This window comes from Rhodoglobus sp. GW821-FHT12B09, from assembly GCF_058809925.1.
Genome location: NZ_JBXATB010000013.1, coordinates 1 through 56,804, shown reverse-complemented (window position 1 = coordinate 56,804; position 56,804 = coordinate 1). Strand labels below are relative to the sequence as shown.

General features: G+C 67.0%; 50 protein-coding genes (1 of these 50 running past the window's edge). 25 read left to right on the top strand and 25 right to left on the bottom strand.

Annotated features, from left to right (window positions below; genetic code table 11):
• From pstS to AC1RTC_RS16995, 5 genes are all read right to left on the bottom strand, one after another.
• Positions 1 to 714: the 5' portion of a phosphate ABC transporter substrate-binding protein PstS gene (gene pstS, locus AC1RTC_RS17015; protein ID WP_493157775.1), read on the bottom strand. 381 nt of this gene lie to the left of the window's left edge; 714 of the gene's 1,095 nt are visible here — the first part of the coding sequence; it begins with the start codon at positions 712 to 714; its stop codon lies beyond the left edge, outside the window.
• Between the two features lie 149 nt (positions 715 to 863).
• Positions 864 to 1,805 (bottom strand): NUDIX hydrolase, encoded by a 942-nt coding sequence (locus AC1RTC_RS17010; RefSeq protein ID WP_493157773.1) that lies wholly within the window; start codon positions 1,803 to 1,805, stop codon positions 864 to 866.
• Positions 1,802 to 3,982: an RNA degradosome polyphosphate kinase gene (locus AC1RTC_RS17005; RefSeq protein WP_493157771.1), complete on the bottom strand. Its 2,181-nt coding sequence runs from the start codon at positions 3,980 to 3,982 to the stop codon at positions 1,802 to 1,804. Before AC1RTC_RS17005 ends, AC1RTC_RS17010 begins: the two co-directional genes overlap by 4 nt.
• A 416-nt stretch (positions 3,983 to 4,398) precedes the next feature.
• A complete protein-coding gene (locus AC1RTC_RS17000; protein ID WP_493157769.1) occupies positions 4,399 to 5,298 on the bottom strand; it encodes a GNAT family N-acetyltransferase in 900 nt (299 codons plus the stop codon).
• On the bottom strand, positions 5,264 to 5,953 hold the full coding sequence (locus tag AC1RTC_RS16995; protein WP_493157767.1) for a response regulator transcription factor: 690 nt from the start codon (positions 5,951 to 5,953) through the stop codon (positions 5,264 to 5,266). Before AC1RTC_RS16995 ends, AC1RTC_RS17000 begins: the two co-directional genes overlap by 35 nt.
• A 50-nt stretch (positions 5,954 to 6,003) precedes the next feature.
• Here AC1RTC_RS16995 and AC1RTC_RS16990 point away from each other — a divergent pair, with 50 nt between their 5' ends.
• The 4 genes from AC1RTC_RS16990 (at position 6,004) to AC1RTC_RS16975 (ending at position 9,124) form a co-directional block, all read left to right on the top strand.
• A complete protein-coding gene (locus tag AC1RTC_RS16990; protein ID WP_493157765.1) occupies positions 6,004 to 6,261 on the top strand; it encodes a hypothetical protein in 258 nt (85 codons plus the stop codon).
• A gap of 148 nt (positions 6,262 to 6,409) precedes the next feature.
• Positions 6,410 to 7,009: a heme-binding beta-barrel domain-containing protein gene (locus tag AC1RTC_RS16985; RefSeq protein WP_493157763.1), complete on the top strand. Its 600-nt coding sequence runs from the start codon at positions 6,410 to 6,412 to the stop codon at positions 7,007 to 7,009.
• Positions 7,010 to 7,034: 25 nt separating this feature from the next.
• Positions 7,035 to 8,018, top strand: coding sequence for a CAF17-like 4Fe-4S cluster assembly/insertion protein YgfZ (ygfZ, locus tag AC1RTC_RS16980; protein ID WP_493157761.1), 984 nt, complete (start codon positions 7,035 to 7,037; stop codon positions 8,016 to 8,018).
• On the top strand, positions 8,018 to 9,124 hold the full coding sequence (locus AC1RTC_RS16975; RefSeq protein ID WP_493157759.1) for an FUSC family protein: 1,107 nt from the start codon (positions 8,018 to 8,020) through the stop codon (positions 9,122 to 9,124). Before ygfZ ends, AC1RTC_RS16975 begins: the two co-directional genes overlap by 1 nt.
• Here AC1RTC_RS16975 and AC1RTC_RS16970 read toward each other — a convergent pair.
• Together AC1RTC_RS16970 and AC1RTC_RS16965 are read right to left on the bottom strand one after the other, a co-directional pair.
• A complete protein-coding gene (locus tag AC1RTC_RS16970) occupies positions 9,121 to 9,897 on the bottom strand; it encodes a class I SAM-dependent methyltransferase (RefSeq protein WP_493157757.1) in 777 nt (258 codons plus the stop codon). The genes AC1RTC_RS16975 and AC1RTC_RS16970 overlap by 4 nt on opposite strands.
• A 37-nt stretch (positions 9,898 to 9,934) precedes the next feature.
• Complete coding sequence (locus tag AC1RTC_RS16965) at positions 9,935 to 10,426, bottom strand: hypothetical protein (protein WP_493157756.1); 492 nt, start codon at positions 10,424 to 10,426, stop codon at positions 9,935 to 9,937.
• A 55-nt stretch (positions 10,427 to 10,481) separates the two neighbouring features.
• Here AC1RTC_RS16965 and AC1RTC_RS16960 point away from each other — a divergent pair, with 55 nt between their 5' ends.
• The 3 genes from AC1RTC_RS16960 (at position 10,482) to AC1RTC_RS16950 (ending at position 12,984) form a co-directional block, all read left to right on the top strand.
• Complete coding sequence (locus AC1RTC_RS16960) at positions 10,482 to 10,802, top strand: nucleotide pyrophosphohydrolase (RefSeq protein WP_493157754.1); 321 nt, start codon at positions 10,482 to 10,484, stop codon at positions 10,800 to 10,802.
• Positions 10,803 to 10,920: 118 nt separating this feature from the next.
• Positions 10,921 to 12,546, top strand: a complete 1,626-nt coding sequence (locus AC1RTC_RS16955; RefSeq protein ID WP_493157752.1) for a DNA/RNA helicase domain-containing protein — start codon at positions 10,921 to 10,923, stop codon at positions 12,544 to 12,546.
• 18 nt (positions 12,547 to 12,564) lie between these two features.
• On the top strand, positions 12,565 to 12,984 hold the full coding sequence (locus AC1RTC_RS16950) for a very short patch repair endonuclease (RefSeq protein WP_493157750.1): 420 nt from the start codon (positions 12,565 to 12,567) through the stop codon (positions 12,982 to 12,984).
• Here the strand turns inward: AC1RTC_RS16950 and AC1RTC_RS16945 are convergent.
• Complete coding sequence (locus tag AC1RTC_RS16945) at positions 12,981 to 13,799, bottom strand: HNH endonuclease (RefSeq protein ID WP_493157748.1); 819 nt, start codon at positions 13,797 to 13,799, stop codon at positions 12,981 to 12,983. The two genes, AC1RTC_RS16950 and AC1RTC_RS16945, sit on opposite strands and share 4 nt — an antisense overlap.
• Before the next feature lie 228 nt (positions 13,800 to 14,027).
• Between AC1RTC_RS16945 and AC1RTC_RS16940 the strand changes: the two genes are divergently transcribed.
• The 6 genes from AC1RTC_RS16940 to AC1RTC_RS16915 all read left to right on the top strand — a co-directional run bounded on the left by AC1RTC_RS16940 (position 14,028) and on the right by AC1RTC_RS16915 (position 22,155).
• Entirely contained in the window at positions 14,028 to 14,774 is a 747-nt protein-coding gene (locus AC1RTC_RS16940) for a phosphoglyceromutase (protein ID WP_493157746.1), read from the top strand.
• A gap of 348 nt (positions 14,775 to 15,122) precedes the next feature.
• Complete coding sequence (locus AC1RTC_RS16935; RefSeq protein ID WP_493157744.1) at positions 15,123 to 17,699, top strand: Z1 domain-containing protein; 2,577 nt, start codon at positions 15,123 to 15,125, stop codon at positions 17,697 to 17,699.
• Positions 17,692 to 18,675: a PD-(D/E)XK motif protein gene (locus tag AC1RTC_RS16930; RefSeq protein ID WP_493157743.1), complete on the top strand. Its 984-nt coding sequence runs from the start codon at positions 17,692 to 17,694 to the stop codon at positions 18,673 to 18,675. Before AC1RTC_RS16935 ends, AC1RTC_RS16930 begins: the two co-directional genes overlap by 8 nt.
• Positions 18,672 to 20,525 (top strand): hypothetical protein, encoded by a 1,854-nt coding sequence (locus AC1RTC_RS16925; RefSeq protein ID WP_493157741.1) that lies wholly within the window; start codon positions 18,672 to 18,674, stop codon positions 20,523 to 20,525. The genes AC1RTC_RS16930 and AC1RTC_RS16925 overlap by 4 nt, the downstream gene beginning before the upstream one ends.
• Entirely contained in the window at positions 20,522 to 21,409 is an 888-nt protein-coding gene (locus AC1RTC_RS16920) for a hypothetical protein (protein ID WP_493157740.1), read from the top strand. The genes AC1RTC_RS16925 and AC1RTC_RS16920 overlap by 4 nt, the downstream gene beginning before the upstream one ends.
• The gene (locus AC1RTC_RS16915) at positions 21,406 to 22,155 is read left to right on the top strand and encodes a DUF6339 family protein (protein WP_493157738.1); all 750 of its coding nucleotides are present in this window, start codon (positions 21,406 to 21,408) and stop codon (positions 22,153 to 22,155) included. Before AC1RTC_RS16920 ends, AC1RTC_RS16915 begins: the two co-directional genes overlap by 4 nt.
• Before the next feature lie 11 nt (positions 22,156 to 22,166).
• Here AC1RTC_RS16915 and AC1RTC_RS16910 read toward each other — a convergent pair whose 3' ends face one another.
• Positions 22,167 to 23,633: a DNA cytosine methyltransferase gene (locus tag AC1RTC_RS16910; RefSeq protein WP_493157736.1), complete on the bottom strand. Its 1,467-nt coding sequence runs from the start codon at positions 23,631 to 23,633 to the stop codon at positions 22,167 to 22,169.
• A gap of 324 nt (positions 23,634 to 23,957) precedes the next feature.
• On the opposite strand from AC1RTC_RS16910, the gene AC1RTC_RS16905 reads away from it, so the two are divergent.
• Positions 23,958 to 27,287, top strand: a complete 3,330-nt coding sequence (locus AC1RTC_RS16905) for a TM0106 family RecB-like putative nuclease (RefSeq protein ID WP_493157734.1) — start codon at positions 23,958 to 23,960, stop codon at positions 27,285 to 27,287.
• Here the strand turns inward: AC1RTC_RS16905 and AC1RTC_RS16900 are convergent.
• The 5 genes from AC1RTC_RS16900 to phoU all read right to left on the bottom strand — a co-directional run bounded on the left by AC1RTC_RS16900 (position 27,284) and on the right by phoU (position 30,883).
• Entirely contained in the window at positions 27,284 to 27,541 is a 258-nt protein-coding gene (locus tag AC1RTC_RS16900) for a ribbon-helix-helix domain-containing protein (protein ID WP_493157733.1), read from the bottom strand. The genes AC1RTC_RS16905 and AC1RTC_RS16900 overlap by 4 nt on opposite strands.
• Entirely contained in the window at positions 27,538 to 27,759 is a 222-nt protein-coding gene (locus AC1RTC_RS16895; protein ID WP_493157731.1) for a hypothetical protein, read from the bottom strand. The genes AC1RTC_RS16900 and AC1RTC_RS16895 overlap by 4 nt, the downstream gene beginning before the upstream one ends.
• Positions 27,760 to 27,825: 66 nt before the next feature.
• A complete protein-coding gene (locus AC1RTC_RS16890; protein WP_493157729.1) occupies positions 27,826 to 28,341 on the bottom strand; it encodes a hypothetical protein in 516 nt (171 codons plus the stop codon).
• Positions 28,342 to 28,477: 136 nt separating this feature from the next.
• A complete protein-coding gene (locus AC1RTC_RS16885; protein WP_493157727.1) occupies positions 28,478 to 29,644 on the bottom strand; it encodes an RtcB family protein in 1,167 nt (388 codons plus the stop codon).
• A gap of 582 nt (positions 29,645 to 30,226) precedes the next feature.
• Positions 30,227 to 30,883, bottom strand: a complete 657-nt coding sequence (phoU, locus tag AC1RTC_RS16880) for a phosphate signaling complex protein PhoU (protein ID WP_493157725.1) — start codon at positions 30,881 to 30,883, stop codon at positions 30,227 to 30,229.
• A 168-nt stretch (positions 30,884 to 31,051) separates the two neighbouring features.
• Here phoU and AC1RTC_RS16875 point away from each other — a divergent pair, with 168 nt between their 5' ends.
• Together AC1RTC_RS16875 and AC1RTC_RS16870 are read left to right on the top strand one after the other, a co-directional pair.
• On the top strand, positions 31,052 to 32,206 hold the full coding sequence (locus tag AC1RTC_RS16875; protein WP_493157723.1) for a sensor histidine kinase: 1,155 nt from the start codon (positions 31,052 to 31,054) through the stop codon (positions 32,204 to 32,206).
• Entirely contained in the window at positions 32,203 to 32,883 is a 681-nt protein-coding gene (locus tag AC1RTC_RS16870; protein ID WP_493157722.1) for a response regulator, read from the top strand. The genes AC1RTC_RS16875 and AC1RTC_RS16870 overlap by 4 nt, the downstream gene beginning before the upstream one ends.
• A 142-nt stretch (positions 32,884 to 33,025) precedes the next feature.
• Here the strand turns inward: AC1RTC_RS16870 and AC1RTC_RS16865 are convergent, their stop codons facing one another.
• A complete protein-coding gene (locus AC1RTC_RS16865; protein ID WP_493157720.1) occupies positions 33,026 to 33,532 on the bottom strand; it encodes a hypothetical protein in 507 nt (168 codons plus the stop codon).
• Between the two features lie 176 nt (positions 33,533 to 33,708).
• Between AC1RTC_RS16865 and AC1RTC_RS16860 the strand changes: the two genes are divergently transcribed.
• The 4 genes from AC1RTC_RS16860 to rlmB all read left to right on the top strand — a co-directional run bounded on the left by AC1RTC_RS16860 (position 33,709) and on the right by rlmB (position 38,389).
• Entirely contained in the window at positions 33,709 to 34,191 is a 483-nt protein-coding gene (locus AC1RTC_RS16860) for a CarD family transcriptional regulator (RefSeq protein ID WP_493157718.1), read from the top strand.
• A 7-nt stretch (positions 34,192 to 34,198) separates the two neighbouring features.
• Positions 34,199 to 35,344 carry a 2-C-methyl-D-erythritol 4-phosphate cytidylyltransferase gene (ispD, locus tag AC1RTC_RS16855; protein ID WP_493157716.1) on the top strand — a complete coding sequence of 382 codons (1,146 nt, stop codon included), beginning with the start codon at positions 34,199 to 34,201 and terminating at the stop codon, positions 35,342 to 35,344.
• 613 nt (positions 35,345 to 35,957) lie between these two features.
• Positions 35,958 to 37,370, top strand: coding sequence for a cysteine--tRNA ligase (cysS, locus tag AC1RTC_RS16850; protein WP_493157714.1), 1,413 nt, complete (start codon positions 35,958 to 35,960; stop codon positions 37,368 to 37,370).
• Positions 37,367 to 38,389 (top strand): 23S rRNA (guanosine(2251)-2'-O)-methyltransferase RlmB, encoded by a 1,023-nt coding sequence (gene rlmB, locus AC1RTC_RS16845; protein WP_493157712.1) that lies wholly within the window; start codon positions 37,367 to 37,369, stop codon positions 38,387 to 38,389. The genes cysS and rlmB overlap by 4 nt, the downstream gene beginning before the upstream one ends.
• Positions 38,390 to 38,475: 86 nt before the next feature.
• Here rlmB and AC1RTC_RS16840 read toward each other — a convergent pair whose 3' ends face one another.
• Complete coding sequence (locus AC1RTC_RS16840; protein ID WP_493157711.1) at positions 38,476 to 39,837, bottom strand: amidohydrolase family protein; 1,362 nt, start codon at positions 39,835 to 39,837, stop codon at positions 38,476 to 38,478.
• Positions 39,838 to 40,199: 362 nt separating this feature from the next.
• On the opposite strand from AC1RTC_RS16840, the gene AC1RTC_RS16835 reads away from it, so the two are divergent.
• Both AC1RTC_RS16835 and AC1RTC_RS16830 read left to right on the top strand, forming a co-directional pair.
• Complete coding sequence (locus AC1RTC_RS16835) at positions 40,200 to 41,096, top strand: cupin domain-containing protein (protein WP_493157709.1); 897 nt, start codon at positions 40,200 to 40,202, stop codon at positions 41,094 to 41,096.
• Complete coding sequence (locus tag AC1RTC_RS16830; RefSeq protein WP_493157707.1) at positions 41,093 to 41,797, top strand: SDR family NAD(P)-dependent oxidoreductase; 705 nt, start codon at positions 41,093 to 41,095, stop codon at positions 41,795 to 41,797. The genes AC1RTC_RS16835 and AC1RTC_RS16830 overlap by 4 nt, the downstream gene beginning before the upstream one ends.
• Positions 41,798 to 42,000: 203 nt before the next feature.
• Here AC1RTC_RS16830 and AC1RTC_RS16825 read toward each other — a convergent pair whose 3' ends face one another.
• From AC1RTC_RS16825 to AC1RTC_RS16805, 5 genes are all read right to left on the bottom strand, one after another.
• Positions 42,001 to 43,134, bottom strand: a complete 1,134-nt coding sequence (locus AC1RTC_RS16825; protein ID WP_493157706.1) for an MFS transporter — start codon at positions 43,132 to 43,134, stop codon at positions 42,001 to 42,003.
• A gap of 50 nt (positions 43,135 to 43,184) precedes the next feature.
• Entirely contained in the window at positions 43,185 to 44,186 is a 1,002-nt protein-coding gene (locus AC1RTC_RS16820) for an ABC transporter permease (protein WP_493157704.1), read from the bottom strand.
• Positions 44,183 to 45,706 carry a sugar ABC transporter ATP-binding protein gene (locus AC1RTC_RS16815; RefSeq protein WP_493157702.1) on the bottom strand — a complete coding sequence of 508 codons (1,524 nt, stop codon included), beginning with the start codon at positions 45,704 to 45,706 and terminating at the stop codon, positions 44,183 to 44,185. Before AC1RTC_RS16815 ends, AC1RTC_RS16820 begins: the two co-directional genes overlap by 4 nt.
• Before the next feature lie 4 nt (positions 45,707 to 45,710).
• Positions 45,711 to 46,745 (bottom strand): sugar ABC transporter substrate-binding protein, encoded by a 1,035-nt coding sequence (locus AC1RTC_RS16810; protein ID WP_493157701.1) that lies wholly within the window; start codon positions 46,743 to 46,745, stop codon positions 45,711 to 45,713.
• Between the two features lie 232 nt (positions 46,746 to 46,977).
• Positions 46,978 to 47,670 (bottom strand): helix-turn-helix domain-containing protein, encoded by a 693-nt coding sequence (locus AC1RTC_RS16805; RefSeq protein ID WP_493157699.1) that lies wholly within the window; start codon positions 47,668 to 47,670, stop codon positions 46,978 to 46,980.
• A 150-nt stretch (positions 47,671 to 47,820) separates the two neighbouring features.
• Between AC1RTC_RS16805 and AC1RTC_RS16800 the strand changes: the two genes are divergently transcribed.
• Entirely contained in the window at positions 47,821 to 49,203 is a 1,383-nt protein-coding gene (locus AC1RTC_RS16800; RefSeq protein WP_493157697.1) for a M24 family metallopeptidase, read from the top strand.
• Between the two features lie 456 nt (positions 49,204 to 49,659).
• On the opposite strand, the gene AC1RTC_RS16795 is transcribed toward AC1RTC_RS16800, so the two are convergent.
• The 4 genes from AC1RTC_RS16795 to AC1RTC_RS16780 are packed head-to-tail and all read right to left on the bottom strand — an operon-like array spanning position 49,660 to position 53,132.
• Positions 49,660 to 50,526 carry an NAD(P)-dependent oxidoreductase gene (locus AC1RTC_RS16795; protein ID WP_493157695.1) on the bottom strand — a complete coding sequence of 289 codons (867 nt, stop codon included), beginning with the start codon at positions 50,524 to 50,526 and terminating at the stop codon, positions 49,660 to 49,662.
• Positions 50,527 to 50,528: 2 nt separating this feature from the next.
• A complete protein-coding gene (locus AC1RTC_RS16790; RefSeq protein ID WP_493157694.1) occupies positions 50,529 to 51,905 on the bottom strand; it encodes an NADP-dependent succinic semialdehyde dehydrogenase in 1,377 nt (458 codons plus the stop codon).
• 14 nt (positions 51,906 to 51,919) lie between these two features.
• Positions 51,920 to 52,600, bottom strand: coding sequence for a GntR family transcriptional regulator (locus AC1RTC_RS16785; RefSeq protein ID WP_493157692.1), 681 nt, complete (start codon positions 52,598 to 52,600; stop codon positions 51,920 to 51,922).
• Between the two features lie 13 nt (positions 52,601 to 52,613).
• The gene (locus AC1RTC_RS16780; RefSeq protein WP_493157690.1) at positions 52,614 to 53,132 is read right to left on the bottom strand and encodes a VOC family protein; all 519 of its coding nucleotides are present in this window, start codon (positions 53,130 to 53,132) and stop codon (positions 52,614 to 52,616) included.
• 139 nt (positions 53,133 to 53,271) lie between these two features.
• Between AC1RTC_RS16780 and AC1RTC_RS16775 the strand changes: the two genes are divergently transcribed.
• The gene (locus tag AC1RTC_RS16775; protein WP_493157688.1) at positions 53,272 to 55,458 is read left to right on the top strand and encodes an alpha-ketoacid dehydrogenase subunit alpha/beta; all 2,187 of its coding nucleotides are present in this window, start codon (positions 53,272 to 53,274) and stop codon (positions 55,456 to 55,458) included.
• Positions 55,458 to 56,711: a dihydrolipoamide acetyltransferase family protein gene (locus AC1RTC_RS16770; protein WP_493157687.1), complete on the top strand. Its 1,254-nt coding sequence runs from the start codon at positions 55,458 to 55,460 to the stop codon at positions 56,709 to 56,711. Before AC1RTC_RS16775 ends, AC1RTC_RS16770 begins: the two co-directional genes overlap by 1 nt.
• Positions 56,712 to 56,804: the final 93 nt, after the last annotated feature.

The window sequence follows — 56,804 nt, the reverse complement described above, 5'->3', positions numbered from 1 at the left end:
GCCGATGGTGTTGGTGCCGTTGGTCACGGCGTCAACGACACCGGAGGTGCCCTGAGCGGCCTCACCGGTCGTGTAGGGGAACGGGTCGGCAGCGGGAGCGTCCCAGACCTCGGGGGCGACCTTGTTCAGGAAGTCCGTGAAGTTCTTGGTGGTACCCGAGTCGTCCGAGCGGTGCACGGCGGTGATGGGGGCCGAGGGGAGCTTCGCGTCAGCGTTGAGAGCAACGATGGCCGGGTCATCCCACGAGGTGATGGTGCCCTTGAAGATGCCCGCGATGGTCGCAGCGTCGAGGTTGAGGTCGGTGACGCCCTCAACGTTGAAGATGACGGCGATCGGGGAGATGTAGACGGGCACCTGGAGGTAGCCGGTGTCGGCGACGCAGCCGGCGAAGCCGCCCGCGATCTCCTCGGGCTTGAGGGCCGAGTCGGTGCCGGCGAAGTCAACGCCACCGGCGATGAACGCCTCGCGGCCCGCGCCGGAGCCGGCGGGGTCGTAGTTGATGGTCACGTCGGGGTTCGCGGTCTGGAACGCGGCGACCCAGGCCTCCTGGGCCGAGCCCTGCGAAGACGCGCCGGAGCCGTCGATCGTGCCGGAGAGGGTGCTCTCGGGAGCGCCCGTCTCAGTCGGGGTGCCCTCGTTGGCTGCACACGAGGAGAGCAGGATGGTGCCTGCGATAGCAATGGCACCGATGGTGCCAAGGCGCTTGAAGTTCACAGTTGTCCCTTTCAGGGGTTGTGGAGGTGTATCAGGACGGGCCGGTGCGACCCACTGGACGACGATATGCACAGCGGTTAACCACGCTCGGCCCCGCAGGTGAACGGGAGGTTAACGCGGGCGGAACTCGGTGCGTCCCTACGCCGGTTCTACGCGGCGGAGTGCGTCTCTACGGCTACAAGGCCGGACGCCGGATGCCGCACCGAGACGTGCAGCACGGTGAAGTCGCCGGTGTTGAGAGCGGCCGCTCGGCGCAGTGCGGCGTCGGCCTCCGTCTCGGTGCGGGCCGCGATCTCCGCGACGATCCGGGGCAGCACGGGGCCGTGGCTGCACAGCACCGCGCCCACCTTTCGCTTGAGCCGCTTCGCGACGACCTCGGGCACGCCGGAGGCTCCCGATTCGTAGGCGTCCTGGCTGATCGCGTCGGTGGACTTGACCGGGATGCCAGTCAGCTCCGACAGCGGAGCAACCGTCGCCAGGCAGCGGGCGGCGGTGCTGCTGATGATGCGCTCCGGGGCGAACGCCGCAATACCCTTGGCGATGCCGGCGGCCTGGTCCGTGCCGCGGTGCATGAGCGGGCGGGTCGAGTCCGGGCCATCCCACGCCCCCGGGTCTACCGCCTTGCCGTGCCGCACGGCGATGATCGGGAAGGTGCGCGCGTTGCCGGCCTTGAAGCGGGCGGCGAACCTGTCGATCACGTCGACGTCGTGGGCGTAGCTGAGCTTCTTGCGCGCGTCTTTGAGCGCGAGCCACTCGAGGGAGGCGATCTCGTCGTTGGGGGTGAAGCGGGAGAGCTCCAGCATGTGGTCGTTGACCTCGGCCGACCAGTAGTACACGACCTTCTCGCGGCCGCCGGGCAGCTGGTACTCGACGGTGCCGAGCGGTGCGCCGAGGACGACACCGAGCCCGGTCTCCTCCTGGATCTCGCGCACGGCCGTCTCGGGCAGTGTCTCGCCCGGGTCGACCTTGCCCTTGGGCAGCGAGACGTCGGCCCGCGCGGCGCGGTAGACGACGAGCACTTTCGGCTTGCCCTCGACCATGCGCCAGCACACGGCTCCGGCCGCCAGGACCGGCGCGGCTGCAGGACTCACCGAAGAACCCCGCCGCGCTTCCTCTGCGAGATCTGCCTCATAAGGACATTCTGCAGGTCTTCGAGGAGTGCGCCGTCCGCTGCGCGGCTGTGGCGTGTCCAGGTGCCGTCGGCCTCCAGGTGCCACGAGCTGGTCTCGGGCGACAGCGCAAGGTTGAACAGCTCGTCCAGCTCCTGGATGTGCGCCGGGTCGGTGAGCCGCACGAGCGCCTCCACCCGGCGGTCGAGGTTGCGGTGCATCATGTCGGAGCTGCCGATGAACACCTGCGGGTCGCCGTTGTTGTGGAACGAGAAGATGCGCGCGTGCTCGAGGTAGCGGCCGAGGATCGAGCGCACAGTGATGTTCTCGCTCATCCCCTCGACGCCGGGCATGATCGAGCAGATGCCGCGCACGACCAGCTCGACCGGAACACCGGCGTTGCTCGCCCGGTACAGCGCGTCGATGATGGCCTCGTCGACAATCGAGTTCAGTTTGATCCGGATGCCCGACGGCAGGCCGTTCTTCGCATTCTCGGTCTCGGTCTGGATGCGCTTGAGCAGCCCCTTCCGCAGGTGCAGCGGAGCCACGAGCAGGCGCTTGAACTTCTTCTCGATCGCGTAGCCCGAGAGCTCATTGAACAGCCGGGTGAGGTCTTTGCCGACCGTGTCGCTCGCGGTGAGCAGGCCGAGGTCCTCGTAGATGCGGCTCGTCTTCGGGTTGTAGTTGCCCGTGCCGATGTGGCTGTAGTGGCGCAGCACGCCGTTCTCCTGCCGCACCACGAGGGCGAGCTTGCAGTGGGTCTTCAGCCCGACGAGGCCGTACACGACGTGCACCCCGGCCTTCTCGAGCTTGCGCGCCCACGAGATGTTGGCGGTCTCGTCGAAGCGCGCCTTGATCTCGACGAGCGCGAGCACGGCCTTGCCGGACTCGGCGGCGGCGATGAGGGCCTCGACGATGGGGCTGTCGCCGCTCGTGCGGTAGAGCGTCTGCTTGATGGCGAGCACGTTGGGGTCGGCCGCGGCCTGCTCGAGGAAGGCCTGCACGCTGGTCGAGAACGACTCGTAGGGGTGGTGCAGCAGCACGTCCTGCTTGGCGATGGACGCGAAGATGTCGGGCGCCGCGTTCGGCTCGGCGGGCAGCAGCTGCACCGCCGTGGTGGGGAGGTGCTTGCTGTACTTGAGGGACGGCCGGTCGATCCGGGTCAGCTGGAACAGTCCGCCGAGGTCGAGCGGCGCGGGCAGCCTGTACACCTCTTGCTCGGTGATGCTCAACTCGCTCATGAGGAGGCCGAGGGTCACGGCATCCATGTCATCGGTGATCTCCAGGCGGATGGGCGGCCCGAAGCGACGGTTGAGGATCTGCTTCTCGAGCGCCTGCAGCAGGTTCTCGGACTCGTCCTCGTCGACCTCGACGTCCTCGTTGCGGGTGACGCGGAACTCGTGGTGCTCGAGGATCTCCATTCCGGGGAACAGGTCGCCCAGGTGGTTGGAGATGAGGTCTTCGAGCGGGATGAACCGCAGTAGCCCGCTGTCGTCGTCGGGCAGCTGCACGAACCGGGGCAGGTTCTGCGGCACCTTCAGGCGCGCGAACTCCGTCTTGCCGGTCTTGGGGCTGCGCACGCGGATCGACAGGTTGAGCGACAGCCCGGAGATATAGGGGAAGGGATGCGCGGGGTCGACGGCCAGCGGCATGAGCACGGGGAAGATCTGGCTGGAGAAGATCTCGTCGATGCGCTCGCGGTCGGCCTCGCCGAGGTCGGCCCACGTCTCGATGTGGATGTCGGCCTCGTCGAGCGCGGGCTTGACGCTCTCGCGGAAGGCGCGGGCGTGGCGCTCCTGCAGCTCGTGCGCCTTGGCGCTCACGTTGGCGAGCACCTCGAGGGGCGGCGTCCCGACGTTGGTCGGCACGGCGAGCCCGGTCTCGATGCGCCGCTTGAGGCCTGCGACGCGCACCATGAAGAACTCGTCGAGGTTGCTCGCGAAGATGGCGAGGAAGTTGGCGCGCTCCAGCAGCGGGAGGTCGGGGTCTTCGGCGAGCTCTAGCACCCGCTGGTTGAAGGCCAGCCAGCTCAGCTCACGGTCGAGGAAGCGGTCGAAGGGCAGCGTGCCGTCATCGATGCTCGACGACTCGTCGAGGTCGTACTCGTCGAGCGAGTCGGTCGCGGCGCCGGCGTCTGCGAAGGTCTCGGGGCTGTCCATTCGCTTATCCTGCCACTGCCGCGTGAACGCGGTATTAACTGCGGCCCAGGCGGGTTGAGTAGGCGCTCCGGCGCCGTATCGAAACCGGTTGTTCGGCTTCTGGTTTCGATACGGCCGCGGGCGGGTTGAGTAGGCGCTCCGGCGCCGTATCGAAACCGGTTGTCGACTTCTGGTTTCGATACGGCCGTGGGCGGGTTGAGTAGGCGCCCCGGCGCCGTATCGAAACCGGTTGTCGACTTCTGGTTTCGATACGGCCGTGGGCGGGTTGAGTAGGCGCTCCGGCGCCGTATCGAAACCGGTTGTTCGACCTCTGGTTTCGATACGGCCGCGGGCGGCCTACTCAACCCGCCTGTGTTTCGATACGGCCGTGGACGGCCTACTCAACCCGCCTGTGTTTCGATACGGCCGCGGGCGGCCTACTCAACCCGCCGGTACTGCACGTCGATCGAGCGGCGGGTGAAGCCGAAGGAGCTGTAGAGCGCGAGGGCCGGGGCGTTGTCGCCCTCGACGTAGAGGTGCGCGGTGCGGATGCCGCGGCTCGCCAGTCGCGCGAGCCCCGCCTCCACGAGCTGGCGCCCGAGCCCCTGTCCCTGGTGGTCGGGGGAGACCCCCACGACGTAGAACTCGCCCTCCCCGCCCTCGACCTTGAGCCAGCAGTAGCCGATGAGGTCGGGGCCCTCCCAGAGGAGGAGGAAGTCGTCCGGGTCGAACCAGGGCTCGGCCGTGAGCACGTCGAGGTCGGCGCGGGTGACGGCGCCCTGCTCGGGATGGTCGGCGAACGTGCGCGCGTTGAGGGCGACCCAGGCGTCGGCGTTGTGGGTTGAGTAGGCGCTCTGGCGCCGTATCGAAACCGGGGCGTGCGGGGGTTTCGATACGGCCGCGGGCGGCCTACTCAACCCGCTGGGGTCCGCGGGCGGCCTACTCAACCCGCTGGGGTCCGCGGGCGGCCTACTCAACCCGCGGAGCTCGAGGTGCAGCAGCTCGCGCACGGGGGCGAGGCCGTGGGAGGCGGCGAGGGCGCGGGCGGCGGGATGGTCCCCGTGCGCCCAGAACAGCGTGTCGCCCGCGGTGAGGAGGTGCTCGAGCATGAGCGTTCCGTGGTGCTGAGCGCGGGCATCCGGATCGACGACGAATTCTGCCTCGCCCGAACCGCGCAGCGCCGCCGCCGGACCCAGCCACACGAGCTCGCGGGTGCCGCCGGCGAGGGCGACGAGGGCTCCGTCGGAGAAGGGGGGAGAGCCGTCGGCGCGGGTGGCGCGGCGGATCAGATCCTCAAGTGCCTCAGGGGGCGGTGGTGGCGAGTCGCTCGGTGTCATCGTCGTAGACGTTGAAGCGGTAGCCGACGTTGCGGACTGTGCCGATCAGCGACTCGAGGTCGCCGAGCTTGGCGCGCAGGCGCCGCACGTGCACGTCGACGGTGCGCGTGCCGCCGAAGTAGTCGTAGCCCCACACCTCGCTCAGCAGCTGCTCGCGGGTGAACACGCGCGACGGGTGGGTGGCGAGGAAGCGCAGGAGCTCGAACTCCTTGAAGGTGAGGTCGAGCGGGCGGCCGTGGACCTTGGCCGAGTACGAGGCCTCGTCGATGACGACGCCGGAGGCCTGGATCTTCGAGCTCGAGGAGTCCTGCGCCTGGCGGCCGAGGGCCAGCCGGATGCGGGCGTCGGCCTCGGCGGGGCCGGCGGAGGCGAGGATGACGTCGTCGACGCCCCAGTCCGCGGAGACAGCGGTGAGGCCGCCCTCAGTAAGGATGAGGATGAGCGGGACGTTCACGCCGGTGGTCGTCAGGATCTTGCACAGGGATTTGGCGCTGGCCAGATCTTGCCGGGCATCCACGAAAATAAGGTCGCAGCTCGGGGCAGAGATGAGCGACGCGGGAGACGCAGGAATCTGCTTCGTGGTGTGGCTCAGAAGCCCCAATGCGGGAAAGACCTCAGTGTCGACCGCAGAGGTCAGGATCAACAGCTGCGCCAACGTGCCTCCAAAGTGCGTTCCGTTAGTCTACGGCGGCTTAAGATCACTGTATGACGTGGCAGATTTCCAGCATTCTCCCGGTGTGGGTGCTTTCCCTCATCGGCGCCATCGTCATCGCAGTGACGCTGCCGCGCGAGCAGTACCTCACCTGGATCGCGATCGTGCTCGCCGGGGCGGTCATCCTGACCTTCCTCATCCAGCTCGGGCTGCGGCGCACCGAGGGGTTCGTCGTGCGCGCCATGGCGAGCATCGGCGTCTCGGCGCTCATCCTCGCCATCGCCTCGGGGGTCGTCGCACTGCTCGGATAGCGTGCCGGGCTTGTTAGACTCGGCCTATGCTTCTCGCCCTTGAGCTCTTCTTCGTCGGCCTTCTTGTGCTGGCCACGCTCTCGATCGGTTTCGTCTCGGTCGTCGTGCTGTTCAACCTTTTCCGCGGCCAGCGCTAAACCGGTTTCCCGTGGTCATCGAGATCGATCCGACCATACCGGCGGAACTCGCCCCCATCTCCTGGCTGATCGGCCTCTGGGAGGGCACCGGCATCGTCGACTACAAGATCGGCGAGGAGACCCGCTCCCTCCAGTTCGGGCAGCGGATCAGCTTCTCGCACGACGGGCTGCCGCACCTCAACTACAGCTCGTACACGTGGCTGCTCGACGAGAACAACACCCCGCACGTCACCGAGACCGGCTACTGGAAGCTCACCCGCCCCGCCCTCGAGGGCGACCCCGGCCCCGGGCTGCTGCCCGGCGTGGGCCCGCGCCCGTACACGACGGCGCAGTCCGTCGAGGCGCTGCGGCAGTCCGATGGCAGCTTCGAGATCGAGGTGTCGATCGTGCACCCCGGGGGCGTCAACGAGTTCTACCTCGGCCGTGCCATCCCGGCCCGCATTGATCTTTCGACGGATGCCGTACTGCGCACCGCGTCGGCCAAGGAGTACACGGCCGCGACCCGCCTCTACGGGCTGGTCGACAACCACCTGCTGTGGGCGTGGGATATCGCGGCTCTCGGCCAGGACCTCCGCACCCACGCGTCCGGACGGCTCGCCCGTGTCGAGTGACTCATTCGAGCGCCGCCCGGGTGCCGTGGGTTCTCCTCCCCAGCACTACGGAAACCCGCTCGGCGAGCAGAAGGCGCTCCTCGACGGCGCTGTCGTCGACCTCTCCGACCGTGCGGTCATCACCATCACCGGGCCCGACCGGCTCACGTGGCTCGACTCGCTGACGTCGCAGTCTGTGGCTGGCTTGAAGCCGGGCGACTCCGCCGAGACGCTGCTGCTCGACCCGACCGGGCGGCTCGAGCACGCGATCCGGCTCGTGGACGACGGCGAGACCCTGTGGCTGCTCGTCGACGGAGCTGAGGGCGCGCCGCTCGCCGCCTGGCTCGACCGCATGCGGTTCATGCTGCGGGTCTCCGTCGAGGACGTGTCCGCCTCTTATCTGACACTCGGGATGCTCGGCACTCCTTCTCTCGACGCCGTCGTCACCTGGGTCGACCCGTGGGAGGCCGGCCCCGGCCACACCTACGCGGCCTCCCGCCCCGACGCTCCCTGGAACTACCGCGAGCTGATCGTGCCGCGCGACTTCTCCTACGACGGACCGGTCGCCGGCACCCTCGCCCTCGAAGCGCTCCGCATCGCGGCCTGGCGGCCCAGGCTGCAGGATGCCGACGAGAAGACGATTCCGCACGAGCTCGACTGGCTCCGCTCGGCGGTCCACCTCAACAAGGGCTGCTACCGCGGGCAGGAGACGGTCGCTAAGGTGCACAACCTCGGCCACCCGCCCCGCCGGCTCGTGCTGCTGCACCTCGACGGAACCGTCCCTGCGGTCGGCGACGAGGTTCTCCGGGGAGAGGACGTCGTGGGCCGCGTGACCTCCTCCGCTCTCCACTGGGATCTCGGCCCGATCGCGCTCGCCGTGATCAAGCGCAGCGTCGACCCCGCCCTCGACCTCGTGGTCCAAACCGACGACGGCCCGATCGCCGCCGCGCAGGAGGTCATCGTGCCGACCGACGCGGGCGCCGAGGCGAACATCCCCCGGCTGCCCCGGCTCGGCGCCGTCACCCGCTAGTGGCCGACTCGGCACCGCTCCGCCGCCTGGCCAGGAGGGTGCGGGTCCGAGCGCAGGTACGCGCGGCCGGTCGCCGCGCGACCGAGGCGCTGCCCGCCGCGCTGCAGATCACGGTGGCGGCGATCGTGTCGTACTCCATCGCGCACTACCTGCTGGGGCATCCCGCGCCGTTCGTCGCCGTCGCCGTGACGATCACCTCGCTCGGCCTCACCCGCGACGCCCGCCCGCGCAAGGTGCTCGAGACGGCGCTCGGCGTCACGATCGGCATCGCGCTGAGCGAGCTCATGGTGCTCGTCATCGGCAAGGGCGTCTGGCAGGTCGCGATCGTGCTGTTCGTGACGCTCGTGGTGGCGCGCGCCTTCTCGCCCAACCCCGCCTTCGCGATCGCGGCGGCCGTGCAGTCGGCGATCGTCGTGATCGTGCCCGGACCGGTCGACACCGTCTTCACCCGCAGCCTCGACGCCGTGGTGGCGGGCGTGATCGCGCTGATCGTGACGGCCCTGATACCGCGCGACCCGCGCCGAGTCGCAGCTCGGGATGCCCGGCGCCTCTTCTCCGTCTTCCACGAGTCGCTCGCCGGCGCGGTCGAGGCGCTCTCGCTCGGCACGCCGGCGCCCGCGGACCTCGCCCTCGACCGCCTGCGCCGCACGCAGTCGCTCGTCGACGACTGGCGCCTCTCGCTCGACAGCGCGCTCTCGATCGCCCGCATCTCGCCGTGGCTGCGCCGGCACCTGCCCGAGCTGCGCGTGCAGGAGCGCGTGCTCACGGGCGCGGACCTCGCCTCCCGCCACCTGCGCACCATCACCCGCCGCATCGGCGTCGTGGCCCAGAACGGAACCCCCCGTCCCAACCTCGCCGCCCTCATGGCCGAGCTCGAGAATGCCATCGACCTCCTCGGCCGCGAGCTCGATGACCGCACCCTGGCCGGCTCATCGCGCACCGCCCTCGCCGACCTCGCCGAGCGCCTCGACCCCGCCACCCTCACGCCCGAGGGCGAGCTGCGCGAGACCCTCATCGTGGTGCTCGTGCGACCTCTCGTGGTCGACCTGCTCGTCGCGACCGGGGTGCCCGTGGAGGACGCCCGAGCGCTGCTGCCGCCGGTCTAGTCCCAGCTGAATCCCTGGGGGCTCACGGCGCCCCATGCCACTGTCAACTCACCAAGACGCCACCTCGCTCTCGTACCCAGGATCGGCCACGTCTCCTTCATGGAGGCGGCCACCGCGGCCCATCGCTGCGACGGGCCGTACACACCCAAGGGTGCGTGCACGGCCCACCAGCGATCGAGGTCGAGCAGGTATCGGTGGATAGATTCGCCGGGCACGTTCCGGTGGATGAGAACCTTCGGCAGTCGCTCAGCGACGATGGACGGCTTGTCGAGGTCGGCTAGACGCAGGCTTACCGTCAGCGTCTGGGGGCCGGCGGCCGTGACATCCACCCAGCTGGCGACGCGGCCCACCTCGTTGCACGTGCCCTCCACAAGCACGCCGCCGGGCTGAAGCCTCCCCACCATCCGGCGCCAGGCGTCGAGCACCTCCGACTCGTCGTACTGTCGCAGGACATTGAGCGCCCGGATGACCGTGGGGCTGTCGCCCGGCACCTCGAACCCCCCGAGCCGGAAGCTGACCCCGGGCCGAGCGCTCTTCGATGCCAGCGCAACCCGCGCGGGCTCAATCTCGATGCCGACGACCTCGACGTCCGGCCGTGTGTGAGAGAGGCGGTGATACAGCTCAAGAGTGGTGGTGGCGGATGCACCGTACCCGAGATCGACGACCAACGGTGTCTCGGCGCGGCGCAGTGCGGGAAGCTGCGCGATCCACCGGTCGATGCGGCGGAGCCGGTTGGTGCCGGTGGTTCCGCGGGTGACCTGGCCGATGGGCATGGCTCAATCTTCGCGCGTCCGCTCCGATACCGGCGGACTAGGTGTTGGTCGTGTCCGGGTTGTCAGGGTCGTTCCAGCTCATGGTCTTCGAGTCGCGGGAGCCGATCCAGATCGGAACCTTCGACGCGAAGCCGATGACGAAGAACAGGACGACACCGAGCCCGAGCGCGATGTACCCGACGACCGCGAGCCAGGGGATGCCGATCACCGACCCGGTCGGCCCGCCGATCAGCCCCGCCGCGAACAGGAACCCGACCAACCCGCCTCCGCGCCGGATGGCTTCCCCGCCGAGCACCGACGCGGCGATCAGCGGAACCGCGAACCCGCCGATGATGAGCGCGAATGCGAGGACGCTCTGCCACTCCGCGTAGTCGGAGCCGAGGGTGGCGCCGTAGATGATCCCCACCGTGGGCAGCACCACGATGGCGATGCAGAGGATGATCGTCATCGCCCGGATGAAGGTCGGGCTGAAGCGGTAGGGATTGGGGCGCTCGGCCCGGGGCCGGGGTGCGCGCTGGCGGGGGTTCATTGGGGCCAGCCTACGGCGGCTGGTTAGACACGCATGAGGCAGTAGCCTGAGCGCCATGGACACCGACTCCACCCTCCAACAACTCCGAGCCTTCGTCGCGGAGCGGGACTGGGCACAGTTCCATGTCCCGGAGAACCTGGCCAAGAGCATCGCGATCGAAGCGAGCGAACTGCTCGAGTGCTTCCAATGGTCCCCGGATGCGGCTCCCGAACGAGTGCGCGATGAACTCGCCGACGTGCTGACGTACTGTCTTCTCCTTGCTGATCGAATGGGTCTCGACCCGGATGAGATCGTGCTCGAGAAACTCGCCATCACGCGCGAGAAGTATCCCGTCGAGAAGGCTCGAGGCAAGAGCGACCGGTATGACTCCCTTTGATATAGAGCACCTCAGTTTCAATGCCCCTTCTGTAAAGCAATGGTCTGAGCGGTCGCCGCGACACACGAACTGGCCGGTCGTCTACCTCTTGGACGACTCACAACCAGTGCGCTCAGGGTTGAGCGACATCTATGTGGGGGAGTCCGTCAATGGGGGCGCCCGTCTGCTGCAGCATCTCGGCACGCCCGCGAAGAAGCACCTCAGGACGATCCGGGTAGTGGTGGATGAGACCTTCAACAAGTCTGCCTGTCTCGACCTTGAGTCTTACCTCATCCGGCTCCTCGCGGGGGACGGTAAGTTCCGCGTGCTCAATCGCAATGAGGGAATCACGGATGCCGACTACTACAGTCGTTCGCTCTACCAGGAGACGTTCGACCAGGTGTTCGAGCAGCTCAGAAACGAGGGGTTGTTCAGCCGCGGCATCTCCCAGATCGAGAACAGCGATCTCTTCAAACTCTCGCCGTTCAAGGCGCTCAACCAGGATCAGGCGATCGCCGTCGAGGAGATTCTCAATGGTCTCTTCACGGATCTACAGACCGGAACGTCAAGCACGATCGCCATCCAGGGAGACCCGGGAACCGGCAAGACAGTGGTGGGCATTTTCATGGCGAAGCTGCTCATCGACATCGCCGCCTCTTCACCGGACGAGGTCGTCGACAGCGACTCCATATTCTCGGAGTTCTTCACCGAGGGGTACCGAGAGCTGCTCGAAGGCTTCCGGATCGGACTCGTCATCCCCCAGCAGTCCCTGCGCCAGTCGATCAAGCGAGTCTTCAAGAAGACCCCTGGTTTGAACGAGGCGATGGTTCTCTCCCCGTTCGAGGTGGGGAAGGGGAGCGGTGACTACGACCTGTTGATTGTCGACGAAACCCACCGCCTCAACCACCGCGCGAACCAGCCGTCCGGTGTGCAGAACAAGAACTTCGCCGAGATCAACCACGCGCTCTTCGGCGCCGACGACAAGACCAAAACTCAGCTGAACTGGATCATTGCCCGAAGCAAGCACCAGATCTTCCTCGTTGATGCGGCTCAGAGTGTGCGTCCGGCGGATCTTCCGCGCCGTACGCTCGAGGCATTGGTCGCCACCGCGCGTACGAACGGGCGATTCTTTCCGCTGACGACTCAGATGCGGGTCAAAGCAGGCTTCGACTATGTCCGCTACATACGTGAGGTCCTGCGGGCGGATCAGACCACAGCTCCCCGCCGACCCGTCCTCGCTGACTACGACATCCAGCTGTTTGACGACCTAGGCGCTCTGCAGGACGTCATCAAGGCCAGGGACGAGGAGTTCGGCCTTGCCCGTCTCGTGGCCGGTTATGCGTGGGAGTGGAAGAGCAAGAAAGACATCAATGCATTCGATATCGAACTAGACGGTCTTCAGCTCCGCTGGAACAGTACCGACCGAGACTGGATCAATGCGCCGGGCTCATTGAGTGAAGTGGGATCGATTCACACGGTCCAAGGCTACGACCTGAACTATGTTGGCGTGATCATCGGCCCCGAGCTGCGGTACGACCCGGACAAGCGCCAGATGTACGTCGACCGTGATTCCTACGCCGACAAGAAGGGCAAGGAGAACAATCCGGTACTCGGCATCACCTACAGTGACGCCGACCTGCTGCAGTTCATAACCAACATCTACGGCGTGCTTCTCACGCGTGGCATCCGCGGGACTTATGTCTACGCATGCGATCCGGAGCTTCGCGAGTACCTGCGAGCAGTACTGCCCGAGGGCGCCTCGTAGAGGCGTAGCCTCGAACAGATGGAGTCATGGGCAAGCAGCCCAGCAGTCCGGAAGTCGATGCTGGCCAACAAGCGGCGGGACACGCAGATCGAGCTGCGCGTCCGCCGAGCGCTCCACGCTCGAGGTCTCCGATACCGCGTCGACTTCGCACCGCTCGACAAGCGCCGCCGCGCCGACATCGTCTTCACTCGCCAGCGAATCGCGATCTTCATCGACGGATGCTTCTGGCACGGTTGCCCCCTTCACTACATCCAACCAAAGACGAACGCCCACTACTGGTGGCCAAAGATCGAGAGGAACATCGCCCGAGACCTTGAGAACACGCAACGGCTCGAAGACGCTGGGTGGGCTGTGGCCCGCTTCTGGGAGCACGAAGACCCTGACGGGATCGCCGACTCGATCGCCGAACTCGTCAAGAGTCGGCGCGCGAACCTCTAGAGGCGATGTTGGATCCAGTGGAGGGATAGCCAGTCCTTGTGCTTCGCTGTCAGTTGCGCCGCGACCGGTCTCCCTTGTAGCGACGCATACAAGGGGTATTCCACGAGGTCAGGTCTAACGTCGATCGTCACGGTCGATGGATTAACCGCGAGGCCACCTACATCGAAGAGGCGGTGGATGTCACGGCGAAGCAGGAGTCCGCCCGACTGATGGTGCTTTCCCTCGTTCGCATAGCTGTACAGGTGCGCCGCCTCTAGCGCCGATTCCGGGCTAGGCCCGGTGAATGCGCAGTTCGAGCCCTGCTCCTTCAGGAGTTGCTTTCTGAATGAAGCCTGACCAATGCGCAACCTTACGGTCGCCACAATGTGACCTCCAACAATTCGATCCGCCGTCGCGTCAAAGTTGGTGAAAGCATCCCCGAGGTCGAGGCTCTCAACTGCGATCCGAAACTCCGTCCAACGTAGTGGCCGGATACTTAGCTGCGACTTTGGGGAAACGCAGAGGTTCCTCATCTGTGTCCCATCGAGCGTCCCGCTGAGGTCCACCCATCCCGATTGGTGGAACGTTGAATATGTCACCACTTCCATCGTGATGGATTGGGGACTGACGAACTCCGTCGAACATGCGTAGCACCGGAAAGTGGGTGTCTTGTTCGAGCGCCCCTTGATTTTGGCGCGGCCGCAGTTGGGACATTTGTGCAGGAGCTTGGTGGTGTCCACGAGGTTTATCGACTCGATGATGGATGCGCCTAGAAGAGCTCTTTTGTCCCAGAGGACGATGGCATCGCCGACGGCCACTTTCGAGTGATTGGGCACCGTCGTATCCCAAGAGTATCGGGTAGTCGGCTCATCCGAATAACCGTCATTGCCGCCATGTTCACGGACACCATCTACGGCAAGGGCAAGCCATGCGGCTGCGCCATTGCTGAGGGTCGTGGGACTAGTCATGCTTCAAATTAGTCCGCCGCGCCCATCGTCGGATACCAAGGCGCCTCGAGCCAAAGGCAGCCTCGCGCCCTAGCCGCGGATCGGTACGCTGGACCCATGACCCACACGCTCATCCTGCTCCGCCACGGCAACTCCGACTGGAACCAGAAGAACCTCTTCACAGGATGGGTCGACGTGCGACTCAGCGAGCAGGGCATCGCCGAGGCCAAGCGCGCGGGTGAGCTCATCGCCGCCTCGGGACTCAAGCCCGACATCCTCTACACGAGCGTTCTGACCCGCGCGATCCAGACGGCGAACATTGCTCTGGATGTCGCCGACCGCGCGTGGCTCCCGGTCAAGCGGTCGTGGCGCCTCAACGAGCGCCACTACGGTTCGCTGCAGGGGCTGGACAAGGCCGAGACCCTCGAGAAGTACGGCGCTGAGAAGTTCATGGAGTGGCGGCGCAGCTTCGACGTTCCCCCGCCCCCTCTCGACGACGACGCCGAGTACTCGCAAGTGCACGACGAACGCTACATCGGCATCGACGGCGAAATCCCCCGCACCGAGTCCCTCAAGATCGTGATCGACCGGATGCTCCCCTACTGGGAGTCGGACATCATCCCGTCCCTCGCCTCAGGCCAGACGGTGCTGGTCACGGCCCACGGCAACTCCCTGCGCGCGCTGGTGAAGCACCTGGACGGCATCTCGGACGAGGACATCGCGGAGCTAAACATCCCCACGGGGATCCCGCTGGTGTACGAGCTCGATGACGAGTTCAAGCCGACCGGTCCGGCGAAGTACCTCGACCCCGAGGCTGCAGCCGCCGGCGCGGCGGCGGTGGCGGCGCAGGGCGCGAAAAAATAGCACGCACGTCCGGTCATTTGCACCGGAGTATGGCTATTGCCGTTTCTCCTCGACAATTGTTTTCAACACTAACGGGGTGACCCAGGACGCTTGGTTGATAAGAGCCCCGTTCGCAGCAAGGTTGAGAGATCTTCTGCGCTTCACGCGGGTCGCTCGAATCCACGTCCGGCCGTTCTCATCAAGTGCGTGTACAACTATCGCAAGCTCTGCGCGAGTCCAGTTCAAGGCCTTGCTGCAGGATTGCGACCGTTCACTGCAATCGCCTCGGCGCCTAGGACATTGGCACGTGGGTTGGACGTGAGTTTCCCCTATGTTTGACCCTGGGGCCGCGCAAAGAACGACTGGAGCATGATGACTCTGACACCTCGCGAAGAACTGACGCTCAAGAACCTGACGCAGGTCCTGAATCGCGGTGTGACTCTTGACCAGGCGGTACATGAATTGCGAGTCATGGTCGACGATGACCTCATGGTTGATCGAGTTTTGGAATTCCGCAACGAGGTGCTGGAACAGAGGCGCAGCGTGCTCGTCCGAGGTGCAGTGGTTGACCCGGAAGATGATGGCGGATCTTGGTACCTCGGCCCTCAAGAGGGTGACAAGTACTGGCCAGCGCTGAAGTCCTTCCTTCAGTCCGACCCGGGTTGGGTGCATGCCGTGCCATCCATAGATGACGCATCAGAGTCGATCGTCGGACTTCTAGGCAATCCGTTGGCTGCAACGATCAAGACTCGTGGATTGGTCGTGGGATATGTGCAGTCTGGCAAGACTGCCAATTTCACGGCGACCATTGCGAAGGCGGCTGACGCCGGATATCGAATGTTCATCGTTCTTTCTGGTGTTCACAATGCGCTCCGCCGCCAAACACAGTTGCGCTTGGACGAGCAGCTGACCACTCTGAATCCTGCGGACTGGATTGCTCTTACGGACGAGTGGAGTGATTTCGGGAACCCAGTGAAGGCCCTCCCGCTTGTGGCTGGTACAGAGTTGAAGCTCATTGCGGTAGTCAAGAAGAACGTTTCGCGATTGGCTCGTCTTCGAAAATGGCTTGAGCAAGCCCACCTTCAGAACGGGCTTGAGCATTGTCCCGTCCTCATCATTGACGACGAAGCCGACCAGGCCAGTCCGAACGCTCACAAAGATCCGGAATTGGACCGTACAAGAGTGAACGAGGAGATCGTTGGGCTGCTCGCGTTGCCGCGGGTCGCCTATGTGGGGTACACAGCCACACCCTTCGCCAATGTCCTCGCGAATCCTAAGGACGCGACGGATATTTACCCTCGGAGCTTCATCTACTCGTTGCCAAAGCCTGACGGCTATTTTGGCGCGGAGGAACTATTTGGTCTTGACCGCGAAGATCCAGAAGCTCCGGTTGATCATGACGTCATTCGCATCGTGAACGACGATGAAGAAAAGCTATTCAAGCCCTCGCGCGGAAGTGCCTTTGAGGCTCAGGTTCCGGAGGGACTTGGCGATGCAATCCGCTGGTTCGTGCTTGCCACCGCAGCCCGACGCTATCGAACAGGGGCTACCAAGCACTCGAGCATGCTTATCCACACTTCATCTAGGGTTGCACACCACCTGTCGATGGTGCCGGCCATTCAAGAGCACGTCGTCGTACTGCGACGCGCGTGGGCAGACGGAGATCGAATGAAGTGGAAGGAACAGTGGGACTTCGAGCAAATTGCGGAGCCACCCGGCCTCTATGGCCATGACCCCATCCCGTTCGCAGGTCTTGTCGACATTATCGGTCCGGTTCTCACTGACCTGAAAGTAGTCGCAGACAACAGTCAGTCGTCGGAAAGGCTCCTGTACGCCGATGACCCAGCGACTGTGATTGCCATTGGCGGGAACACCCTCTCTCGTGGTCTCACGCTCTACGGCCTGGTGAGTTCATATTTTCTGCGAGGGGCGGGGTCGTATGACAGCGTTCTACAGATGGGGCGCTGGTTCGGCTATCGACCTCGATATGAAGACCTTCCTCGCGTATGGACCACCCAGTCCCTCGCCAACGACTTCAGATTCCTGTCGGTAGTCGAACGCGACATTCGAAAGGAGATAGATCGCTACCGCGGTGGGGTAGCAACGCCGAGAGAACTCGCAGTACGAATCCTTCTTCACCCGAGGATGTCCGTCACCGCGGCCAATAAGATGCACTTCGCGGTGCGGGCTACTTCATCGTTTTCAGAGCACCGTCCTCAAACTACTTACTTCAACTACCGCGACGTCACGAAGATCGCCGCAAACTTGGCTGCCACCAAGAGACTAATCGGCGCGATACGAACTGATGCGGACGCGAGTGCCAGCGACTCGTACAGGCTGTTCACGAGCATCGACTCGTCACAGATCTTGGACTTCTTGGACGCCTTCTCCTTCCATGATTCTTCTGACATGGCTGGCGGCTTGGTGGCTGCTTACGTCCGCGACCAACTCGATCATGGCGCGCTCACCACTTGGAATGTAGCTGTGAACTCGCTCCGGACGGGCAATCCTCTCGATCTAGGTATTTCGGTCAACCCAATCTCTCGTTCAAAACTTAAGGCATCATCGGACGCTGTGACGGCGAACATCGGGACGCTCATGTCTCGGCAGGACCGTTTAGCGGACCTTAGTGGCACGCTAACGACGGAGGATGACGATCACACGATTCAGCTTGCACGGAATTCACTCGGGAGGCCGTTGTTGCTCGTCTATCCGATCGCGGCGGACTCGGCCCCAAAGGACGGAGTCCCTGGACGCAGTCCCTTGGACGCGGCAGATGTGCTCATCGGTATAGCGATTGTCTTTCCGAAAGCGGCGCCCGATTCCGAAGATGGCAGCAGAATACAAGTGGATCTTGAGGGCGGCGACAGCTTGGACGACAGCGAGAACGAAGAGCCGTACCAAGATTCCGAAGGGTCGCGCGATGACGTGAGCCTCGATGGCTGAATTCGATCTCCCCTCAATTTGGGCAGTGCTCGCTGAGGCACCCATCCCGGACGGCAGATCGCTCACCGTGGCACCCGCACTAACCCTGGCAGACGGCCGCGAAGTGCTGGCAGGTATAGATGTACTCGGTAACCGACACGTCTTGGTGCCTCTACTCGCCGCCGAGCAATTCGGTGACGCGGGACAGGGAAAGCCGCTTCAGTTGCGGGCCGTGCACCTCCCTGAGGGGCGCTATGCGAGCACGGTATGTACCGATCGCCGACTCGACGACGTCTTCTCGCAGTTCTCTAGTGAACTTGTTGACTCGGTCATCGCGAGCGGGAAACCCGGTCGAGACATGCGAATCGCATTTGGCCGCTGGCGAGCGCTCTTCTCCGAAGTTGCGGGTCCGCGGCTAAAGAAACCCGAAGAGATCGGTCTGCTTGGGGAACTCTTTGCGGTCCGTAGCGTGCTCGCCGCCGGTGGTTCCATCTTGAGTTGGGAGGGGCCTTCCAAGGCCATCCACGACCTCCGAACCAAGGCCTGTCATGTTGAAGTGAAGTCCACGTTATCGCGAGAAGGATTGAGGGTCACGATCCACGGGGTGGAGCAGCTCGATGTTAGCGCCGGTGAGGCCCTGTATCTGCTTGTTTATCGGTTCGAGGAGAGTGATAGTGGCGAGAGCCTCGTCGATCTCGTGCGAGACATTGAGACGAAGGTCGACGATTTGGTGCTGTTCGAGGAGCGGCTCCGACAGGCAGGATTCGACTGGCACCAAGCCCAAAGTTATGAGACTCGATACTCTCCGTCGGAGATCTTGTGCTTCGACCCGCTCCAGCCCTCGTTCCCAAGAATCGTGCCCGGTAGTTTTGAAGGCGGCATGCTGCCACCCGGTACTCTGCAGCTCTCCTACGTCGCGGATCTCACTGGCCCCTATCCGGAGCCCTTGCCCAACAGCAGACTTGAGGCAGTGTTTGTAGATTTGGCTGAACAGTGATCCACGTCGACTGGATTCCCGAGCGGTACCCGCCGAGCGGGACGATCGGCGCCGCAGGGTTCTACAAATTGCTGGGCCGCCCCCAACTTGATCCGTTGACAGTTCTGGTGAGAGAGACCGCGCAGAATAGTTGGGATGCGAAGAAGCCAAGGTCCAGATCCGTCAAGTTCGTAATCCATGGTCGTGGTCTCGACCCTGATGAACGAGCGTTCCTGGTTGATGTTTTGTTGACTAAGCGTGAGCTCGCCGAGGGCACAGCGTTGGATCGGTTGCCTGACAGTGGCACCGCGCTTTTCATCACCGATCGCGGAACACGGGGACTTGGTGGGCCGGTCTCTGCGAGTGACGTCAGCGATGACGACGTCTACGACTGGGTCGACTTCGTGCTCAACGTGGGTAAGGCGAATACCCAGGGCCACACTGGCGGTACTTACGGATTTGGAAAGACGATCGCGTACGTGGTGTCCTCGGTAAATACAGTGGTCGTGTACTCTCGCGCGAAACACGAGGGTCGCTTGCAGACTCGTCTTATGGCGTGCGCGATTGGCGGCGAGTTCAAAGAAAACAATGTACTTCACACGGGCAGGCACTGGTGGGGGCGAGAGGTCGACGGTGCACCGACACCTTTGGTCGACGACGAGGCAGATTTCGCGGCCGCCGCCTTAGGTATGCCGAAGTTCGAGGGAAACGAAACCGGCACAACCTTGATGATCGTCCAACCCGACTTTGGTGATCGAACTGCCGAGCAGGGAATGCGATTCATCGCTGAGGCCGCGCTTTGGAACTTGTGGCCGAAGCTTGTGTCGCGCGGGGAAGAACCGGCAGAGATGTCAGTCGCAGTCCGTTGGAACTCGAAGTGGATACCAGTGCCGACCCCCGAATCGCGGCCACCATTGGGTGGTTTCGTTCAGGCGTTCCAAGAAATGGCGGCTGAGCGGGCGGATGACGATCGTCCGCCGGGATTCCAGGTGCGTCGCATCGTTCTTGAACGACCCAAGGTCTTATCTGGAGTACTAGCGACAGTCCCGCTCGCGGTGCGCGGTCGGGCGCTGGTCGACGATGGACACTTTCCGGAGGACAGCCAAAGCCCTCGCTCGGCGGCGATGATCGATGGGCCGGCGCACCATGTGGCACTCCTGAGATCGCCCAATTTGGTCGTTGAGTATCTTGAAGGCCCTGCCTCGCCGGAGGCAAGCTTTGAGTGGACGGGTGTTTTTAGGTCGGAGGACGCTCTCGATGACGTTTTTGCAATGGCCGAACCGCCTACCCATGATTCATGGCGCCCCGACCTGATTCCCGATAGGACGAACAAATCGGTCGTGAAGATGACCCTCCAGAACATTCGAAGAGTGCTGGAAGATCGTTGGGGTACCCGATCCGTCGCTCCGGAGGCGCCAGTGTCGTCGACTTCGGTGGTTGCTCACAAGCTCGCACATCTAGTCGCCGGTGTGGTTGGCACTGCGGCAATGCCTGCCGAACGCCCTCGAGGCGGAGGTGCTTCGAAGCGACAAGCGCGGGTAGAGATTGTTAGCTCGGGACCCGTGGGCGACGGTACCTTGGCGCTGACGGAAATCGTGCTCAGGGTGACGCCAAGTCCGCGGGAAGTAACAACTGATCTCGGGGTGTCCGTCGGAATCGCACTTGCGGGCGGGGGAGTGGACTTCGCTGCGGACCCAGGCCTTGCGCTACGTTCCGCAGAGATCGACGGTGTCAGGTCCGAACTCACTGGCAGGGACGCGCGTTTGCGAATCTTAGGGGGCGACCCGACTTCTGTTCGAATCATCGCGTCCCGCACAACCGACCTTTCTTTGGCCTTTGACTTCCAGGTCCTCGAGGTCGAAACGCCATGAGGTATTCGGTCCCACCATTTTTCCTGCCGCCGATCGATACTGTCGCCCACTCCGGTTGGAGCTTCGCCGGTGATTTGGGTGGACCTCTTCCACGTCTCATCGAGGCTTGGGATTACCAGGCCGAGCTCAGGATCGTTGCCGGGCTAGCCATCAATATTGAAAGCCTTCGCAGTCACGCGCGACTCCACCAAACGAGTCAGTTGCAAGTGATCGTGGTAGCAAAATCCTCGAGCACCAAGGTAGAGCGGTGCGTACTCAAAATGGACGTGCCGGACCTTGACCACTACGAGTTGGTGTTGGATGTGGTCCTAAATGGCGACTGGCTAGGTGGTCGACTTACGATCGAGACCATGGTCGTGGGCGCTTCGCCGATACCCCTTGCGCCCGGCGGTGCAACGGAGCAGGGTTCCGTCCTATGGTCCGTCCGCCACGACACGATGCTCGAGGGGCAAGGGGGCCTGTTCCCAACGGACACCGAGGACTTTGCGAAAACTAGGCCCCGGCAAAAGGACGCTCCTTGGGTTCTCGCTATCGACCAGAGCGACATGGATTCGCTGTTCGCGGCATCAGTCCGCTTGACTCTCAATTCCGCGTCAACCGCGGTCGCAGCGATGCTCGCGGACCCGACCAAAGAAGACGCCCTAAAGATGGCGCGCATCCTTGAGTTGGACGTCACCCGGCAATTGGTGTTCATAGCCCTTCGTTCCGCGGAGGTGTTGGCCCGACCGATCGACCATGAAGCTGTTGCGCTGGGAGACGTGCTGCGTCTTCTTGTAGCTCGTATCTGGCCCACTGCTTCGACTGCCTCCTTGCAGGGTTGGAGCCGGGACCATCCGGAGCGGGTAGAACTCGATATTCAGCAGTTTGTGAAGGCGTTCAAATGATGGCGAGCGAGTACGCGGGCAAGTTGTTGTTTCCCCGGCTGCCCTCTAGCGCTGCCCGTCAACTGCTGACGTCGTTCCACGAGCTCGAATTGGAAGAATTGGGAGTTGAGGGCGCTACGAGTCACACGAGTGCTTCTCCTGCACCGGTGGGCGGGCGACCGGCCACCGCTCAGCACCTTGAGGAGATTCAGAAGCTCGTTCGCGGCCTAGCGCGCGAGTTCGGCTTTCCGAATCGTCTGTCAGCCAAAGATCAGGCAGCCTTCGACCGCGCATGCGCCACACTGCTACTCGACACGATGGACATTGTCACGGGTGACGCGTCCGCACCTGAGGTGTGGTCGTTCATGTCATTGGTGCTATTGCCTGAGATCCCATTTTGGCGTTTTCCTAGTGCGGCAGAGGAGAGATATCTTGGGGGCGCACGAAATACTCTTCAGCGTCTCTGGTGGCGCGCTTGGACGTTTGGGCCGGATCTATCGATCGTGCCTCTAGGAGCGTCGCCCTTCGGAGAGGACGACTTCGTTCAAGTGATGGAGCGGCCGACGGTGTCGGGGAACGAAAGGCTCGCCCGTAGCTTCTACCAAGTCGTCCTGGAGACCGACTTGATCGGGATGGGGGTAACTAGGAGTGACCTCGTCCGAAACTTGGTAGTGCAAATCCGGGCTCGCCGAAGTCACATCGCTGTTGACGCACTCGGCGATCAGGAACTGGTTGATCTCATCCGGAAGATCCGCGACGCGCTATAGCCTGCCGTTCGTTAGCTCATGCGGCTAAATGCGTGTGCAATCGCATTTCCGATCTTCCAGGCCAAGAGGGGCGGAACGGCGTTTCCCACTTGATGGTATTGCTGTGTGCGATTCCCTTCGAAGTAGTAGTCGTCGGGGAAGGATTGCAATCGCGCCGCTTCACGAACCGTAAGGCTACGCATCTGACTCGGATCCGGATGGATGTAGTAGTGGCCGTCCTTCGCGATGTGCGATACGACCGTCGTCGAAGGCTCCGAGTCGATCTGGACTCGAAAGCGATCCGCGAATGGGTTCCGATCCGAAGTTGCGTTTTTATGGAGGGGGAGGAGATCAGAAGGAAGATCTCGCAACTTCGGGGACACCCGGTGCCTCTGGGCCCACGTCGCGATGTGGAAGTAGCGTTCGAGATCCGCAACCATGTGCGACCGCCCCTCGTGCTGAAGTACCCCTCCCAGCGCTGGCGCGCTTACCCACTCCCGGTACTCTCCGGCCAAGGCACCCTCCTGCAGGCGCGGCGTGAAGCGACTGCCCTTCGATGGTTGTCCGGAGACGGCTAGATAGCCGGCCCGATCCGCCGCCGTTGTTCGGACGCCGTCCCACGCCTCAAAAGAGTCCAATGTCGCTGGGCTAATTCCGGATCGGATTGGGGGCAAGTCTCCGATCGCGTCGCCCACGGTTACTTTCGCACCCTCTGCAATCGTGGGGAGCACGAATCCGCGCTCGTAGACGTCCTTCCGCACACCCACCAAAATGACTCGATGGCGGCGTTGGGGAACTCCGTATTTCTCCGCACGAAGCACGAAATCGTTGGGCTTTAGTGGCGCATCACTCTTGACGGCCAAAGAAAGGATTTCGTACTCGAGCCCTAATCTCGGATTACTTAGGTCTCTCATGATGGTCTCAAACATTGGACTGTCGGAATGAGTTGACGAAAGTAGGCCCTTCACGTTCTCCATCACGAACACCGCTGGAGCAAAATCTTGAAGGATTGCGAGGTACTCGCGGTAGAGGAAGTGCTTCTTGTCCTCGGAGAAGAGTTCGTCGTTGGCGCGGCGCGACCTGCCAGCAAGCGAATACGCCTGACAGGGGGGTCCTCCAATTAAAACCCAGTCATCCTCGATTCGATCGCCTAAAGCCAGTCGAATTGCACTTTGTGAAACGAGACGAGTCTCTGGTCCCATCTCAAGCTGCAGTACTTCTCTATTGGCGACCTCAAACGCCGCGCTCACTCCAGGAACGGCCCTGAACTCGTCATCCGTGATTCTTCCGGTGACGTAGTCGTAGTACCTATCGAGTTGTGGTTGGCCTTCCAAAAGACGTCGCACGGACCGTAGCCGGAGGGTACGGCACGCCACGGGATCCATCTCGATCGACAAGGCGGTCTCAAACTTGACCCCTAAAGACTTTCCCGCCCTGCTGAAACCTTCATTGAGGCCCCCGGGCCCCGCGAAAACATCGATGACAGGGAGACTCTTCACGCTCTTGACAACCAATCCGAGGTCGGGATGATGCCCAGGCTAGCAGAGACCACCGGGGCCCAACAGACGACCACCTTTGTGGATCACGCAACGCCCGGGGACATCCGAATGGTCTCACCGCAGTGCGTTGCGCATGGGGCGTTCGATAGCGCCACCCCGGGGCACCGGCTCCCGCACCGCCTCCACGAACCCGCATTTGTATCCCTCGCTCGCCGACACCGTCGCTGCGTCGATGATGCGGTCCGGAGAGGTGACGATAGTCGACCGTGTGTATTGGCTGCGGCCACGCGGAACTATGACGCACGCTCCCGCTAACCTGACCCCATGTTCCTGCTCGATGGCACGGTCGTCACGAGCCCGAGCGACCTCACCACCGCCGCGCACTGCGAGTTCGCCTTCGCACGGCAGCTCGACGCCAAACTCGGGCTGATCGAGATCGAGCGGGTGCCGCGGGATCCGCTCGAGGCCAGGGCGGCCGAACTCGGAGACGAGCACGAGAACCGGTGGCTCGAGTACTACCGGGCGAACACGAGTGTTGTCGAGATCGAGCGGCCGAGCATCCGGCGCGATGCTTTGAGGGAAGCGGCGAGGCAGACCGAGGAGGCGTTCCGGAACAACGCAGAGGTCGTGTTCCAGGCCACGTTCTTCGACGAGTCCGACCCGAAGGCCCCGATGATCGGGTTCGCCGACTTCATCGTGCGGCAGCCCGACGGGCGGTATCGGGTGCAGGATACGAAGCTGGCGCGGTCCGTGAAGGTGACGGCGCTGCTGCAGCTCGCCGCCTACTACGACCAACTCACGAGACTGAACGTGCCGGCGGATGAGACCGTCGAGCTGATCCTCGGAACCGACGAGGTGGTGCCGCAGGACGTCAACGACATCCTCCCGGTGTACCGGAAGCGCAAGGCGCGGCTGCACCAGATCGTGCACGAGAGGGCAACCGCCGAGAAGGCAGCCGAGTGGGGCGACCACCGGTACTCCGTCGACGGGCGGTGCGAGTTCTGTGAGCCGGAGGTGGAGGCATCCCGAGACCTGCTTCTTGTCGCCGGGATGCGGCTGGCGCAGCGGGCGAAGCTGATCGACGCGGGCATCGTCACGATCGACCAGCTGGCGGTGGCGGAGGATGCGCCGGCGGGACTCCGGCAGCAGGCCGCGCTGCAGCTGCAGGCGACAGGGCCGATCCCGCCGTTCGTCATGTTCGCGCCCGAGCTCATCGGCCACCTGCCCGAGCCCGACCTCGGCGACATCTTCTTCGACTTCGAGGGCGACCCGCTGTACAGGGAAGGGCACGTCTGGGGCCTCGACTACCTCTGGGGGCTCGTCGACCGCGACGAGACGTTCACCGCGTTCTGGGCGCACGACTTCGACGCCGAGCGAAAAGCCCTCGAGGAGTTCCTGGCGTGGGTGCAGGTCAGAAGAACGCAGTACCCGAACATGCACATCTACCACTACGCCTCCTACGAGCGCACGCACCTCCTGACCATCTCCGCGCGGCACGGCGTCGGCGAGCACATCGTCGACGACCTGCTGCGGGACAACGTGCTCGTCGACCTGTATCCGCTGGTGAAGAAGACCGTACGGGTGGGCGGCCGCTCGTACTCGATCAAGAAACTCGAGCCGCTGTACATGGGGGAGGAGCTGCGGGAGAGCGAGGTCGCGAACGCCGCGGCATCCATCGAGCAGTACGACCTGGCGATGCGCAGCGAGCCGAGCGAGCAGGAGCGCCTGCTCGAGACGATCGCCGACTACAACCGGTACGACTGCGTCTCCACACTGCGGCTGCACGAGTGGCTGCTGCAGCAGGCCGCGACCAAGGGTGTGCAGCCCGGCATGTACGACGAGCCTGTGGAGGAGCGGCTGCCGTTCGAGCCAAGCCTGCTGGCCGGGCAGCTTCTGGCTCGTGAAGACGGGTCAGGGGCCTTCGAGCTCGCGTCCGCGGCGGTCGACTACCACCGCCGCGAGAACAAGAGCTTCTGGTGGGAGCACTTCGCCCGCCTCGAGTACCCGGTGGAGGAGTGGCAGGATGCCCGCGGGGTGTTCCTCGTCACGAGCGGCGAGGTCGTCACCGAGTGGTTCACCAAGACGTCGGCGAGCTACCGCACGGTACGGCTCCGCGGCGAGTGGGCCCCCGGCAGCGCCACCTCCGCCGGCGAGGCCTTCACGCTCTACGACCCGCCCGGCCCCTACCGCGACCCGCGCATCGGCGGCGGACTGCGCCTGCCCGTCAACGCCTCCAGCGTCTACGCCGACGAGAGCGACCCCGACATCGTCTACGTCACCGAGCGCTGCCCGGGCGGCCAAGAGCCATGGCCCGGGATGCCCCTCGCCATAGTCCCCGGACCACCACCCCGCGCCGTGTCCCTGCAGCAGGCGATCGAGACGGTGGGCGCCCGCCTGTGCGAGGAGCCGTGGCCGCGCTCCTCCATCGGGGACATCCTCCGCCGCATCCCGAGCCGCACCAAGTCGGGCGTGCTCAGCCCCGTCGACGGCGACGTCAGAGCAGCCGTTGTCGCGAGCATCCTCGACCTCGATGACTCGTACCTCGCCGTGCAGGGGCCGCCCGGAACCGGCAAGACCACTCTCGCGGCCGGCGTGATCACCGAGCTCGTGCGCGACCACGGCTGGCGCATCGGCGTCGTCGCGCAGTCGCACAAGGTTGTCGAGAACGTGCTGCGCGCGGTCGTGAAGGCCGGGCTCGACCCGACGCGGGTGGCTAAGGCTCCGCCGACTGGCGGCAGCTACGCCGACGAGCCGTTCTTCGAGCTGCCGAAGGACACGCACCAGCTGTTCGCGCAGCGCAAGCACACCGGCTACGTCATGGGCGGCACCGCCTGGGACATGACCAACACCAAGCGCGTCGGCCGCCTCCAGTTCGACCTGCTCGTCATCGACGAGGCCGGCCAGTTCTCGCTCGCCGCGACCGCCGCCGTGAGCGTGAGCGCGCGCAACCTTCTCCTGCTCGGCGACCCGCAGCAGCTGCCCCAGGTGAGCCAGGGCACCCACCCGGCGCCGGTCGACCAGTCCGCGCTCGGCTTCATCGCCGACGGCCACGCGGTGCTGCCGCCCGAGTACGGCTACTTCCTCGCCGAGAGCTGGCGCATGCACTCCGCGATCACGGCCCCCGTCTCCGCGCTCGCCTACGACGGCGCCCTCCGTTCAGCGCCAAGCGCGGACGCCCGGATGCTCGTGGGCGTCGCCCCCGGGCTCCACCCCCTCCCCGTGGAGCACCACGGCAACGCCACCCACTCGGTCGAGGAGGCTCGTGCCGTGGTCGAGCTCGTGCGCGCGCACCTCGGCCGCGAGTGGAACGGCACGCCGCTCACGCAGGACGACATCATCGTGGTCACCCCCTACAACGCGCAGGTGGAGTGCATCCGCCTCGCTCTGGCCGACTACGCCGGCGTGCGGGTCGGGACCGTGGACAAGTTCCAGGGGCAGGAAGCCGTGATCTCGATCGTGTCGCTCGCGGCGTCGAGCCCGGTCGACGTTCCCCGCGGCCTCGACTTCCTGCTGTCGGGCAACCGCCTCAACGTGGCCATCAGCCGGGCGCAGTGGGCGGCGTACCTGCTGTACTCACCCGAGCTGGTCGACTTCCTGCCGTTCACGGCGGAGGGCGTCGCCGACCTGAGCCGCTTCATCCGGCTGGTGTCCTAGGCACTTGCCAGCCAGGCGCGAAGGGCGTCGCGAATAACGTCGCTGCGGGTGCGGTGATCGCGGCGAGCACGCTCATCGAGCGCGGCGTCGAGCTCGGGCTCGAGGCGCAACGTCGTGACCTGGGCCGCGGCCGTTCCCATGCGGGGTCGACCTCGGCGTTTGAGGGCAGGTACGTCGTAGCCGGCCTCGGCTTCGTCAGCCCAGGCGAGAATCTGCTTGTCGTCTATCGGTATTCCGCCCATGGACTCGGTCATCGGAGCCACCCGTCGGGAACCAGATACAGATAACTTGAACGGGCCTTCATTGCGTGGATGATGAGGTCGCTCCCGTCGTCTAGTTGGAGGACGATTGTTTCCAACAATCGCCCGGCGGTGTCGAATCCGAGTCGAAGTTCTCGACCCGGCTGGTTGTCCTCGATCGTCACGCTGACCAGATACGCAATCGCGGCGCTCATCACGTCGTGCTCGCTCACGCCGTGCTTGAGAGCCGCGACATGGACTCTGACGCGTTTATCGTAATACATTAATTGTGCGAAGTCCTAGGGGGCGGGCGTCGAGTGCTTTCGCCACGCCTCCTCCCGCGCCGCGTTCCTGGGACCGCACACAAGGCACTCGCAGTTCAGAAAGGGATGAGGGGGCGGAATGACTAGGTTTCTCGGCATCGTCTCGCTGCCGGGGTAGCTTTCGAAGTGGTACACCGGCCCGCTAGATCCCCAGTACTCGGAGTCATGGACCTGATGTCCAAGAAATGTCAGGCCGCGCTGCTCGAGCTCCTTGATGACGGCGGAGTCCAGGTCGTACTTGCGATAGAAGTCTTCATGTGGGCCGTTGTCCGGTACGCGATGGCCGATCGCGAAGTAGCTGATTGATTCGTCGATGGCGGCCAGGATGTCATCGCGATGCGCATCTAGCGACCCTGCATACCGCGCGGCGATCGCTTTGAGCCGAATCACCCGCATCTCGCTATCGAGGCAGGCGATGACGACCTGCCAATCGTCGTTCGGGAATGGGCCGAACATCAGCTCGTATAGGTCAAAGCCACTCTCGATGATCATGCGTCACAGTAAGGCGCCCGGTTGCCCGCACAACGTCTCAGCTGCAGCTTGAGGGGAGCCAGAGTCACTGTCATCCCGTGGGGAGGACGAGTGGTCCTGGGAAGAGGCCAGACGCCGAAGCGCCGGGCCTCCCCGATTAGTCGCCCTTCACGTTCACGACCTGCCGGAGCGTGTGCCTGATCCGCACCAGGTCGGAGGCGTCATCCATGACCTGGTCGATCGGCTTGTACGCCGCCGGGATCTCGTCGATGAACGCGTCGGTGTCCCGGTACTCGATCCCGGCCATCGCTGTCCGCAGGTCGTCGACCGTGAAGGCCTTCCGCGCCGCGGACCGGGAGTACTCCCGGCCCGCGCCGTGCGGCGAAGAGTGGAGCGCGACCGGGTTGCCGAGCCCCTCCACCACGTACGACGCAGTGCCCATCGAGCCCGGGATGAGGCCGGCCTCGCCCTCCCGGGCCGAGATCGCTCCCTTCCGCGAGAGCCAGACGTCCTTGCCGAAGTGATTCTCCTTCTGGGTGAAGTTGTGGTGGCAGTTGATCCGCTCGGACTCAACCACCGGCGTCCCTATCCACTCGGAGACCTGCCGCGCGACCCGGTCCATCATCTCCTCCCGATTGAGGAGGGCGAACCGCTGTGCCCAGGTGAGCTCGTCGATGTACCGCCCAAACTCGGGCGTTCCCTCGACGAGGTAGGCGAGGTCGGGGTCGGGCAGCGTGATCCACCACTTCTCCATCAGCGCCTTGGCGACCTTGATGTGGTGCTGGGCGATCTTGTTGCCGACGCCCCGGGAACCGGAGTGGAGGAACAGCCACACGGCATCCGTCTCGTCGAGGCTGACCTCGATGAAGTGGTTGCCCGAGCCGAGGGTGCCGAGCTGCAGCTCCCAGTTGCCGGCGTAGCTCTTCGGGTCGAAGCCCCGCTGGTCGGCGAGCGCCTTGAGCTCGGCGATCCTGGGCTCCGCCGTCGCCACCACCTTCCTGTTGTAAGCGCCGGCAGACGTCGGGATGGCTCGCTCGATTTGCTCCCGGAGCTCCCGCCGGTCGGCCGGCAATTCCGACGCGGCGAACTGCGTCTTGACTGCGATCATGCCGCAGCCGATGTCGACACCGACGGCCGCGGGCATGACAGCCCGCAGAGTCGGGATGACGGAGCCGACGGTCGCGCCGAGGCCCAGGTGGGCGTCCGGCATGAGCGCGACGTGCGGGAACACGAACGGCATTGCCGACGTGGTGAGCGCCTGCGCCTCCGCGTTTGCGTCGAGGATGGATGCCCAGCTCTTGAGCCGGGCGTTGATTGTCTTCATGGTCCTTTCGATTCTGTTAGGTCGGATTCGGGATGCGCCCGGGATCTCCGACCCTGCAGTGTCGAAAGTGAGATGTCCCGGGCCTCGAGGGCACGGGACAGAAAGTGTCCGCGACTACACGAGGTGCTGGAGGGCGCGCGTGAGGAACGCATCGGGCAGCTGGATGCTGCTCTCGTGCGTGTGCGCTTCGCGGTAGTTGTTGAGAGCCACTGCGATCACCTCCAGGTCAACGGGACGTGCCTGAGTGGCACGGAGTAGCGAGCCTAGCGCCCTTGGCCCTCCGTGCGGGTAACGATCGCGTTAACGCCGCCCCGGCGCGGGCGCGCGCGTCAGGACTCGCCGCCCATGCGGAGGTTTTGACACGATGCGGTCGCCGGGGCATCCGCATCGTGTCGAAAGGTCCGCATGGGCGCGGGGGAGGGCGAGGGTGCCCGGGGGAGGGCGAGGGCGCGGAGAAGGGAGGGGGCGCCGAGAAGGGCGCGGGGGCGGGGGAGGTCGAGGGGGCGCGAAGCTGCGCGCGAGCGCGCGCCCGCGTCACGGGAGGGAGGTTTCGATACGGCCGCGGGCGGCCTACTCAACCGGCTAGTTCGACGAGGGGGTGACCCAGTCGCCGGTCGCCAAGTACTGGACCTTCTTGGCGATGGAGACCGCGTGGTCCGCGAAGCGCTCGTGGTAGCGCGAGGCGAGGGTGGCGTCGACGGTGTCGACCGCCGCGCCCTTCCAGGTCTCGCCGAGCACCTTGTCGAACACCGAGAGGTGCAGCGCGTCGATCTTGTCGTCGTCGTTGCGGATCTCCTCGGCGAGCTTGACGTCCTCCGTCTTGAGGAGTTCGACGAGCTTGCGCGCGATCGCGACGTCGAGCTCGCCGAGCGAGGCGAACGTGCCGCGCAGCGACTTCGGGACGACCTTGTCGGGGAAGCGGTACCGCGCGAGCTGCGCGATGTGCTCGGCCATGTCGCCCATGCGCTCGAGCGACGCGGAGATCCGCAGCGCCGAGACGACGATGCGGAGGTCGCGGGCGACCGGCTGCTGGCGGGCCAGGATGTTGATGGCGAGCTCGTCGAGCTCGGCCGCGGCGGTGTCGATCTTCTCGTCGTCCGCGATCACGGTCTCGGCGAGCGAGACGTTGGACTCGTTGAAGGCTCGCGTCGCGTTCTCGATCGACTCGGCCACGAGGGTCGAGATCTCGACGAGGCGGTCCTGCACCTCTCGCAGTTCCTGCTGGAATACTTCGCGCACGCTTACGGTCCCTTCGTTGTGGGCATAGTGAAACCCACACGGTTCACCGCCAGACTGCCCGCGCTAGGTTAACGCGGGGTGCCGACGGTATGAACATCGCCTGAAGTGGAGCGGCAGTGGGGCAACGCCGACGGGCCCACCCGGCAGATTGAAACTAATCTAGTCCCCATGGACTCCGCGTGGCTGGTACCGGCCGCCCTTGCCTTCGGCATTGTCGTCGGGGCGGGCGTGTTCGCGATCGTCCTGGTGGCAGCGCGGCGGGGCCAGCGGGCGGTGGATGTCGTCAGCACCGCGGTCCCGGACGGCGTCGACCAGGTGCTCGACGCCCTGGAATCGGCTGGCGTCGTGATCGACCCGTCGAACAACGTCGTCAAGGCGTCGCCCGGGGCGCTCAGCCTCGGTCTCGTGTGGAACGGCGCGCTCGTGCATCCCGAGCTCACCAAGCTCGTCGACCAGGTCCGTCGCAATGGCGACCCGGTCAGCGAGGAGCTGCACCTCTCGCGCGGGCCGTTCGGCGAGGCGACCATCTACCTCGGGGTGCGCATCGCCCGGCTGGGCGCGCGGTACATCCTGCTGCTCGCCGAGGACCGCACCGAGTCGTTCCGCCTCGACGAGGTGCGGCGCGACTTCGTGGCGAACATCAGCCACGAGCTCAAGACCCCGATCGGCGCGGTCGGCCTGCTCGCCGAGGCGCTCGTCAGCGCGAGCGACGAGCCCGAGCAGGTCAAGCGGTTCGCGAAGCGCCTGACGAAGGAGTCCGAGCGGCTGGCGCGCATCACGCAGGAGATCATCGAACTCTCACGACTGCAGGCGACGGATGCCCTCGCCAAGGCCGAGCTCGTCGACATCGACCAGGTGGTGGCGGTGGCGATCGACCAGAACCGCGTGCTCGCCGAGGCCCACAAGGTGCAGCTGGTGAGCGGCGGGGATGCCGGCGCCGAGGTCTACGGCGACGAGACGCTGCTCGCGGTCGCCCTGCACAACCTCGTGTCCAACGCCATTCAGTACTCGCCGAAGAGCACTCGCGTCGGGATCGGCGTCAGCAACCGGGACGGCGTGATCGAGATCGCGGTGACCGACCAGGGCGTCGGCATCCCGGATGAAGACCAGGACCGGGTGTTCGAGCGCTTCTTCCGCACGGATCCGGCCCGCAGCAGGAACACCGGGGGCTCCGGTCTCGGGCTCAGCATCGTCAAGCACGCGATCCAGAACCACGGCGGGGACGTTCGCGTCTGGTCGCAGCCGGGGCACGGATCGACATTCACCATCAGGCTGCCAGAGGCATCGCACGCGGCAGCCGCATCCTTGGGAGCACAGCAATGACCCGCATCCTCATCGTCGAAGACGAGCCCTCGCTGAGCGACCCGCTCGCGTTCCTCCTGGGGCGCGAGGGGTACGAGACCGCGATCGCCGCCGACGGGCCCGCGGCGCTCGCCGAGTTCGACCGCGCCGGCGCCGATCTCGTGCTGCTCGACCTGATGCTCCCCGGGCTGCCCGGCACCGAGGTGTGCCGCGAGCTGCGGACCCGCTCGAGCGTGCCGATCATCATGCTCACGGCCAAGGACAGCGAGGTGGACATCGTCGTGGGCCTCGAGCTCGGCGCGGACGACTACGTCACGAAGCCGTACTCGACCCGCGAACTGTTGGCGCGCATCCGGGCAGTGCTGCGGCGCCGGGTCGAGACCGAGGACGACGACGAGGCCGTGCTCGAGGCGGGCTCCGTGCGGATGGACGTCGAGCGACACTCGGTGAGCGTCGACGGAGTGACCGTGCCGATGCCGCTCAAGGAGTTCGAGCTGCTTGAGCTGCTTCTGCGCAACGCGGGCCGCGTGCTCACGCGCGGGCAGCTGATCGACCGGGTGTGGGGCGTCGACTACTTCGGCGACACCAAGACGCTCGACGTGCACATCAAGCGCATCCGCTCGAAGATCGAGAAGGAGCCGTCGGAGCCGGTCATGCTCGTGACCGTGCGGGGGCTGGGGTACCGCTTCGAGGCGTGAGCGTGGGTTGGGTAGGCCCTCGAGGGCCGTATCGACACCTCGAAGTCGAGCAACCGGTTTCGATACGGGCGCTAGAGCGCCCTACTCAACCAGCTGGGCTGCCGGTTTCGATACGGGCGCTGGAGCGCCCTACTCAACCTGCCTAGCGCTCGATCTCGGGCGGCAGCAGGTCCTTGTACTCGGGGTGGCTGTCCGCGTTCATCACCGGCAGGAGCAGCTCTTTGCCCTCGTTGTCGCCGTACTGGAAGTAGACCGGGTACAGCCCGCCCGCCTTCACACCGGGGTTCAGGATGATGATCTGCGTCTCATCCGGAGTCGTGCCGTAGCTGGCGACATCACCGGCGCGCACCGACTTGGTGGTCGTGGTCTTCTCGCCGCCGGACTGGTACTGGATGCTCAGGTTGGCGATCTTCGAGCCCGTGTTCACGAAGGTGACCATCAGGCTGACCGCGTGGCCGTCCTCATTGATGAGGGCGAGGGCGTTGCGCACCGCGACGTCGCCGACCTGGGTGCCGATGCCGTCGCTCGGGTCGTACTCGATGAGCGTCGCCTGCTGCGAGACGAAGGTGCAGCCGGTGGTCCCTACGAGCAGGGCGCCGGCGAGGACAACGGATGCCGCGGCTCGGGCGGCGGCTGAGCGAGCTATCACGGGGTTCAGCTTACCGGCCCCCGTGGGTTGAGGAGGCCGCCCGCGGGCGTATCGAAATGCTGGTTTCGATACGCGCGCCAGAGCGCGCTGCTCAACCGGGTGGGGGCACAAAGTAAGGCAACCCTAACCTTGAAGTGCCTGTGATAAACTAGGTGTCTTCGAAAGGACCCCCATTCATGTTGTTTGAGGTCGGCGAGACTGTCGTATACCCCCACCACGGCGCTGCAACCATCTCCGAGGTGAAGACCAGGATCGTCAAGGGCGAGGAGAAGCTCTACCTGAAACTGCGCGTCACTCAGGGCGATCTGACGATTGAAGTTCCCGCGGAGAACGTCGACCTCGTCGGCGTCCGCGACGTGATCGGCAAGGAGGGCCTGGACAAGGTCTTCGAGGTGCTGCGCGCTCCCTTCACGGAGGAGCCCACCAACTGGAGCCGCCGTTACAAGGCCAACCTCGAGAAGCTCGCGTCCGGCGATGTCATCAAGGTGTCGGAGGTCGTCCGCGACCTGTGGCGCCGCGACCAGGACCGCGGCCTCTCCGCCGGCGAGAAGCGCATGCTCGCGAAGGCCCGCCAGATCCTGATCTCCGAGCTCGCGCTCGCGGAGAAGACTGACGAGGAGAAGGCCTCCACAGTCCTCGACGAGGTTCTGGCTTCCTAGCCGTTCTGTGATCGGCATCATCGTCGTCGCCGCGGGCAGCGGCACGCGCCTCGGCGCCGAGCAGCCCAAGGCGTTCGTTGAGGTGCGCGGAGTCCCCGTGCTCGAGCGCGCCCTCGCGGGCGTGTTCGGCTCCGTCGAGCCCGCGCAGGTCGTGGTGGTCGCGCCGGCGTCGCACCTGGCGGCGGCACGGGCTATCGCGACGCGGGCGGCGGGCGCTGCATCCGGTGCCGTCTCGGTCGTCGTCGGCGGGGCCACGCGCCAGGACTCCGTGGCGAACGGGCTCGCGGCGCTCGACCCCTCCGTCGAAGTAGTGCTCGTGCACGACGCGGCACGCGCCCTCACCCCGAGCGCGCTGTTCGACCGCGTGGTGCGGGCTGTCGTGGCATCCGGCAGCGGGGTCATCCCGAGCCTGCCCGTCGCCGACACGATCAAGCGGGTCGCGGAGACGACCGTGCTCGAGACCGTCGACCGCAGCGCGCTCGTGCACGTGCAGACGCCGCAGGGGTTCCCGCGCGCGCAACTGGTGGAGGCCTATGCCGCTGCCACGCAGGAGTTCACGGACGACGCCGCCTTGTTCGCGGCCGCCGGCCACACGGTCGAGACCGTGGAGGGGGAGGCCCGCGCCTTCAAGATCACGACCCCGTGGGATCTCGCGCGCGCCGAGAACGTGCTGGGTGTGACGGCGTCCATGCGCACGGGGGTCGGCATCGACGTCCACGCGTACGACCCGGCCGAGCCGCTCTGGCTGGGCGGCCTGTACTGGCCCGACGAGGTCGGTCTGGCCGGTCACTCCGACGGCGACGCGCTGTGCCACGCGATCTGCGACGCCCTGCTCTCGGCGGCGGGCCTGGGCGACATCGGCGGCCGGTTCGGCACGGATGACCCGCGCTTCGCCGGCGCGCACGGCGACGTGTTCATCGGCGAGACGGTCGCGCTCGTGTCGGGCGCCGGCTGGACCGTGGGCAACGTCGCCGTCCAGCTCGTGGCGAAGCACCCCCGCCTCGGCGCGCGCCGCACGGAGCTCGAGAGCCACCTCTCCTCCCTCGTCGGAGCGCCCGTGAGCGTCTCCGCCACCACCAGCGACGGCCTCGGCTTCACCGGCCGAGCCGAAGGGGTAGCTGTCGTCGCGACCGCGCTCATCACGCGCGCCTAAGGGCTTCGGCTCCGGCTCCGGGGCCCCTCCGCGCCGCTTGCGGTTGCGCTTGTCCTTGCCCTTGCCTCTCCCCCTCCCGCCGGGCCCCACCTCTCTGCCCTCGCCGACTATGTGAACGTTCTGCTGCCGTGCTGTTTGCGGCGGTCGTGACGGGAGATCGGCATCGTGCGGGTCCGCGGACCTCACCGCCGAACATTCACCGTTTGTAGGACAAATCGAAACGTCCTACAAACGGTGAACGTGTCGCACGTAGGAGCGACGGCAGGGCCCGAGCGGGCGTGGAAGGGGCAGAAGCGGGAGCGGGGAGGCCGAAGCGGGAGCGGGGAGGTGGGAGCGGGAGCGGGGAGGTGGGAGTGGGAGTGGGGAGGTGGGAGTGGGAGTGGGAGTGGGAGTGGGAGTGGGAGTGGGGAGGCAATGGCAGGAGGGTAGCGGGGGAGGCGGAGCCAGCGGCGGCAAGAGGCGGCGGCGGCCGGTGGCGGCCGGTGGCGGCCGAGGGGCGGAGGCGGCAAGAGACGGCGGCGGAGGGGCGGCGGCGGAGGCGGCAGAAGGGCGGAGGCGGGGTGGGAATTGGAGCTCGGGGCCGGGTGGGGCGGCTTCCCCGTAAACTTGCGGGGTGACAGTGCGGCTCTACGACTCCAAGGCGCAAGCCGAGGCTGACTTCGTTCCTCTGGTTGAGGGCAAGGTCGGCATGTACGTCTGCGGACCCACCGTGCAGTCCAGCCCCCACATCGGCCACCTGCGATCGGCCCTCGTCTACGACCTGTGGCGGCGCTGGCTCACCTATCGCGGCTACGACGTCACCCTGGTGCGCAACGTCACCGACATCGACGACAAGATCCTCGACGCGTCGAGAACGACGGCGAACGGCGAGAAGTGGTGGGCCCTCGCCTACCGGTACGAGCTGGAGTTCACGGCGGGCTACACGCGCTTGGGCATCCTGCCGCCGACCTACGAGCCACGGGCGACGGCGTCCATCGGGGAGATGCGCGAGATCATCGAGCGCCTCATCGACTCCGGCCACGCGTACGCCGCCGAGGGCGACGTCTACTTCGACACGGCCAGCTGGCCGAGCTACGGCGAGCTCACGCGCCAGAAGCCCGAGAACATGGAGGCCGCCGGCGACGCCGACCCGCGCGGCAAGCGGGCCCCGCAGGACTTCGCCCTGTGGAAGGGCCGCAAAGACGATGAGCCGGCGGATGCCTCGTGGCCGTCGCCCTGGGGCCCGGGCCGTCCGGGCTGGCACATCGAGTGCTCGGCCATGTCGCGCCGGTACCTCGGTGCCGCCTTCGACATCCACGGCGGAGGACTCGACCTGCGCTTCCCGCACCACGAGAACGAGATCGCGCAGTCCACGGCCGCCGGCGACCCGTTCGCCAGCTACTGGGTGCACAACGGGCTCGTGAACATCAACGGGCAGAAGATGTCCAAGTCGCTCGGCAACTCGATCTTCGCGGCCGAGTTCCTCGAGCAGGCGCGGCCGATCGTCGTGCGCTACTTCCTCGGGGCCGCTCACTACCGCTCCACCATCGACTACCACGACGGCTCGCTCGCCGAGGCGGAGGCCGCCCTCGACCGCATCGAGGTGTTCCTCACGCGCGCCGACCGCCGCCTCGCCGGCACGAAGTTCGCGGGCAGCGGCGTGGAGATCGTCCCGGAGGCGTTCGGCGCGGCGATGGACGACGACCTCGGGGTGCCGCAGGCGCTCGCGGTGCTGCACGAGACCGTGCGCGCCGGCAACGCCGCGCTCGACAACGGGGACCTCCAGGCCGTGGCATCCGCCCGGGGTGAAGTCCTCGCCATGAGCGAGGTGCTCGGGATCAACCCGCTGTCGCCGCAGTGGAAGGCCGACTCGGCGCCCGCCGACCGCGCGCTCGGGCAGCTCGTCGAGACGCTCATCGCCGATCGCAACGCCGCCCGTGCGGCCAAAGACTTCGCAGCGGCTGACAGGATCCGTGATGAACTTGCCGCTGCGGGCATCGCCGTCGAAGACGGCCCGACCGGATCCCATTGGAGCATCGACTCATGAAAAGCCCAGGAAACAAGCCCCGCGCGGGCGCCGTCCGCAAGTCTCGCAAAGGCCCGCAGGTCGGCTCCGGCGGGCAGGGCCGCCAGGCCCTCGAGGGCAAGAAGCCCACGCCCAAGGCTGAGGACCGCCCGTACCACCCCGCCGGGAAGCGCAAGGCCGCAGCCGAGCGCTTCGAGGCGGCCGGCGGCAAGCGCTCCGGCAAGAGGCCCGAGACGAGCGGCCCCGCCAGGGTGCAGCGCGACCGCAGCCCGAAGTCGGCTGACGAGTCGGAGATGGTGACCGGCCGCAACTCGGTGCTCGAGGCGCTCCGCGCGAAGATCCCGGTGACGACGCTCTACATGGCGGCGCGCATCGAGTTCGACGACCGCGTGAAGGAGATCCTGTCGATCGCGACCGGCCGCGGCATCCCGATTCTCGAAGTCATGCGCCCCGAGCTCGACCGCCTCGCGGGCTTCGACTCCGTGCACCAGGGCGTCGCGCTGAAGGTGCCGCCGTACGAGTACGCGCACCCGATGGAGCTGCTCGACAAGGTGCTGTCGCGCGGCCAGGTGCCCCTGTTCGTCGCGCTGGACGGCATCACCGACCCGCGCAACCTTGGCGCGATCATCCGGTCGGTCGCCGCGTTCGGCGGGCACGGGGTGATCGTGCCGCAGCGGCGGTCCGTGGGGCTCACGGCGTCGGCGTGGAAGACCTCGGCCGGTGCTGCCGCCCGCACGCCCGTGGCGATGGCCGGCAACCTCACCCAGACCATCAAGGCCTACAAGGAGCGCGGCGTGTTCGTGCTCGGGCTCGACGGCGGCGGGGACACCATGCTGCCCGACCTGCAGCTCGCGAAGGAGCCGGTGCTCGTCGTGGTCGGCAGCGAGGGCAAGGGCCTCTCGCGCCTCGTGACGGAGAACTGTGACGCCGTGGTGTCGATCCCGATCAGCGCGGCGACCGAGTCGCTCAACGCCGGTATCGCCGCGAGCGTGACGCTGTACGAGATCTCGAAGCTGCGGGCCGCGGCGAAGAAGAAGTAGGGGCGGGTTGAGTAGGGTGCCCGCGCCCGTATCGAAACCAGGTTTCGATACGGGCGCTAGAGCGCCCTACTCAACCGGCCGTCCGGCTACTTCTTGTACTGGTACGGGTTGAAGAGAACCTCGGACTCGGGGATCTCGGGGTGCTGCCCCGAGATCCAGTCGTCGCCCACCTCGGTCTCGAGGTAGCTGACGGTCGCGTCGAGCTTCTTCTTCACGCCAGCCAAGTCGCCCGCGACGACCTTGCCCTCGGACTTCACGACCTCGCCGCCGACGAGCACCGTGTGCACGTCGCCGCGCTGGGCCTGGTACACGACCTGGCCCCACGGGTTGATGAGCGGCGCCCACGTCGGCGAGTCGTCGTTCTTCAGCAGCACGACGTCCGCGAGCTTGCCCTTCTCGAGCGAGCCGATCTGGTCGTCCTTGCCGATCGCCTGGGCGCCGCCGCGAGTCGCCATGTGCACGACGTCCTCCGCGCGGAGCTTCACGTGGGTGATCGTCTCGGCCGGCTCCAGGAGGTGCGCGTGGTAGTGCTCGAGCGCGCGGTCGGCGTTGACCGTCGCCCGCATCGCGGAGAACAGGTCGGCGCTGAACCAGACGCTCGTGTCGACGGAGAGCGAGGCCGGGATGCCGTACTTCCGCAGCTGGTGGATGGGCGGGTAGCCCTGGCCGCAGGTGTCCTCCGACTCGGTGGCGAGGGAGACGTTGCCGCCCGTCGCCGCGATCTTCAGGTACGAGTCGGCGGAGAGCGAGGCGGCGTGCACGTAGGTGAAGCCCTCCTCCATCACGCCGGCGGCGTAGGCGTTCTTGATGCCCCAGTCGTTCGTCGCGCCCCAGACGCCGGAGTGCGTGGTGACGCGCAGCCCGAGCTCCTTCGCGGCCTGGTAGGCGGCGAGCTCCGGGAAGTTCTCGTCCTGGTTGGGCACGTCGAAGGCGACCTGCGTGCCGAACATGCGCGAGTCGTCGCGCGACTTCTCGAGCAGCGCTCGGACGGCCGGGTCGGCGGTCCACTCCCACGGCGACTGGTGGATGTTGCCGTAGGCGAAGACGAAGCGGCCGGGAGAGTTCACGAGCGCGTCGAACGCGGCCTCGCCGTGCTCCACCGTGCGCAGGCCGTGCGACCAGTCGACGCTCGTCGTGACACCGGACTCGACGGCGTCGAGCGCAGAGATCAGGTTGCCGGCCGCGTAGTCCTCGGGGCGGAACTTCATGCCGTGCTGCAGGTAGTACCAGACGAAGTACTGCGTGAGCGTCCAGTCGGCGCCGTAGCCGCGCATCGCGGTCTGCCACATGTGGCGGTGGGTGTCCACCATGCCGGGCATGAGGATGCCGCCCTTGGCGTCGATCTCGAAGGTGTTGTCGGGAACGGAGAGGCCGACGCCGACCTCCGCGATCTTCCCGTCGACCACCAGGACGTCGCCGTTGGGCAGAACCGTGTGGGAATCGTCCATCGTCAGAACGATTCCGTTCCGGAACACGATGGGTTGGCCGGGCTTGGGTGTGGGGGTACCGGACATTGTGACGCTCATCCTCCTTGATGACTGCGGTCTGTCGCGCGCGGACCGAGCCGGCGGACTTCACTCAGGTTAAACAATGCTGCACATCCTGTCCAGTGGCACTTTGAGTATTTTGCATAGACTTTGGCGCGGGATGCCCGTCACCACTGCTTTTCGCGGGCCATTCGTTGGCGGGCCATGGCGGCGCGGTCAGCTTGACGGAGGGCGCGGCATCCGTCTAGCCTGCGTTAAGCAGCAATGAACGAGGACGTTCGGTCCGACGCTCACACCGCTGCGAAACTGCGGAGGACCACAGCATGAGTGCGCGATTTGTCGTCAGTACGGCTAGCGATGCGGTGTACGCCGATCCCGGCGATTTGGCCCCCGGATCCGTGGGGCTGACGCGCTGGGCGGCGGTCACCGAGGACGACGGCGCGGTCCACACCGGCTTCGGGATCTCGCGACTCGCGCCCGGCGGTTCTGTGCCCACCCACGTGCACTCGTTCGAGGAGAGCTTCCACGTGCTCGAGGGCACGGTCATCCTGGTCACGCCCGAAGCGACTGTAGAACTCGTCGCTGGCGACTACGGCGTGGTGCCCATCGGGGTGCCGCACTCCTGGCACGCGATCGGGGATGCCGACGCAGCCTGGTCGGACGTGTTCAGCCCGGTGCCGCGCGCGGCCCACGGGTACGACACGTACCTGGTGCCGTCGATCCCGGCGGGGGAGCCCGTGAAGGTGGATGCCCGCGACCCGCGCACCCGGTCGTTCGGCGCCATCACCGCCGCGCAGATGGACCCGTCGCGCCAGTCGCAGAAGAACCTCGCGCAGTCGGCCAGCATGCGTACCGCGCTGCTCGTGTACAGCGGCATCTCGCTGAAGATGATGGTCGACTCCGACCTCGGCTCGGTGCTCGCGACCATGTTCATGGTGCAGTACGAGCCCGACGGCGTCGCCGGCCCGCATGACCACCCGCTCGAAGAGGCCTACCTGATCACCGACGGCGAGGTCGACGCGACATTCGACGGACAGCCCTTCCGGCTGAGGGCCGGGGATATCGCGTGGGCCGGTGTCGGCTGCGTGCACTCCTTCGCCGCGACGGGGGCCCCTGTGCGGTGGCTCGAGACCCAGTCTCCCCAGATGCCGGCCCGCCACGCCTACCGGTTCGCCCGGGACTGGAACTACCTGACCGACAAACTGGAGGAGCAGCAGTGACGCGCACCATCGCCATCATCGGAGGAACGAGCGGCATCGGGCTCGAGATCGCCAAGGACGCGATCGCCCGCGGGGAGCACGTCGTGCTCACCGGCCGCGACCTCGCCAACACGCAGGCGATCGCCGCGACCCTCGGTGAGGGAGCGACGGGACTCGCGGTCGACATCTCCGAGCCGGAGTCCATCAAGGAGAGCCTCGCGAGCGTCGGTCCGATCAACGGCCTGGTGCTCGCCGCGATCGAGCGCGACGCCAACACTGTGCGCGACTACGACATCGCCCGGGCCGTGCGCCTCGTCACCCTCAAGCTCGTCGGCTATACCGAGACCGTGCACGCGCTGCTCGACCGGCTCGAGCCCAGCGTCGAGACCGGCATCGTGCTCTTCGGCGGCCGGGCGAAGGACGCCCCGTACCCGGGCTCCACGACCGTCTCCACGATCAACGGCGGCGTCGAGGGTCTCGTGACCACGCTCGCCCACGAGCTCACGCCCATCCGCGTGAACGCGATCCACCCCGGCATCATCGGCAACAGCCCGTTCTGGGCGGCCAAGCCCGCGGAAGTGCTCGACGCGTACCAGTCGCGCACGCCCGGCGGCGAGCTCGCGACCATGGAGGACGTGGTCGGGGCGACGCGGTTCCTGCTCGACAACCGCGGAGTGTCGGCGACCAACCTCTTCGTGGACCGGGGCTGGCGCATCACCTGAGTTCTCGGCGGGGCCGCGGGGCGCTTCCGGTCGGGTCCTCCGCGCGACCCCGCCCCGCGGGCCGCCCCGGCGGGCCGCCGGCCGCCCGGCCAGCCCCCCGCCCGGCCGGCCGCGAGGGACCACTTGTTACCGAGATTCCGGGTGCGGCCGTCATAACTGGTCCCTCGTGCGCGGGCTGCGGTTTCGATACGGCCGCGGGCGGCCTACTCAACCCGCCGCCGGGACGCCACCAGGGCGACCGTGAGTGATCCCGCCGCGAGCAGGAGCGCGAGCATCCCGACGCCCGCGTAGCCGGCCGAGCGCATGATGAGGTCGGCGACGAAGGTGGCCCCGGAGCTGGCGAAGAACGTCGTGGCCATGAACACGGTGTTGGCGCGGCCGGACTCGGCGGGGTCGACGGAGGCCAGCGCGTTGGCCTGGCTGGAGACCTGCGAGCTGCTCATGCCGAACGAGACGAGGAAGAGTCCCACGAGCGCCGCGGGAACGCTGTGGCTGAGCACCGCGATCAGGCCGGTGCCGAGGATGAGCGCGGCGAGCGAGAGCGGCAGCGCGCGGCGCGTGCCGATGCGGGGTTGCACCCGTGCCGAGGCGACCGTCGCGGCACCGCCGATCAGCCCCGCGAGGCCGATCGCGGCGGTCTGCGTCACCGAGAGGCCGAGCTCGGTCACGCCGTAGAGGGTGACCATCGACCACACCGAGATGAACGCCGAGAACGCGAGGGCGTGGGTGAGCGTCAGGAGGCGGAGGGTGGGCGAGCCGGCGACGATCCGGGGTATCGAGGCGAGGATGCGGAGGTAGCCCGCCGAGCCGGGCGGTCGCGCGCCGGGGGCGAACCGCAGGGTGAGCGGGATGCACGCCAGCACGAGCACCGCGGCGCCGACGAGTACTGCCCGCCACCCGAGGGCTTCCGCGAAGGTCCCGAGCAGCGTGCGGACCCCGAACAGCCCGATGAGGAACGACCCCACGAGCATCGCCGCGGTCCGGGCCCTGACCGACGGCGGCGCGAGTCGCAGGGCGGCGGAGACGAGGATCTGCCCGATGGTCGCGGCCGCCCCCGCCACGAACATCATGACCGTGAACAGGGCGAAGCTGCCCGCGACCGCCGCGACGAGGATCGCCGCCGCCGTGACCGCGAGCTGTACCGACACCTGCCGCCGGGGGATGAGCCGGTCGCCGAGCGACACCAGGAAGACGACGCCGATCGCGTAGCCGGCCTGCACCGCCACCGTCGCGCTCGAGGACTGCGCGAGCGGGACGCCGAGCTCCTCAGCCGCGAGCGTCTGGATCGGCTGCGGCACGTAGATGATCGACACCCCGACGGCGGCGATGACCGCCATGGCCGCTACGCGCGCGGCCCAGCCGGTGGTGTCAGGAGGAGAGTCGATGGTCAGCGCCGCCGGAACTTCGACCAGGCGTCGAACCCGACCGCGATCAGGATGATCACGCCGAGCGCGATGCCCTGGAACAGCGGGTCGATGCGCAGCAGCGTGAAGCCGTTGTAGAGCATCGCGATGAACAGGATTCCGAGCACGGTGCGCCAGACCGCGCCCTCGCCGCCCAGGATCGAGGTGCCGCCGACGACGATGCCCGCGAGCACGGTGAAGGTGAGCGTGGTCGAGATCGCGTCGTTCTCCGGTACGGACGGCGTGCGTGCGAGGTCGATGACGCCGGCGAGGCCCGACGCGAGACCGGCCAGGGCGAATGTGGAGATGCGCACGATGTTGACGCGGATGCCCGCGAGGCGCGCCGCCTCCGCGTTGCCGCCAGCCGCGTACACGTAGCGGCCGAAGGTCGTCCTCCACAGCACGATGCCGAGGATCACGAGCACCACGAGCGCGATCCACGTGGGCAGCGAGATGCCGAGGGGCTTGGTGGTGGCGAGCCAGCGGAACTCCGGGACATCCACTCGGATCTGGCCGACGCCCTGCTTGCCGAACTGCGAGACGAGCTTGGTCGCGCCGAGGATGATGAAGCTCATGGCGAGCGTCGCGATCAGGGGGTTCACCTTGAGGTAGGTGCTGATGATGCCGTTGATGATGCCCACCAGCAGCCCGGCGAGGACGCCCACCGTGATGCCGAGCACGGCGCCCGCGACGCCCCCGACCTTCACGATGAGGGTGCCGCAGATCACCGCCGTGAACATGTAGGTCGCGCCGATGGAGAGGTCGATGCCGCCCGCGATGAGCACGAGCGTGCTCGCGGCGGCGACGATGAGAATGCCCGACTGGCGGTCGAGCACGTTGCCGACGTTCTGGAACGTGAGGAACGCCGGGCTGCCGATCGACAGCGCGATGAACACCGCGAGGAAGGGCACGACGATCGCGAGGGAGCGCCACGGGATGCGCCGGGCCAGGCTCGGGGCGGGCTGGGTCAGGGTGTCGTTGCTCATATGCTTCCGCTCGTGATCGGGTCCGCGAATGCCGCGGTCAGGACTTTCTCCTCGGTCATGTCCGCTCCGGTGAGCTCGGCCACGACCCGGCCCGCGCGGATCACGAGGATCCGGTGCGCGAGGCCGAGCACCTCCTCCACGTCGGAGGAGATGACGAGCACGCCGATGCCCTGCGCTGCCTGGTCGACGATGAGGTCGTAGATCGCGCGGCGCGAGCCGACGTCCACCCCGCGCGTGGGCTCGTCGGCGATCAGCACCTTGCGCGACTTCTGCAGGGCGCGCGCGAACAGCACCTTCTGCTGGTTGCCGCCCGAGAGGGAGGACACGTCCCGCCGGTCGTCGCCGGCCACCGTGACGCGCTCGAGCATCTCGTGCGACGCGCGCCGCTCCTTGGCGGGCATCACCCAGTTGCCGTTGGTGACGAGCGCGAGGTTCGACAGTGTGACGTTCTGGCGGATCGGACGGCCGAGCACGAGGCCCTGCTCCTTGCGCGACTCCGGGATGAGGAAGATGCCCTTGTCGAGCGCGTCGGGGATGGACTGGCCGCAGTCCGCGCCGTCCACCTCCACGCTCCCGGAGGAGCGGCGCACCGACCCGTAGATCGCGTGGGCGATCTCGCTGCGGCCGGCGCCGACGAGGCCCGCGAGCCCGACGATCTCTCCGGCGCGCACGGTGAGCGAGACCCCGTTGACGCCCGGCGCGACGAGGTCGGTGACCACGAGCACCTCCTCGCCCTCCGGCAGCGGCGGCTTCTCGGGGAATACCGACCCGAGCGTGCGGCCGAGCATCCCCTCGATCAGCGTTGCTTCTGTCTCACCGGCGGCGGGCGCCGTGCGGATCAGGCGGCCGTCGCGCAGGATCGTGATCGTGTCGGCGAGCTCGAGCACCTCGGAGAGGTAGTGCGAGATGAGAAGGACGGTGTGGCCGGATGCCGCGAGCTGGCGCACCACGCCGTGCAGCAGTTCGGTGTCCCGGCCCGAGAGGGCCGCGGTGGGCTCGTCCATGATGATGAGGGATGCCCCGCGCGCGAGGGCGCGGAGGATCTCGACTTTCTGCTGGTCCGCCGTGCGCAGCGTTCCGACGGGCACGTCGGGGTCGAGCGCGAACCCGGTGCGCTCGGCGAGGGCGACGAACTCCTTGCGGAGCTGGCGCCGGCCGATCCAGCCGAGGGTGCGGGGCTCGCGCCCCAGGAAGACGTTCTCCGCTACGGAGAGGGCGGGCACGAGCGCGAGCTCCTGGGCGATGGCGGCGATGCCGCGGTCGAGTGCCTCGCGGGGAGTGCCGAAGTTCTGCTGCTCGCCGTCGACGAGCAGGTCGCCCGAGTCGGCCGAGTAGATGCCGGCGATGATCTTGCTGAGCGTCGACTTGCCCGCACCGTTCTCGCCGACCAGGGCGTGCACCGAGCCGGGCTCGAGCCGCAGGTCGATGTCGGTGAGGACGGGCACGCCGCCGAAGGACTTGCCGACACCCCGCAGCTCCACGAGGAGCTGCGGGGTGCCGGCGGATGCCAGAAGGGGCATTGGATCAGCCGGCCCACTCGCCGGTGAACTGGCTTGCCGTGTCCTTCGTCATGACGCCGTTGTTCGGGAAGTCCGCGAACGGGTCGACGTCGCCGGCGTTCTTGCCGTCGCGCAGTGCGTCGATGAGCGCCTGCATGCCGAGGCGGCCGGTGGTTGCCGGCGCCTGCACGACGTCGGCGAACACGGTGCCGTCGGCAACCTTGCCCTGGCCCCACGCGGAGCCGCCGTAGCCGACCATCAGGAAGTCGCTCGTCTGCTTGCCCGCGGCCTCGATGGCCTGAACAGCGCCCTGCAGGCCCTGGTCAGACGTGGCGATCAGGTCCACGTTCGGGTTGGCGGTGAGGATGTCCGTGACCGCGGTCTGCGCGGCGGCGGGGTTGTAGAACGTCTCGCCCTCGGCGACCACGGTGACCGGGCTGCCCTTGGTGGCGGCGGTGAAGCCGTCCCACAGAGCGACGCCGACCGCGGAGGCCTTCACGTCGTGCAGGTACGCGACGTTGCAGGGGTCGAGGTTCTTCGAGGCGCAGGCGGCGACCGTCTGCTCGCCGAACTTCTTGCCGAGCTCCGACGGGACGAAGACCACGTTGGCGGCGAGGCCGTCGACCTGCGTCTTGCCGGTGGTGAAGTCGTCACCGAGGATCTGGTCGATGTTCACGACCGTGATGCCCGCGTCGATCGCCTGCTTGGTGACGTCGACGATGGCCGGGCCGTAGATCGGCTGGGTGATGATGCCGTCGTACTGGCCGGACGTGATCGCGTCCTGGATGAGGGTGACCTGGAGGTTGGGGTCCAGGTTGCCGTCGAGGACGGTCAGCACGGCGTTGTTGGCGTCGGCGACCTTCTGGGCCTCGGCGAGCATGGGCTCGTCGTAGGTGTTGGCGACCGCGAACGAGATGTACGCGATCTGCAGCGGCTCGTCCGACGGGGCGTCGGAGGCGTCGGGTGCGGGGGTGGAGCATGCTGCGAGGGCGAGCGCCGTTGCGGCCGCCGCCCCGATTGCGAGGGTTCGGCGGAATGTCGCCGACCGTGATTGCCTCATGGTGATTTCTCCTTTGAAACCGCTGTCGGACCAAGGATCGACCTCGATCCCAGGCTGGTTCTTTCAGTGAGACTATACACACCGTGTACTAGCAATGAAACAGTGTCCAGAGAAGCTTCATTTGAGCGCGACACAGAGCGCCGGGGCACGGCGCGGGGGCGCGAGTCGTCGAAAAGTGCGCCTCAGAGCTCGCCGAAGAGCACTATGTGACGGCTCGCGAGGGGGCAGCGCCCTACAGGTCGTCCATCGCGCGGAGCACGTCCACGGCGGAGGAGAGCGGCACTCCCGCGCCGCGCTGCTCGGTGCCGGGGGCGGTCGGCATCGCGAGGTTCTGCTGGCGGCGGCCGAACACGAACCACACGCCGCGGGCGACCACGTCGCCGTTGTTCGAGTAGAGGTGGGGGCGCACCGAGTCGAAGTACATCGAGTCGCCGGGCTCGAGCACGTAGGTGTCGAAGTCGAGCTGGAGGGTGAGCTTTCCCTCGATGATGTAGGCGTACTCAATGCCCGCGTGCCGCATGAGCTTGCCCTCGATCGAGCTGGATGCCCCGGGGTCGTAGCTCACGAGCAGTCCGTCCGCCGGGCCGTTCTCGCCGGCCAGCCGCTCCCAGCGCACCCCGTTCTCCATCTCGAGCACGGGGTTGTCCGCCGCGCGCTGCACGGGAGGGGACGCCGCGTACGACGGCATCACGACGGCCTCGGGGCCTTCGGGCACGGCGCGGGCCGGCGTGCCCATCACGTCGTCGATCGAGATACCGAGGTGGGTGACGAGCGCGTACAGCGTCGACACCGAGGGCTGGGTCTTGCCGGTCTCCACCTGCGAGATCAGCGATGCCGAGACGCCGAGGGCCTGAGCCACGCTGCGGAGGCTGAGGCCCTGCTGCAGTCGTGCTTCACGGAGGCGCGCCCCGATATCTGCAGTCATCCGGCGAGGATACCATCCGGCGCAAGCCCCCTCTCGCTGCGCAACTGCGTATGCGATGGTGGGTTTCTGGGCTCTGGCGTGTGCACCAGTGTTAATCTATGCTAAACATTGCATTTTGTACCGCTGAACGGCGGCGACGAGGAGGACTCGATGAAGAGCACCGGAACGACGGGCACGAACGCGGTTGACTGGGAAGCACGGGTCGACTTCGACCGGCTCCGGTCGGAGCGGCTCGCGCGCCTGAAGGCGGAGCTCGAGATCTCCAGCATGGGCGCCCTTCTCGCGTTCGACTTCTCCAACATCCGGTACATGACGTCCACCCACATCGGCACGTGGGCGATGGACAAGCTCATCCGCTTCAGCCTGCTGACGCGCAACACCGATCCGATCTCGTGGGACTTCGGCTCTGCCGCCAAGCACCACCAGCTGTACAACCCGTGGCTCGATCGCACGACCGCGGAGATGGATGCCGACCCCAGCGCGCCGCACGAGGGGGCCACTCGCCCCCGGCTCGAGGGCGGGGCACGGGCCGGCATCTCCACACTGCGCGGCGCGTTCACTCCCGACGCCGAGATCGCGGACAAGGTCGCCGCCAAGATCAAGCGCGAGCTGGAGAAGTTCGGCGTCGCCGACCAGCCGCTCGGCGTCGACGTGATCGAGCTGCCCGTGCTCTTCGCGCTGCAGAAGCTCGGTATCGAGGTCGTGGACGGCCAGCAGGTGTTCATGGAGGCCCGCCGCATCAAGACCCACGACGAGATCCGCCTGCTCACCCAGGCGGCGTCGATGGTGGATGCCGCGTACGAGGAGCTCTACCGGTTCCTCCGCCCCGGCGTCCGGGAGAACGAGGCCGTCGGGCTCGTGGCGAAGACTCTGTACGACCTGGGCTCGGAGTACGTGGAGGGCGTGAACGCCATCTCGGGGGAGCGGTGCTCGCCGCATCCCCATGTCTTCTCCGACCGGCTCATCCGCCCCGGGGACCCGGCGTTCTTCGACATCCTGCACAGCTTCAACGGCTACCGCACCTGCTACTACCGCACCTTCGCGGTCGGCTCGGCGTCCAACGCCCAGAACGACGCCTACACGCGCGCCCGGGAGTACATGGACCGCGCGATCGCCCTCGTGAAGCCCGGCGCCACGACCGCGGACATCGTCTCCGTGTGGCCGACCGCGCAGGAGTTCGGCTTCGCCGACGAGGAGGCCGCGTTCGCACTGCAGTACGGCCACGGCGTCGGCCTCTCCATCTGGGAGAAGCCGATCTTCTCGCGCCTGGTCTCCCTCGAGCACCCAGAAGAACTCAAGGAGGGCATGGTCTTCGCCCTCGAGACCTACTGGCCGTCGAAGGACGGCTGGGGTGCCGCGCGAATCGAGGAGGAGGTCGTCGTGACCGCCACCGGCTGCGAGGTCATCACGAAGTTCCCGGCCGAGGAGCTGCTCGTCGCCGGTCAGCGCTACTACTCCGTCGGCGGAGTGCTCGGCCACGCCCGCGACTCCCAGTCGCACCTGAACACCACGTGGGGCCGCGGCGAGGCCTAGCTCCGCCGCTCGACAGCGCGCACTAGCCAGCTCACCACCTCGCCGGTCGCGCGTCACTTCGCGCGCTCACCATTTGTAGGACATTTGTGCGCTCGTCGGGCAGCCAGCTGATGCCGCGTCGGGTGCGGGGTGGCTGCCGCGCGGCGGCCCGCGCTGGCCGCCGTCGCGCGCTGGGGAACTCGCGGATTCCTTCGCGCCGCGGGGCGAGCGCACAAATGTCCTACACACGGTGAACGCTCAGCGAGCAGGGCAGGGGTCGCTGCATTCACCGCAACCAGGACGAACTGGTGCGGTGTGGCGCGGGCGGGCCGGGGCTGGGCTGGGCTGGGCAGGGCAGGGCAGGGCAGGGCGGGGCAGGGCTGGGCGGGGCTGGGCTGGGCCGGGCGGGGCGGGGCTGGGCAGGGCAGGGCTGGGCGGGGCGCGGCTGGGCAGGGCAGGGCGGGGCAGGGCAGAAGGCTAGGCCTTTCCGCGCGTGACCTCCGCGACCGCAGACCAGTCCAGCTCGGCGAGGGAGGGGTCGGCGAGGGCCGTCTCGAAGCGGTCGCGGAGCACGGGCGCGCTCGGCAGCGTCACGCCGCCCTCGGCGGCAAGGTCCTCGGCGAGGCCGAGGTCCTTGAGGCCGAGCGGCATCGAGAAGCCGGGCGGGGTGTAGCGGCGCTCCGCCATCATGGAGCCGTAGCCCGAGTACACGACGCCCGGGAACAGGGTGCCCGACAGCAGCTCGATGAAGTCGCCAGCCTCGAGGCCCTGCGACTCCACGAGCGTGATGCCCTCCGCCATCGCCTGCAGCGCGTGGAGGATCGTGAAGTTCACGGAGATCTTCACACCGTTCGCGCGGCTCGGCTGCTCGCCGAAGCGCCAGGTGCGCGCCCCCAGGGCGTCGAGGTAGGGGGCCGCGGTCGCCACGTGGGCGTCCGGCCCGGCGGCGAGGATGTTGAGGTTGCCGGCGGCCGCGACCGCGGGGCGGCCGAGCACGGGGGCGGCGAGATATCCCACACCCGCCGACTCGACCACCGACGTGAGGCGCTCGGCAGCCGCCGTGCTGATCGAGGCCATGTTGACGTGCAGGCGCCCGCTCGCGCCGGCGAGGTTCTCGGCGGTGAGCACGCCCTCGGCCGCCTCGTCGTTGGCGAACATCGAGAACGACACGGATTCCGCGAGCGCCTCCCGCGCGGACGACGCCCGCACCGCGCCCTTCGCGACCAGCTCGTCGCACGCGGCGGGGTTGCGGTTCCACACGCGCAGCTCGTGGCCGGACTCCAGCAGGCGGCCTGCCATCGCGCTGCCCATGTTGCCCATGCCCAGGAAGCCGAGGGTCGCCATCGTCAGCCCTTCCAGACCGTCTTGAGGTTGCAGAACTCGCGGATGCCCGCCGCCGCGAGCTCGCGCCCGAAGCCGGAGTCCTTGATACCGCCGAACGGGAGCTCGGGGTAGGAGATCGTCATGCCGTTGATGAACACGGCGCCCGCGTCGATCGAGTTGATGAAGAAGTCCTCGTCGTCGGCATCCGTGGTCCAGACTGCGGAGCTGAGCCCGAAGGTGGTCTGGTTGGCGATGTCGCGGGCCTCCTCGCGCGAGGTGACGCGGTAGAGGGATGCCACGGGGCCGAAGGCCTCCTCGAGCACGAGCCGCATGCCGTCGTGCAGGTCGGCGACCAGGGTGGGCTCGTAGAACCAGCCCGGGCGGTCGGGGGCGTGTCCGCCGGCGAGGATCGTGGCGCCGTGCTTGACCGCGTCGTCGACCAGCTCGGCCAGGTCGTCGCGGCCGGACTCGGTGGCCAGCGGGCCGACCTGGGTCACGGCATCCATCGGGTCGCCGACGACGAGCGCCGAGAGCTTCTCGGCGAACAGGGCCGCGAACTGGTCGTACACGTCGGCGTGCACGATGAAGCGCTTGCCGGCGATGCACGACTGGCCGTTGTTCTGCACCCTGGCGGTGACGGCCACGTCGACCGCCTTCTCCAGGTCGGCGGAGGGCATGACGATGAACGGGTCGGAGCCGCCGAGCTCGAGCACGGCCTTCTTGATCTGCCCGCCCGCGTTCGCGGCGACCTCGCGGCCGGCCGGCTCGGAGCCGGTGAGGGTGACGGCCTTGACGCGGCTGTCCTGCAGCACCGCCGCGACCTCCTTCGAGCCGATGAGCAGCGTCGAGAACGCGCCCTCGGGGAAGCCGCCGCGGGTGAACAGGTCGCCGAGGTACAGGGCCGACTGGGGCACGTTGGAGGCGTGCTTCAGGAGCCCAGAGTTGCCGGCCATCAGGGCGGGGGCGGCGAAGCGCACCACCTGCCACAGCGGGTAGTTCCACGGCATGACGGCGAGCACCGCGCCGAGGGGCTGGTAGACGGCGTAGGCCGCGGAGGCGTTGACCTTCGACGGGTCGGCCAGCGGCTCGTCGGCGAGGAACTCCTCGGCGTGGTCGGCGTAGAAGCGCATCCCCTTGACGCACTTGAGCGCCTCGGCCTTCGCCTGCGCGAGCGGCTTGCCCATCTCGGTGGTCATGATCACGGCGACCTCGTTGGCCTCGGCCTCGAGGAGATCGGCGGCGGCGCGCATCCACGCCCCGCGCTCCTCGAAGCTCGTGGTGCGCATGGCCTTGGTCGCGGCGTCCGCGAGGGCGATGCGGCGCTCCACCTCCTGCGCGTCGTGCGGCTCGAAGGTCTTCTCGGTCTGTCCCGTGGCCGGGTTGATGGTGGCGATCGCCATGGTTGTGCCTTTCGTTAGGGACTCTGGTCGAAGACTTCGGGATGCCGGGCCAGGCCCAGTCGAGTGCGGCGGATGTGCCCCGCGAGGATGCGCTCGGCGTCGTCGGCGTCGCCGGCCCGGATCGCCCCGACGAGCATGTGGTGCTCGTCGTGCACGACGCGGGTGGAGTGCTCGTCGAGCAGCAGGGTGAAGGCGCGGCGGTAGTGCTGCGTGGTGTTCCAGAGCCGGCGGACCAGGTCGCCCAGCACGGTCGTCTCCGCGGCCTCGTACGAGCCGAGGTGGAACTCCCGGTCGAGCCGCAGGAACTCCTCGACGCCCTCGGTGCGCTGCATCTGCGCGGCGAGCTCCTCGAGTCGGTCGGCGTGGGCCTCGTCGATGTGGGGCAGCGCGTAGCGCAGCAGCAGCGGCTCCACGCGCTCGCGGGTCTGGTAGACCTCGTCGCACTCCGTGAGGCTCAGGCGGGAGACCCACGCCCCGGTGTTCGCGACGAGGGTGACGAGGCCGTCGGCCTCGAGCGTGCGGAACGCCTCGCGCACCGGCACGCGGCTCGCCCCGAAGCGCTGGGCGACGTCCTCCTGCCGCAGGCGCTGGCCGGGCTGGTACTCGCCGTGCAGGATCGCCGCGCGCAGCAGCTCGGCGATGCGCGCACTGGAGTTGCCGTGCGCGACGAGGTCGGTGATCGCCGCGTTGCTCACAGTGCCCAGTCTTTCACTTCGCGGGATGCCACAGCAGCACCGGTGCGTCCTTCTCGTACGCCTTCCCGTCGGGGAAGCTCACGAGCTCGAACTGCATTCCCCACGGACTCAGGAAGTACACCCACCGCTGCCCGAGGCTGGCTCCGCTGCTGGCGGTGGGCTCCCCGAGTATCCGGATGCCCTCGCTCTTCAGGTACGCGACGGCGGCGTCGAGGTCGTCGACGTAGAAGCCGAGGTGGTGCCCGCCGATGTCGCTGTTGCGCGGCTGCGGCGCCTGGCCGTCCGCCGCCTCGTACTGGAACACCTCGAAGTTGGTGCCGTTGCCGCAGCGGTAGAAGTTGAGCTTGCGCATGACGCTGCGCGGGTGGATGTTCATGTGCTCGAGCATCCAGTCGCCGGTCTCGTGCGCGAACGGCCCGACGGAGTAGACGTACTCGCAGCCGAGCACCCGCACGAAGAAGTCGTGGGCCGCATCGAGGTCTGGCACCGTGAACCCGATGTGGTCGGTGCCGCGCAGGCCCGGGAGCGCCATGTCATCCTCCTCGATGTTGCATCCAATACGGGACTATCATGCCGCATTTTCGCTTGTTGTCACTCAAATCGCTTGCGATTGTATCCAATCGGGGACTAATCTCAGGGAACACCACCCCCGTCAATGGAGAGAGGGACCGATGCCGAAGACGCGCGCACTCGACCCGGCACAGCCCTGGGTCGAACTGACCACCACCGCAGCGGACTGGAAGGCGGCAGACCCGCAACTCCTCGCCACCATGCTCGGCGAGCTGCACCTCATCCGCGCCTTCGAGGAGACCGTGCTCGAGCTCGCGGGCGAGGGCCTCGTGCACGGGCCGGCCCACTCCAGCATCGGGCAGGAGGGCGGCGCGGTCGGCTCCATCGTGGGCATGCGCTCGACCGACGCGATCAACGGATCGCACCGGGGGCACCACCAGTTCCTGGCGAAGGCGCTCACCCACGTGACATCCGGGTCCCTCGATCTCGGCGCCCTCGTCACCGAGCCCGTGCAGACGGTGCTGCAGCGCACCCTCGCGGAGATCCTCGGGCTGGCCCAGGGGTACTGTTCGGGCCGCGGCGGCTCGATGCACCTGCAGTGGTTCGAGGCCGGCGCCCTCGGCACCAACGCGATCGTCGGCGGCGGTGTGCCGCTCGGTGCGGGCAACGCGTGGGCGCAGAAGCACGCGGGCACCTCCGACATCACGGTCAGCTACTTCGGCGACGGCGCGACCAACATCGGCTCCGTTCTCGAGACGATGAACCTCGCCTCCGCGTGGAAGCTGCCGTTCACCTTCTTCATCGAGAACAACCTGTACGCCGTGTCGACCACGGTCGAGGAGTCGACGGGGGAGCCGCGGCTCTCCGCGCGCGGCCTCGGCTTCGCGATCCCGTCCTGGCGGGTCGACGGCATGGACCCGCTCGCCGTGCACCTCGCCATGCAGGAGGCCGAGAAGGTCATGCGCTCCGGAGGTGGCCCCGCCGTCATCGAGGCGGAGGTCTACCGCTTCTTCCACCAGAACGGCCCCTACCCCGGCAGCGCCTTCGGCTACCGCACGAAGGACGAGGAGGCCGCGTGGCGCAAGCGCGACCCGCTGCTGCGCGTCGCCGCCGAGATGATCAAGCTCGGGCTCATCGACCAGGCCGGCGTCGACTCCGTGCGCTCGCAGGCCCAGGCCGCGATGGCGCTCGCCGCGGGCGAGCTCACCGAGGCGGATCCGGATGCCGCGGGCAAGCGCCGCATCCGGGCCGAGCTGTGGCCCGACCCGAGCTTCGTGGACGTGGGTCTGCGCGGCGACCTCTCCGAGCTGGACGGTGCCCGCACCCTGGACCCGCTGGACTACACCGGGTCCACCGAGCCGATGAAGTTCGTCGATGCGGTCGCCGCCGTGATGGGCCGGCGCATGGACGAGGACTCGCGCATCGTCATCCTGGGCGAGGACGTCCACCGACTCGCGGGCGGCACCAACGGCGCGACGAAGGGCCTCTCGAAGGAGTACCCGGACCGCGTGCTCGGCACCCCCATCAGCGAGAACGCGTTCGCGGGCCTCGGCGGCGGCATGGCTCTGGACGGCCGCTTCCGCCCCGTCGTCGAGTTCATGTACCCGGACTTCATGTGGGTGGCCGCCGACCAGGTCTTCAACCAGATCGGCAAGGCGCGCCACATGTTCGGCGGCGTCAACCCGGTGCCGCTCGTGCTGCGCACGAAGGTCGCGATGGGCTCCGGCTACGGCTCCCAGCACCTCATGGACCCGGCGGGCATCTTCGCGACCAGCCCGGGATGGCGCATCATCGCGCCCTCGACGGCTGCCGACTACATCGGGCTCATGAACACGGCCCTCGCGCTCCAGGACCCGGTGCTCGTGATCGAGCACGTCGACCTCTACGGCCAGCCCGAGGAGATCCCGGCCGGCGACCTCGACTACCAGCTGCCGTTCGGCAAGGCGGGCGTGCGCCGCGCCGGCAACGACGTCACGGTCATCAGCTACCTCTCGATGGTGCGCCACTGCCTCGAGGCCGTCGAGCAGTCGGGCCTCGACGCCGAGGTCATCGACCTCCGCTGGCTCGACCGCGCATCACTGGACTGGGAGACCATCGGCGCGAGCATCCGGAAGACCAACAGCGTGCTGATCGTCGAGCAGGGCGCGCGCGGAACGTCGTACGGCGCGTGGCTGGCCGACGAGATCCAGCGCAGGTACTTCGACTACCTCGACCAGCCGGTCGAGCGGGTCACGGGAAGCGAGGCGTCCCCGAGCATCTCGAAGGTGCTCGAGCGCGCGGCGATCGCCCGCACCGAGGAAGTCGTCGCGGGGCTCGAGCGCATCCGCGCGGGACTGGGGCAGCGCTGATGGCGACGATCATCCGGATGCCCGAGGTGCTGGCCGGCAGCGAGGAGGCCGCTATCCAGACCTGGCTCGTGGCCGAGGGGCAGCAGATCACCCTGGGGGTGCCGCTCGCCGAGGTCGAGACCGAGAAGGCCACCGTCGAGTACGCCGCCGAGAACGAGGGGACGCTGCTCAAGCTGCTCGTCGCCGAGGGGGTCTCGGTGAAGGTCGGCGAGCCGATCGCGATCGTGGGCGTCGAGGGGGAGGCCCTGCCGGACGCGCCCGCGGCGCCCGCGGCTGTCGCCGCGGCGGCGCCCGCGCCCCCCGCCCTCGTTGAGTCGGGAGTTATGGCCGCCTCGGCCGCGCCCGACGACCACAACTCCCGACTGGATGCCGCTCCCGCCGCAGCATCCGCTACTGCCGCAGAATCCGCCACCGGCCGCCGTTTCGTGAGCCCGCTGGTTCGGCGGCTCGCGAAAGAGCGCGGGATCGATCTCGGGGCGCTGACGGGAACGGGGCCCGGCGGCCGCGTCGTCCGCGCCGACCTCGACCGCGCCCCAGTCGCGCCGCGGGTCGAGGCGGTGGAGACTCCGAGCGCCGGCTTCACGGACATCCCGCACACCGGCATGCGCCGTGCGATCGCCCGGCGGCTGACGGAGAGCAAGTCGACCGTGCCGCACTTCTACCTCGTCGCCGACTGCCGGGTCGACGAGCTCGTCGCGCTGCGCAAGGCGGCGAACGAGACCGCGAGCGTGAAGCTCTCGCTCAACGACTTCGTGCTCAAGGCCGCGGCCGCCGCGTTCGTGGATGTCCCGGAGGCGAACGCGACCTGGGGCGAGACCGCGGTGCGCCGCTACACGACCGTCGACATGTCGGTGGCGGTCGCGATCGAGGGCGGGCTCGTGACACCCGTGCTGCGCTCGGTGGAGAAGCAGTCGCTCACCGAGATCGCGCGGAACGTCGCGGACCTCGCCGAGCGCTCCCGCGCCGGTCGGCTCAAGCAGCACGAGCTGGAGGGCGGCAGTTTCGCCGTCTCCAACCTGGGCATGTACGGGGTCACCGAGTTCTCGGCGATCATCAACCCGCCGCAGTCCGCGATCCTCGCGGTCGGCCTCGCGCGCCAGGTCCCGGTCGTCGATGACGGTCAGCTCGCGGTCGGAACGGTCATGACCGTGACCCTGTCCGCAGACCACCGCGTGCTCGACGGCGCCCTCGCCGCGCAGTGGCTCGCCGCATTCGTCAAGCGCATCGAGCACCCCCTGTCGATGCTCGTCTAGGCGTCCGCGCGTCCGCGCGTCCGCGCGTCCCGCCTCGCGCGCGTCCCGCCTCGCGCGCGCCGCGCCTCGCCTCGCCGCGCCGCGCCTCGCGCG

What these genes read in the sequence shown, in the direction of transcription:
- AC1RTC_RS17005 (WP_493157771.1), bottom strand. Translation starts at nt 3,982, where the DNA reads ATGGACAGCCCCGAGACCTTCGCAGACGCCGGCGCCGCGACCGACTCG.
- AC1RTC_RS17000 (WP_493157769.1), bottom strand. Translation starts at nt 5,298, where the DNA reads ATGACACCGAGCGACTCGCCACCACCGCCCCCTGAGGCACTTGAGGAT.
- AC1RTC_RS16990 (WP_493157765.1), top strand. Translation starts at nt 6,004, where the DNA reads ATGACGTGGCAGATTTCCAGCATTCTCCCGGTGTGGGTGCTTTCCCTC.
- AC1RTC_RS16970 (WP_493157757.1), bottom strand. Translation starts at nt 9,897, where the DNA reads ATGCCCATCGGCCAGGTCACCCGCGGAACCACCGGCACCAACCGGCTC.
- AC1RTC_RS16965 (WP_493157756.1), bottom strand. Translation starts at nt 10,426, where the DNA reads ATGAACCCCCGCCAGCGCGCACCCCGGCCCCGGGCCGAGCGCCCCAAT.
- AC1RTC_RS16960 (WP_493157754.1), top strand. Translation starts at nt 10,482, where the DNA reads ATGGACACCGACTCCACCCTCCAACAACTCCGAGCCTTCGTCGCGGAG.
- AC1RTC_RS16950 (WP_493157750.1), top strand. Translation starts at nt 12,565, where the DNA reads ATGGAGTCATGGGCAAGCAGCCCAGCAGTCCGGAAGTCGATGCTGGCC.
- AC1RTC_RS16940 (WP_493157746.1), top strand. Translation starts at nt 14,028, where the DNA reads ATGACCCACACGCTCATCCTGCTCCGCCACGGCAACTCCGACTGGAAC.
- AC1RTC_RS16935 (WP_493157744.1), top strand. Translation starts at nt 15,123, where the DNA reads ATGATGACTCTGACACCTCGCGAAGAACTGACGCTCAAGAACCTGACG.
- AC1RTC_RS16930 (WP_493157743.1), top strand. Translation starts at nt 17,692, where the DNA reads ATGGCTGAATTCGATCTCCCCTCAATTTGGGCAGTGCTCGCTGAGGCA.
- AC1RTC_RS16920 (WP_493157740.1), top strand. Translation starts at nt 20,522, where the DNA reads ATGAGGTATTCGGTCCCACCATTTTTCCTGCCGCCGATCGATACTGTC.
- AC1RTC_RS16915 (WP_493157738.1), top strand. Translation starts at nt 21,406, where the DNA reads ATGATGGCGAGCGAGTACGCGGGCAAGTTGTTGTTTCCCCGGCTGCCC.
- AC1RTC_RS16905 (WP_493157734.1), top strand. Translation starts at nt 23,958, where the DNA reads ATGTTCCTGCTCGATGGCACGGTCGTCACGAGCCCGAGCGACCTCACC.
- AC1RTC_RS16900 (WP_493157733.1), bottom strand. Translation starts at nt 27,541, where the DNA reads ATGACCGAGTCCATGGGCGGAATACCGATAGACGACAAGCAGATTCTC.
- AC1RTC_RS16890 (WP_493157729.1), bottom strand. Translation starts at nt 28,341, where the DNA reads ATGATCATCGAGAGTGGCTTTGACCTATACGAGCTGATGTTCGGCCCA.
- AC1RTC_RS16885 (WP_493157727.1), bottom strand. Translation starts at nt 29,644, where the DNA reads ATGAAGACAATCAACGCCCGGCTCAAGAGCTGGGCATCCATCCTCGAC.
- AC1RTC_RS16875 (WP_493157723.1), top strand. Translation starts at nt 31,052, where the DNA reads ATGGACTCCGCGTGGCTGGTACCGGCCGCCCTTGCCTTCGGCATTGTC.
- AC1RTC_RS16870 (WP_493157722.1), top strand. Translation starts at nt 32,203, where the DNA reads ATGACCCGCATCCTCATCGTCGAAGACGAGCCCTCGCTGAGCGACCCG.
- AC1RTC_RS16860 (WP_493157718.1), top strand. Translation starts at nt 33,709, where the DNA reads ATGTTGTTTGAGGTCGGCGAGACTGTCGTATACCCCCACCACGGCGCT.
- rlmB (WP_493157712.1), top strand. Translation starts at nt 37,367, where the DNA reads ATGAAAAGCCCAGGAAACAAGCCCCGCGCGGGCGCCGTCCGCAAGTCT.
- AC1RTC_RS16840 (WP_493157711.1), bottom strand. Translation starts at nt 39,837, where the DNA reads ATGGACGATTCCCACACGGTTCTGCCCAACGGCGACGTCCTGGTGGTC.
- AC1RTC_RS16835 (WP_493157709.1), top strand. Translation starts at nt 40,200, where the DNA reads ATGAGTGCGCGATTTGTCGTCAGTACGGCTAGCGATGCGGTGTACGCC.
- AC1RTC_RS16825 (WP_493157706.1), bottom strand. Translation starts at nt 43,134, where the DNA reads ATGGCGGTCATCGCCGCCGTCGGGGTGTCGATCATCTACGTGCCGCAG.
- AC1RTC_RS16820 (WP_493157704.1), bottom strand. Translation starts at nt 44,186, where the DNA reads ATGAGCAACGACACCCTGACCCAGCCCGCCCCGAGCCTGGCCCGGCGC.
- AC1RTC_RS16815 (WP_493157702.1), bottom strand. Translation starts at nt 45,706, where the DNA reads ATGCCCCTTCTGGCATCCGCCGGCACCCCGCAGCTCCTCGTGGAGCTG.
- AC1RTC_RS16810 (WP_493157701.1), bottom strand. Translation starts at nt 46,745, where the DNA reads ATGAGGCAATCACGGTCGGCGACATTCCGCCGAACCCTCGCAATCGGG.
- AC1RTC_RS16805 (WP_493157699.1), bottom strand. Translation starts at nt 47,670, where the DNA reads ATGACTGCAGATATCGGGGCGCGCCTCCGTGAAGCACGACTGCAGCAG.
- AC1RTC_RS16800 (WP_493157697.1), top strand. Translation starts at nt 47,821, where the DNA reads ATGAAGAGCACCGGAACGACGGGCACGAACGCGGTTGACTGGGAAGCA.
- AC1RTC_RS16795 (WP_493157695.1), bottom strand. Translation starts at nt 50,526, where the DNA reads ATGGCGACCCTCGGCTTCCTGGGCATGGGCAACATGGGCAGCGCGATG.
- AC1RTC_RS16790 (WP_493157694.1), bottom strand. Translation starts at nt 51,905, where the DNA reads ATGGCGATCGCCACCATCAACCCGGCCACGGGACAGACCGAGAAGACC.
- AC1RTC_RS16780 (WP_493157690.1), bottom strand. Translation starts at nt 53,132, where the DNA reads ATGGCGCTCCCGGGCCTGCGCGGCACCGACCACATCGGGTTCACGGTG.
- AC1RTC_RS16775 (WP_493157688.1), top strand. Translation starts at nt 53,272, where the DNA reads ATGCCGAAGACGCGCGCACTCGACCCGGCACAGCCCTGGGTCGAACTG.
- AC1RTC_RS16770 (WP_493157687.1), top strand. Translation starts at nt 55,458, where the DNA reads ATGGCGACGATCATCCGGATGCCCGAGGTGCTGGCCGGCAGCGAGGAG.